Here is a 57,671-nt window from a genome sequence, read left to right as displayed (position 1 = left end):
GTCGATGCCGTTGGCGATCATCTCGGCCACCGGCTTCTCCTCGCCCTCGCGCGCCGCCTCGCAGCGCTGCACGACGAGCTGCACGTGGCGCAGGCTGGCCTTGTTCAGCAGGCCGATGAGGAATTCATTGAGATAGCCGGCCGTCGGATCGATGTAGAGCATGCCAATGCGGATCGGCTCGGACCCGGCCAGGTGGCGCGCGGCCTGGTTGGGCAGGTAATTCAGCTCGGCGACGGCGGCCTGCACCTTCTCGCGCGTGCCCGGGCGCACGTTCTGCTCCCCGTTGATGACCCGCGACACCGTCATCGGCGACACCCCGGCCAGCGCGGCGACATCGGCGATGGTCGCGACCTTGGGGCTGCGCCCGGAGCGAGCGGTTGGCTTCAAAAGGGTCCCTCGGATGGTGGTGGGTTTGTTTGCGCAATCATATTTGGCTTGGGGACTCTCAGCCGCCGCGCCCCGGCGCGAAGTTGAAGCGCTGCGCTTTGTAGTCGTTCAGCGGGCGCTCGGGAGGGCGCACGCCAGCCGGCAGCGGCAACCCCGAGGAGGACTGGAAATAGGCGAGGCAGGCATCCCGCCACCAGCGAGCCTCGGTCTCCTGCACTGCCAGGTAGGCGGTGACGTCGGCATGGCGGACGGGGTCGATGTCGGCTTGCAGCGTGGCCCAGCGCGCGCGCATGTCGACGACGCTCGCGACGCCACGGTCGTAGCGCGCTACCAATTCGGCCCACAGCGTGCGGCCAGACGCCAGCCGGTAATCCCAGGGCAGGTGGTGGAACCAGAGCAGCCACTCCTCGGGCGTCGTCTCCGGCCGTGCCAGGCGGGCGGCCCAGCCGGGCGCGTACTGGGCCGTCGCGTTGCTACCGCGCGGCGAGCGGTCGAAACCGATGCCGTCACGGCCAGCGCGGTGGAAGTAGACCGGGTTCCAGTCGGCCCGCTCCAGGTTGTCAACCCAGGGCGCCGGGCCATGGTGGTGGCCTGTGCCCATCAGATGGTGCAGGCCCAGAGGCGTCATGTAGTCGACCACCGCCTCGCGCGAAGCCGTCATGATTGAAACGATGCTGTCGACGGCCCCGGGCTTGGCCGTGAAGGTCTGCATGACCCATTCGCGGGCGACGTCGGACGCGCGTAGGTCAGCGTCCCAGGCCAGCCGGCCGAAGGCATACCAGTTGGCGCAGTCAAAGTGGGAGCCGCACCAGTTGCGATCGGTGCCGATGTTGGCCACTCCTGCCATCGCCGTCAGCTGCCCGGCAACCGTCACGCCTGACGGCCGCAAGGTGTCGGTGCGCAGCACCTCCTCGAACAGCGGGCCGAGATAGACCAGGTGCGTCGAGAAGCCGAGGTATTCCTTGGTGATCTGCAGCTCCAGCGCCAGCGGCGTCTTCGGCATGGCGCCGAACAGCGGATGGAAGGGCTCGCGCGGCTGGAAGTCGATGGCGCCGTTCTTGACCTGCACGATGACGTTGGGCGCAAAGCGGCCGTCCAGCGGCTGAAACTCCGCATAGCCCTGCTTCGCGCGGTCACCCGCGTCCGGCGCGTAAACGAAAGCCCGCCACATGACGATGCCGCCGTGCGGCGCCAATGCCTCGGCCAGCATGTTGGCGCCGTCGGCATGGTGGCGGCCATAGTCCTGCGGACCCGGCTGGCCCTCGGAATTGGCCTTGACGAGAAAACCACCGAAGTCGGGGATGCGCCGGTAGATCTCGTCGGTCTTGGCCTGCCACCAGGCGCGCACGGCCGGGTCCAGCGGGTCTGCAGTCTTCAGCCCGCCCAGTTCGACGGGCGCCGAGAAGCGTGCCGACAGGTAGACGCGGATGCCATACGGCCTGAACACGTCGGCCAGCGCCGCCGCCTTGGCCAGGAAAGGCGCGGTCAAGGAATCGGCCTTGGCATTGACGTTGTTCAGCATCGTACCGTTGATGCCCAGCGACGCATTCGCGCGGGCGTAGTCGACGTAGCGCGCATCGAGGATGTCGGGCAGCTTCCACCAGTCCCAGATCGACGCGCCCGCATAGCCGCGCTCGACCGTGCGGTCCAGGTTGTCCCAGTGGTTGAGCAGGCGCAAGCCGAGCTTGGGCGCGGACCGCAGGTCCAGCTTGCCCAGGTCGGTGCCCGTCTGCGCCGCGCGCAGCCAGGCAAAGCTGCCGTAGAGCAGGCCGATGTCGGCGTTGGCCGCGATCAAGGTCACGGCCCGGCCTTGGAGCTTCAGGCTGCGCAGCAGATAGCCCTCGCGGCCCAGCTCGGCCCAGGGCAAGTTCAGCCCGGCCGGCGCGCTGGCCGGCGTGACCAGCAGCAGAGCACCGTCCGCCAGCTGGGCCGACACGGCCGGCTCCCGCCCCGTCAGGCCCGCCACGCCGCGCTTCAATTCCGCAACGGCGGCCTGCAGCGTTGGTGACATCGGCTCGGCAGGGAGGATGCTGCGGGCCCGCGTCAGCACCTCGCTTTGAGTCACGGCTGGCAATCCGCGGTAGCGCTGCCACAGTTCGAAGCCATCCTCCACCGCACTCCATGCGGGTTGCAGCGCGGCCGCCAGCAGCAAGCCGGCCAGGCCTCGGGCCCATGTCTTCATCAGGTCTCCTGTATGGGCCGACCGGGGTCGCAACCCCGGAATCGCGGGAATGTTAGAGATTTCTCGCTTGCGCAATGCAAAATGGTAGCGCTACATTTGAGTCCATAGCAAGCGGCGTCGGAAGGACGCCGCTCAAGACGGAGACCGCATTGAATTCTCATCCCGCCCTACCGGCTCCCGCCACCTGCCCCGGCGCCCTCGCGCTTCGGGGAGATGCGCCGAAAGCCGCGTGATGGTCGGGGCTGTCGCCACGCCGCCGGGCCGGCAGCGCTGGGCTATGCGCGCGCGGCCTTTTGTAGCGCCCACCGTCAACTACGTCCCCACCCTGCAGCGGCCCTTCGCGGCCGACGGGCTGTAAACCATCTAGGGCCTGCATGCAGTTCACCGCCGATCAGCACCTGCTCAAAGACCTCAACCGCATGGCCGTCGTGCGGCAGCTGAGCGCGTGGCCCGGGCAGTCGCGTGCGGCGCTTGCCGAGTCGCTGCAGCTGACCAAATCCACCGTCAGCGGGCTGGTGAAGGAGCTGATCCACGAGGGCTGGCTGCTGGAGCGCGAGGTCGTCGCGACCGGCGAGCTGGGCCGCCGGCCGACGCCCCTCTTCGTCGACCCCGGACGGCTGGTGCTGCTGGGCGCCGAGCTGGGCGTGGAGGGCGTGCAGGTCGTCGCCACCTCGCTGACCGGCGACGTGCTGGCCCGTGCGCGCGCGCCGCTGGACGCCGGACGGGACGCCCCTCTCGCGCTGATGCGCGCCGCGCGGCTGCTGACACAGGTGTACGCGCGCCTGGACACGCCGGCTCAGCGGGTCATCGGCATCGGCATCGGGCTGCCCGGCGGCGTGGACGAGCAACGCGGCCATCTGCATTTCGCCCACAACCTCGGCTGGCGCGACCTGCCCGTCGGCCGGCTGCTGGTCGAGCATCTGCGCAACACGCCGCTGCAAGGCGTGCCGCTGTTCGTGCAGAACGACGCCGATGCTGCGGCCCTGGGCGAGCTGGAGTTCGGCGCAGACGGCCGCGACCCGCTGATCTACCTGAGCCTGGGCCTGGGCGTGGGCGCCGGCATCGTCGTCGAGGACCGGCTGCTGACCGGCGCTCACGGCCTGGCTGGGGAGGTCGGCCACACGACGCTGGAGATCGACGGCCCGCGCTGCAGCTGCGGCCGCCGCGGCTGCGCCGAAGCCATGATCGGCTTTCGGACCATGCTGCCCGCCGGCGAAGAAGGCGGTGGCCTGGCCGGGATCCAGCGCCGGCTGAGCGCCAGGCAGCCCGACAGCATCGAAGCCGTCGCCCGCGCCGGCAGCTATCTGGGCATGCTGCTGGGTAATCTCTGCGCCGCCTACGACCCCGGCCGCATCGTGCTCGGCGGCCCCGCCGTCGAGATCGGCGCCCCCTTTCTCGAGCACGCCTTCCGCACGCTGGAAGCCTATGCCAGCGCCGCCGGCGTGGCGCCGCCCCTGGTCACCCTGTCGCGCTTCGGCGTCGATGCCGTCGCCGTCGGTGCCGCGGCCCTGGCCCGCTACCGTCTCACCCGCCCCCTGATCGCCGCCAGCCGCCTGGCTGCGGCCGCCTGACTCTCTCTGCACCGACACATGATCACCAACCCCATCCTGCCGGGCTTTCACGCCGACCCCTCGATCTGCCGCGTTCCAAGTGATGGCGGTGACGACTACTACATCGCCACCTCCACCTTCGAGTGGTGGCCCGGGGTGCGCATCCACCATTCGCGCGACCTGCAAAACTGGCGCCACCACAGCTACGCCGTCACGCGCAAGAGCCAGCTCGACCTGCTCGGCCACCCCGACTCGGCCGGCGTCTGGGCGCCCTGCCTGAGTTACTCGGGTGGCCAGTTCTGGCTCATCTACACCGACGTGCGCTCCACCTTCGGCGCATTCAAGGACACCCACAACTACCTGATCACCGCGCCCAGCATCGACGGCCCGTGGAGCGAGCCCATCTACCTGAACAGCTCCGGCTTCGACCCCAGCCTCTTCCATGACGACGATGGCCGCCAGTGGCTGCTGAACCAGCAATGGATCCACCAGCCCGGCAAGCACCACTTCAACGGCATCCTGCTGCAGGAGTACGACCACGAAGCCAGGCGCCTGATCGGCCCGGTGAAGAACATCTATGCCGGCACGCCGCTGGGCGTGGTCGAAGGGCCCCACCTCTACCGCCGCAACGGCTGGTACTACCTGCTGACGGCCGAGGGCGGCACCTTCTACGAGCATGCCGTCACGCTGGCCCGCTCACGCAACATCGACGGCCCCTACGAGACGCTGCCTGGCAACCCGCTGCTGACGGCCTGGCAGCAGCGCACCGACGGCCTGCAGCGCAGCGGCCACGCCAGCCTCGTGCAGACGGCCCATGGCGATTGGTACCTCGCCCACCTCTGTGGTCGCCCGCTGGAATGGAGTGGCCCCAACGCGGACAGGCAGAACGGCGAGTACGTCGGCCTGCACTGCCCGCTGGGCCGCGAGACCGGCATCCAGCGCATCCACTGGCGCGATGACGACTGGCCGGAGATCGAAGGCGGCGGCAATGCGCCGCACTTGCAAGTGGCCGGGCCGGGCCTTCCCGAGCATGTCTTCCCGGCCGAGCCGGCGCGCGACGATTTCGACGGCGTCACGCTCAACCACCACCTGAACTCGCTGCGCGTGCCCTTTGACGAAAGCTGGATCTCGCTGACCGAGCGCCCCGGCTGGCTGCGCCTGAAGGGCCGCGAATCGCTGATGAGCCTGTTCGACCAGAGCCTCGTCGCGCGCCGCCAGCAGCATTTCAACTGCCGCATCGAGACGCGCCTGGAATTTGCACCCGAGCTGTTCCAGCAAATGGCCGGCCTGGTGGCCTACTACAACACTGGCAACCACGCCTATCTGCACGTCAGCCGCGATGTCGATTCCGGCCGGCGCGTGCTGCGCCTGACCGTCAACCGCGACTCGGCGCTGAGTGAGCCGGCCACGCCGCTCGTGCTGGCCGACGGCCCGGTCGACCTGGCCGTCGAGTTCCGCCATGACCGCTACCAGTTCCAGTTCGCTCAAGCCAATCAAGCGGGCGGCGCCTGGCAGGACGTCGGCCCGGCGCTGGACACCGCCATGCTCAGCGACGAAGCCGTGACGCGCTTCGTCGATGGCTACGCGCGCAGCTTCGGCTTCACCGGCAACTTCATCGGCATTGCCTGCCAGGACCTGTCGGGCCAGCGCCTTGCCGCGGACTTCGACTACCTTTCTTACGAAGCACGGCCCTGAGACCGCGCCTCTCTTAAAACGACACGAGACACCCCATGGCCACCACCCACCAGCCCTTGTCCTTCATGGAGAAGGCCGGTTACAGCTGCGGCGACGCGGCTGCGAACCTGGTCTTCATGTCCATGATCCTGTTTCAGCTCAACTTCTACACCGACGTGTTCGGGTTGAGTGCGAGCACGGCGGCCGCCATCCTGCTGTGGCCGCGGCTGTGGGATGCCATCTTCGACCCCGTCATGGGCGTGCTGGCCGACCGCACCGAGACGCGCTGGGGCAAGTTCCGCCCCTGGGTGCTGTGGACCTCGGTGCCCTGGGCCGTCGTCATGGTGCTGGCCTACACGTCGCCGGACCCGGCCTGGGGCTGGAGCACCGGCATGGTGGTGGCCTATGCGGGCATCACCAACACGCTGCTGATGACGCTGTACTCGATGAACAACATGCCCTACTCGGCCCTGGGCGGCGTCATGACGGCGGACCTGAACGAGCGCACCAAGCTCAACTCCTACCGCTTCGTGTCGGTCAACGTCGCGCAGTTCGTCGTCGGCGGCTTCACGCTGCCGCTGGTGGCCAAGTTCGCACAAGGCGCCGACCGCGCCCACGGCTGGCAGGTCACGATGACGATCTGGGCCGCGGCCTGCCTGCTGCTCTTCATGGTCACCTTCTTCACGACCAAGGAGCGCATCAAGCCCATCGCGCAGGCCAAGTCCTCGCCCAGGCAGGATTTCAGCGACCTGCTGAAGAACGGCCCGTGGATCGCGCTGGTGGCCTACACGCTCTTCCACTTTGCGCTGCTGGCGCTGCGCGGCGGCGCCCACTACAACTACTACCACCACTACGCCGACAAGGCCGCCATGTTCGACTTCGTTGCAGCCCTGGGCCTGACGACGCCCGACGCGGCAGGCACCGGCAGCCTGGCCGACAGCCTGGGCTACATCGTGCACGGCACGCGCGACCAACTGGCCAGCTCCAACGCGGCCGACGTGTTCAACAGCATCGTCAACATGGTGGGCACAGGCACCACCATCGTCGTCATCATGCTGTCGGTGGGCCTGTCCGCGCGCTTCGGCAAACGCACGGTCGCCATCACCTGCTTCGCGCTGTCGACGCTGACTGCCTCCGCCCTCTACCTGCTGCCGCCCACCGCTACCTGGGGCATGGTGGGCCTGGCCTTCCTGGGCTCCGTCGTCTATGCGCCGACCTGCGCCGTCATGTGGGCCATGTATGCCGACGCGGCGGACTACTCAGAGTGGCAGACCGGCCGGCGCTTCACCGGCATGGTCTTCGCCACCATCGGCTTCTCGCTGAAGGCAGGCCTGGCCATCGGTTCGGCGGCCCTGCTGTGGATCCTGGCCGGCTTCTTCGGCTACGACACCCAGCAAGCTGCGGCGCCCAATGCCATTGAGGGCTACCGCTTCATGTCCAGCATCTTTGTCGGCCTGCTGTTTGCGGCCTGCACAGTCTGCATGCTCGCCAACAAGCTGACCAAGCAGACCACGCTGACGATGGCCGACGAGCTGGCCCAGCGCCGCCAGAAGGCCGGCGCCGGCCCTGATGACGACGGCCCGGCCAATGCCGTACCGGCCACCGCCTGACCTCTTTCACCACCCTTCCCTGATCCCGCAGTAAGGACCCGCCATGAGCACCGCCTATTCCGACCTCCCCACCGTCCCCTACGAAGGCCCCCAGTCCACCAACCCGCTGGCCTACCACTGGTATGACGCCAAGCGCGTCGTGATGGGCAAGACGCTGGCCGAGCACCTGCGACCGGCCGTCTGCTACTGGCACAACTTCTGCTGGAAGGGCGAGGACATCTTCGGCCTGGGAGCCACCGCCCACCAGCGCAACTGGTTCGCCGAGGCTGACGCCGTCACAGCCGCCAAGATCAAGCTGGATGCCGCCTTTGACCTCTTCGGCAAGCTCGGCCTGCCCTACTGGTGCTTCCATGACCGCGACGTGGCCCCCGAAGGCGCGACGCTGGCTGAGTCCAACCGCATCCTCGACGGCCTGCTCGAAGCCGCGGCCAAGAAGATGCAGGATCAGAAGATCGGCCTGCTCTGGGGCACGGCCAACCTGTTTTCCAACCCGCGCTTCATGAGCGGCGCGGCCACCAACCCCGACCCCGAGGTCTTCGCCTACGCCGCAGCGCAGGTCAAGCACGTGCTCGAGTGGACGAACCGCCTGGGCGGCCAGAACTATGTGCTGTGGGGCGGCCGCGAAGGCTACGAGACCCTGCTGAACACCGACCTCAAGCGCGAGCTGGCCCAGTACGGCCGCTTCCTCAGCGCCGTGGTCGAGCACAAGCACAAGATCGGTTTCAAGGGCGCCATCCTCATAGAGCCCAAGCCGCAGGAACCCACCAAGCACCAGTACGACTACGACAGCGCCACGGTCTATGGGTTCCTGAAGACCTATGGCCTGGAGAACGAGGTCAAGGTCAACCTCGAAGTGAACCACGCCACGCTGGCCGGCCACAGCTTCGAGCATGAAGTGGCGACCGCTTGCGCGCTGGGCATCTTCGGCTCCATCGACGCCAACCGCGGCGACGAGCAGCTGGGCTGGGACACCGACCAGTTCCCCAACAACCACGCGGCCCTGGTGCCGGCCATGCTGGAGATCATCCGCGCCGGCGGCTTCACGACCGGCGGCACCAACTTCGACGCCAAGGTGCGCCGCCAGTCCATCGACCCGACTGACCAGCTCGAAGGCCATATCGGCGGCATGGACACCATGGCCCGCGCCTTCCTGAGCGCGGCGGCGCTGTACGAAAGCGGCCAGCTGGAGAAGGCCGTGGGCGATCGCTATGCGGGCTGGAACGGCGAGCTGGGCCAGAAGATCCAGGCGGGCGCCAGCCTTGACGAGCTCGCTGCCGTAGTTCACGCGCAAGGCATCTCGCCGGTCGCTCGTTCCGGCCGCCAGGAACGACTGGAAAACGTCGTCAACAACTTCGTCTGACGGATTTTTGGCTGATGACAGCGGCCCAATAACAAAGCCACAGAGGCACTGAGACACAGAGCAATTCAGAGGCTTTTCTCTGTGCCTCTGTGTCTCTGTGGCCGTGTTCATTGAATCGGACCCCTGACCCATGTTTCTCGGCATCGACCTCGGCACCTCCGAGCTGAAACTGCTGCTGCTGGACGAGCAGCACCACATCGTCGCGACCACCGGCGTCGCGCTGACCGTGCAGCGTCCGCAGCCGCTGTGGAGCGAGCAGGACCCCGCCGCCTGGTGGGCCGCGCTCGAGCAAGGCATGGCGCAACTCGGCCAGAGCCACGCATCCGCCCTCGCAAGGGTGCGCGGCATCGGCCTGTCGGGGCAAATGCACGGTGCCGTCACGCTGGATGCCACCGACCACGTGCTCCGCCCCGCCATCCTTTGGAACGACGGCCGCAGCGCCGCGCAATGCGCCGAGATGATGGCCGCCTGCCCCGAGCTGCCGGCCATCACCGGCAACCTGGCGATGCCGGGCTTCACGGCGCCCAAGCTCGCCTGGATGCGCCAGCACGAACCCGAGCTGTTCGCCCGCGTGGCCAAGGTGCTGCTGCCCAAGGACTGGTTGCGCCTTTGCTTGAGCGGCTCCTTTGTGAGCGAGATGAGTGACGCCGCCGGCACGCTGTGGCTGGACGTCGCTCGCCGCCGCTGGTCGCCCGAGGCGCTGGCGCTGACGGGGCTGAACGAGAGCCACATGCCGCGGCTGGTGGAAGGCAGCGACCCGAGCGCTGGCTTGAAGCACGAGTTGGCCGAACGCTGGGGCCTGCGCGCCGGCATCCCGATTGCGGGCGGTGGTGGCGACAACGCGGCCAGCGCCGTCGGCATGGGTGTCGTCAAGCCGGGCCAGGGTTTCCTTTCGCTGGGCACTTCGGGCGTCATCTTCCTGTGCAACGAGTCCTTCAGCCCCAACCCGGCGCGTGCCGTACACGCCTTCTGCCACGCGCTGCCGAACACCTGGCACCAGATGAGCGTCATGCTCAGCGCGGCGAGTGCGCTGCGCTGGGTGACGCTGCTGCTCAAGGAATCGAGCGAGGCCGAGCTGATCGCCAAGGTCGCCCAGCTCACACCGGCCCAGCGTGAACGCGCGCCCCTCTTCCTGCCGTACCTGAGCGGCGAACGCACGCCGCACAACAACGCGAATGCGCAGGGTGTGTTCTTCGGCCTCACGCATGAGCACGATGCCGCGGCCCTCGGCTACGCGGTGCTCGAAGGCGTGGGCTTTGGCCTGCTGGACGGCTGGCAGGCCTTGCAGGCCGGCGGCGGCAAGGCCGAGTCGCTGTGGCTGGTGGGCGGCGGCGCGCGCAGCGAGTGGTGGGCGAAGTTGCTCGCCTCGCTGCTGAACATCCGCCTCGTCAATGGCGTGGGTGCCGAAGCCGGCGGCGCGCTCGGCGCGGCGCGCCTGGCTTGGCTGGCCTGTGGCGGCAGCGTCGACGAGGTCTGCCGCACGCCCGAGATCGCCCGCGTGGCGGAGCCCGATGCCGCGCTGGCCGCCGAACTGCGCCCGCGTTTTGAGCGCTTCCAGCGCCTGTATGGCGCGCTGCGGGCCGAGTTCAGCTGAGCGTCACTGCCAGGCGGGCGGCTTCGCGCCATGCATCGCCGACACTGAAGCGCTCAGACAACTGATCTGCTCTCACCAGCACCAAGTCCTGCGCATGCGCCCCACCACCGCCTTCGCCGCCCTGCTCCTCGCTTTGCTCGCCGGATGCGGCGGCGGTGGGGGCGGTGCCACCGAACAGCCCCCGGCCAGCACGCCGGCCCTGCTGACGCCCGAGCTGACCTGGCCCGAACCAGCCGCCATCACCTGGGGCACCACGCTCAGCGCCGCCCAGCTCAACGCCAAGGCCAGCGTGGCGGGCAGCTATGCCTACACGCCGGCCACCGGCAGCCGGCCCGAGGTGGGCAGCCAGACGCTGAGCCTGGTCTTCACGCCCCAGGACGCGACCCGCTACCGCAGCGTCACGATCAGCCGCCCGTTGCGGGTCGACAAGGCCCGGCCGGCGCTGCGCTGGGATGCACCCGGGGCCGTCGTGCAGGGCGCCGCCGTGACGGCCGCTGCCCTGGGCACTGCACCCCGCGCCCTCTACGGCGTGCAAGGCACGGCCGACCCGGCCTCATTCAGCCTGCTGGACGGCCGGCCGCTGAGCCAGGCCAGCGCCACACCCGGCAGCGCTGTGCTGCGCGCCCACTTTCTGCCGCAGGACACGGCCCACTACGAGCCCGGCTGGGTGCAGACCCTGCTGAGCGTCAAGCCCGCGGCGGCCACGGCCAGCGTGGATTTCGGCGCGGCGCGCCAGACCATCCAGGGCTTCGGCGGCTCGGCGGCCTGGTACTACACGCCCATGGCCGCCGCCCGCGCGGACGTGCTGTTCGGCACCCAGGGCGATGACGCCCTCGGCCTGAGCATCCTGCGCCTGCGCATCGCCCCCGCGGCCTGGGACGCCACCGCCCGGACCGCCGACACCGGCGCCTGGAGCGCCGAGATGGGCAATGCCGTCGCCGCACAGGCACGCGGGGCTTTGGTGTTCGCCTCGGCCTGGACGCCGCCCGCCTCGATGAAGCTCGCCAATCCCGAGCGGCGCGACCCACTGTGGAGCGGGCGGCTGGACCCGGCCGCCTACGCCGCCTATGCCGAGTACCTGAACGCCTACCTGCGCTACGCCACGAGCCGCGGCGTGAACCTCTACGCGGTGTCGCCGCAGAACGAACCCGACTGGGACCCGGCCGACTACGAGTCCTGCCTGTGGAATGCCGACGAGCTCAAGGCCTGGATCGCCAACCACGGCGCGGCGGCCGTGGCCGGCACGAAGACGCTGCTGATGGCGCCCGAGTCGCTGAACTTTTCCCCCGCCACCACCGAGGCTCTGCTGGCCGACCCCGCCGTGGCCGCGCGCATCGGCGTCCTCGGCGGCCATCTCTACGGCGGCGTGCCGCAGGCGGCCGAGGGCGCACAGGGCCGTCCCGTGTGGATGACCGAGCACTTCCTGGATTCGGTCAACAAGTCCGGCACGGCCACGGCCTGGGCCACCGGCATCGACGACGCCCTGGCCATCGCGCGCGAGGTGCACGAGGGCTTCACCCTCGGCCAGTACAACGCCTACGTGCACTGGTGGCTGGTGAACGCCAACGACGCCCAGCCCACCGGCCTCATCGACGCCGCCAACCGGCCCAACCACTTTGGCCTGGGGCTCAAGCACTACGCCTACTTCATCCGCCCCGGGCTGCAGCGCGTCGAGGCCACCGCCCAGCCCCTGCCGGGCGTGAGGCTGTCGGCCTACGCCTCGCCGGCCGGCGCCGCCAGCCCGCGCGCCGTACTGGTGCTGATCAACGACGGCAGCCAGCCGCAAACCCTGGACCTGGCCCTGGCCGGCCGCGCGGACAGCAGCTGGACGCCCTATGTCACGACCGCCACCGCCCGTTTCGAGCGGCAGGCGGCCTTGTCCGCCACGGCCGGGCGCCTGAGCCTGACGCTGCCGGCCAAAAGCCTCACCACCCTGGTCACCCCATAAGAACGAGACACCCCGATGAAGAAGACTGTCCTGCTGCCTGCCCTGCTGGCCGTACTGGCCGCCACCGCTCAGGCCGAGGTGCGCCTGGCCCCCGTGTTCGGCGAGCACATGGTGCTGCAGCGCGAGCGCCCGCTGCGCCTGTGGGGCCAGGCCACGCCCGGCCAGACGCTGACCGTCGAGTTGGCCGGGCACCAGGCCCGCACGCAAGTCGCCGCCGACGGCCGTTGGCGTGTGCAGCTGCCTCCCCTGCCCGCCGGCGGCCCGCACCGCCTGCGCGTGCAGGGCGACCAGACGGTGGAGCTGCGCGACGTGCTGATCGGCGATGTCTGGCTGCTGTCCGGCCAGTCCAACATGGAGTGGCCGCTGGCGACCACCGACACCGGGCCGCAGGAGGTCGCGTCGCCGCAGAACCCGCAGCTGCGCCAGTTGCGCGTGCCGTTGCGCGCCAGCCTGCAGCCGCAAGCCGACATCGCGCCCGCCGCCTGGCAGGTGGCCCAGCCCGGCGCCGTGGGCGAGTTCAGCGCCGTCGGCTACCACTTTGCGCGCCAGATGCAGGCCGTGCAGGGCGTGCCCATCGGCCTCATCAACACCGCCTGGGGCGGCTCCCATCTCGAGACCTGGGTGCGCCGCGAAGCGGCCCTGCGCGACCCGGACCTGGCGCCGGCAGTCAAGGCCCTGCCGGCCGACGAGAAAGCCTTCGCCCGCGCGCGCCGTGAGCGCATCGAGGCCGCGATCGCGGCCAGGCAGCCGGGCCTGCCCTGGCAGGGCGTGGACGCCAGCGGCTGGTCGGCCGCCGCCGACATCGACACCGCCTGGCCGACGCTGCAGGCGCCGCAGGTCTGGGAATCGCAAGGCCTGCCCGACCTGGACGGCATCGTCTGGATGCGCCGGCGCATCGAGCTCAGCGCCGCGCAGGCGGCCGGCGCCGCGCAGCTGCACCTCACCAAGGTCGACGACTGCGACGAGGTCTGGGTCAACGGCCAGCGCGTTGGCGGCCAGTGCGGCTACGACCAGCCGCGCCGCTACGAGCTGGCGCCGGGCCTGTTGCGGGCCGGCGCCAACTGGATCGCCGTGCGCATCACCGACACCGGCGGCGGCGGCGGCTTCCACGGCGACGCGGCGGCCTTGCGGCTGGACACGGCGGCCGGCAGCCTGCCGCTGGCCGGCGCCTGGCGGGCGCGTGTCGAGCAAGTCAGCGCCAGCACCGGGCCCACGGCCAACGACGCGCCCACGCTGGCCCACAACGGCCTGATCGCACCGCTGCAGGGCCTGAGCGTGCGCGGCGTGCTCTGGTACCAGGGCGAGAGCAACACCGGCCGCGCGGCCGCCTACGCCGACGGCTTCAAGCGGTTGATCCAGGACTGGCGCGCCCAATTCCAGGCCCCCGAGCTGCCCTTCCTCTTCGTGCAGCTGGCCGCCTTCCTACCGCTGGCAGACAACCGGCCCGGCCATGGCGGGTGGGCGGAACTGCGCGAGGCCCAGGCCGCCGCTTTGGCCCTGCCGCACACCGGCATGGCGGTCGCCATCGACATCGGCGACGCGGCCGACATCCACCCCCGCAACAAGCGCGGCGTCGGCCAACGCCTGGCCGCCCTGGCGATGCATGAGCTGGGCCTGCGCCCGTCACCTGCCACGGGGCCGCGCCTGACCGGCACCGAGGTGCGCGGCAATGAGCTGCGGCTGCGTTTTGCGCAGACCGCCGGCGGCCTGCGCACGGCCCGGGCCGGCGAAGCCTTGCGCGGCTTCCTGCTGGCGGGTGCTGACCAGCGCTGGCATCCGGCCCAGGCGCGGCTGGAGGGCACCGACGTCATCGTGTTGAGCAGCCCGGCCGTGGCCGCGCCGGTGGCGGCGCGCTATGCCTGGGTCGACAACCCCAGCGAGGCCAACCTGATCGGCGGCGACGGGTTGCCGATGGCGCCTTGGCGCAGCGACAGCTGGGCCTTGGAGACGCAGGGCCGGCGCTACCCCGACTGAGCGGTTGAGAGCCGTCGGCGCCTGATCGAGATCGCAAGCGCGATGCACACGAGCAGGAAGGCCCCGTCCATCAGCAGCATCGTGCTCAGCTGCTCGCCCGCCGTCCATGGCCGTGGCGAGAGCGGTGCCAGCAGCGTCTTCACGGTCGGCGGATCAGTCAGCAGCAGGTCCCGCGTCCAGTTCACCGCGGCATGCACGCCCGCCGCCGCGGGAACGCTGCGCCAGCGCACGAACACCAGCCCGAACAACAGCGAGCCCACCGTGGTGCCCAGCAGCGCCACCTGCCAGGGCCAGCCGTTGACGACGTGGAACACCGCGAACAGCTGCGCGGTGACGAGCTGAGCCTGCCAGTGGCCCCATCCCGCGATGAGCCGCTCGAAGCTGTAGCCGCGGAACACGAGCTCCTCGACCGCATTGCCGCACAGCAGCCAGAGCAGCGACCACGCCGCCATTCCTACGCTGAAGCGCGGATTCCACGCCCAGGGAAAGGGCAGCGCGAGCCGCGTCACGAGCGCGATCATCACGATGAGCAGCGCCCCGGCCGCGAACCCCGCGACGAGCTGCCCCAGCCGGCGCCATGACGCATCGAGGCCCAGCGTCGCGAGGGAGCGCCCCTCGTATCGCAGGAAGAGATGGCTCAGCGCGACGACGGCCGCGACCAGCACGATCGGATGCCCGACACCGACGAGGCTCGGCACTGCCCAGATCGGCGCACAGATCAACAGGAACAGCAGCGCCCGACGAATCGACGCTGAACGCGCCATCGGCGCGGGACTTCTGGTCGGGAATGGGAGGGTGGTCATTGAAGCCTGTCGAGGAGCGCGCGATACCCAGCGGTCCATTTGACCGCCTGCTCGGCACCGCCGTCGATGACAGCCTCAATGATGCGTGCGTGCCGCGGCGTTGCGCTTGCGGGTCTCGGCGCCCTTGCGAGCCGAAGCCGAGCGCTCAGCCGCCGTGCGGCTGGCCGCGGCCTTGCCACCCAGGCGGCCACCCTTGCGCGAGGGCTCGTGGTTCTCGGGCTGGCCGCGGCCTGAGCCCGACTTCTTGCCGCCGCCGGTCTCCTTGTTCACCGTCGCCCAGGCGCGGGCCTCGGCTTCTTCCTTGGGCACGCCGCGGTGTTCATAGCCGCTTTCGATGTGCTCGGCCTGGCGTTTCTGCTTGTCGGTGTACGACGATTTGTCACCTCGGGGCATGGCGGTCTCCGGGAGTGGAAAGCTCCCACCATGCGACGCTGAGGTTCGCAGTGTTGTAGGACGCTGTGCCAATTACATCCGCCGGCCATGCAGGCGCCATGGCTTCAGACAAAGCGCGTTGACAACCTCACCACCAACTCGGGCTCGGGCGCGACGGCCCTGGGCCGGCGATGCGCCAGCAGGTCCAGCATGGCCGCGACCGCGCGGCGCCCCAGCTCGGCCGGCGACAGGTTGACTGTCGTGCGCGGCGGGCAGGCGTGGGCCGCGGCCAGCACATCGTCGAAGCCGACGACGGACACGTCCTCGGGAATGCGCAGGCCGTGCCGGTACAGCGCCTGGGCGGCGCCGGTGGCCATCTGGTCGTTGGCGGCGAAGAGGGCCGAGAACTCGATGCCGCGGCGCAGCAGGTCTTCCGCGGCGCGCTCGCCGCTGGCTTCCTGGTAGTTGCCCCGCTGCACCAGCGCCCGGTCCAGCGCAATGCCGGCCTCCTCCAGCGCGGCCCGGTAGCCCTGCTCGCGCTCCAGCGCGTCCGGGTGGGTCGGGTCGCCGGTGATGTGGGCGATGCGCCGATGGCCACGCTGCAGCAGATGCCGTGTGGCGGCCCGGGCGCCCTCGAAGTCGTTGGAGTGCAGGCTGTGCAGGCCCGGCGCCCGCAGTTCCCGGCCCGTGGCCACGACCGGCAGCTCCAGGGCCAGCTCGGTCAGGAAGCGGTCGTCCAGCGTGCCGGTCAGCACGATGATGCCGTCCACGCGGCGCGCCTTCAGCGACTGCACGCAACGCTCCTCCTCGCGCCGGTCCCAATGCCCGCTGGCGACGACGAGGCCATAGCCAGCCTTGGACAACGCCTCCTCGACGCCGCGCAGCGTCCAGGCATAGCAGGGGCTCTCGAAGTGCTGCACGACGATGCCGATGGTGCGGGAGCGCCCATCGGCCAGCGCCCGCGCGATCGTGTTGGGCACGAAGCCCAGCCGCGCGATGGCCGCGAGCACGGCGTCGCGCTTTTCGGGGCGCACATGCGGCGCGTTGTTGATCACGCGCGAGGCCGTCGTCGTCGACACGCCGGAGGCGTCGGCCACCATGCGCAGGGTGGCGGCATGGGAAGAGGGGGAGTGACTTTTCATCGAACCATCAAACAGAAATGACAGCGTTGTCAATCGGTGTGCAATCGTGCATCAACATCTGCAATTGAGCAAGCGCAGAGGTCGGGCCAGATCGCTTGTCGATTTCACGGGCCGTCGTTCGTCGTGGGGTGAGACGGCGGAATTCTTCTGCCGCACCCTGCCTCTGGAGACCCGACCATGCGATTCCTTTCGATGATCCGCGCCGACGAAACTACCGGCCAAGGCCCCACCGAGCAGTTGATGGCCGACATGGGCCAGCTGATCGACGAGCTGACCCGCTCGGGGCAGCTGGTCAGCACCGCCGGGCTGCGGCCCTCCTCGGAAGGCATGCGCGTGCGCCTGCACCGCGACGGCCAGCTCTCGGTGGTGGACGGCCCCTTCACCGAGACCAAGGAGGTCATCGCCGGCTACGCCATCTTCGAGGCGCCCTCCCGTGCCGAGGCATTCGAGCTGACCCAGCGCTTCCTGCGTCTGCATGGCACCGGCTGGGACCTCGCGTGCGAACTGCGCCAGATCGACGGCCCCGGAGAGGGCTGCACCCATTCAATTTCCTGAAGAAAGGACCGGCCATGCCCTCCTGGTCAACGTCCCTGCGCGAGCACTACCGCTGGATCGTCGTCGCCGCGGGCGGCCTGCTCGGCTGCGTGGCGATCGGCGCGCTGTTTTCCCTGCCGGTGCTGCTGCGGCCCATCGCCCTGGACACGGGCTGGTCCACCACGGGCATCTCCACCGCCATGACGGTCGCCTTCGTGGCGCTGGCCGTCGGCAGCATGTTCTGGGGTGCCCTGTCCGATCGCGTCGGCCCGCGCCTCGTGGTGGTGACGGGTGCCCTGCTCCTCACCGCGGGCCTCGTGCTGGCCAGCCTCGCCACCTCGCTCGTGGCTTTCCAGCTCTGCTTCGGTGCCATCGTCGGCGTCAGCGCGGCGGCGATCTTTGCGCCGCTGATGGCCTGCGTCACCGGCTGGTTCGATACGCGGCGCAGCCTGGCCGTGTCCCTGGTCTCGGCAGGCATGGGCATGGCACCGCTGACCATGTCGCCGCTGGTGGCCTGGCTGGTGCAGGGCCACGACTGGCGCAGCACGCTGCAGATCGTCGCGGCGCTGGTGGCCGTCATCATGCTGCCGGCAGCGATGCTCGTGCGCCGGCCACCGGCGCTGACGGCGGCCGCCACTACACCGGGCCAGGCGCAGGAACCCGGCATGTCCGTCGGCCAGGCGGTGCGCTCGGCACCCTTCCTGATCCTGGTGCTGACCAGCTTCCTGACCTGCGCCACCCACTCCGGGCCGATCTTCCACACCGTGAGCTATGCCGTCACCTGCGGCATCCCGCTGATGGCCGCCGTGTCGATCTACAGCCTGGAGGGGCTGGCGGGCATGGGCGGCCGCCTCGTGTTCGGGCTGCTGGGCGACCGCTTCGGTGCCGCCCGCACCCTGGTGCTGGCCCTGCTGGCTCAGGCGGTGGTGGTGCTGGGCTATCTGTATGCGCGCGAGCTGAAAAGCTTCTACACCGTGGCCGCCCTGTTCGGCTTCACCTACGCCGGCGTGATGCCGCTGTTCGCCGTCATCGCACGCGAGAACTTCCCGCTGCGCATGATGGGCACGGTGATCGGCGGCACCACCATGGCCAGCAGCATCGGCATGGCGCTGGGGCCGGTGCTGGGCGGGCTGATCTACGACTCGTTCTCGAGCTACGCCTGGCTCTTCATCGGCGCGTTTGCGCTAGGCATGGGCGCCTTCCTGTCGGCGCTGATGTTCATGCGCCTGCCACGGCGGCCGGTGGCTGCTGCGGCGGCCTGAGCGCTGCGCTCAGCGCTCGAAGAAGAAACGCATCATTTCCGCGCTGGCATCGGGCCCACGAGCGTCCGCGTAGGAGCCCGACGGATCACCGCCCGACCAGGCGTGGCCGGCACCCCGCACCAGCCATTGCTCGGTCACGACCTGGCCTTGCGCGTCCTTGTGCAGCCGCCGCCTGCAAAAACGCCCGCCGCGCTGGAGACCTTGCTGTTCATCCACGCTGACGGCGGTGCAGCCGTGGGTGGCCGCCACCTGGTCGGCATTGCTCGGATGGACCGTGGCATCGGCATCGCCGTGGAAGACGATCATGCGCACGCCGGATTTGGCCTTGTCCGACGGCGTGGGGCTGCTCCGGCCCTGCATCGCGGCCAGTGCGCCCGGCAGGTCGCGCGCCGCACCGGCAGCGAGCCCGGAGTGCACGCCTGCCGCGGCGAAGACGTCTGGGTGCGTGTCGGCCAGGATCGCCGCCATCGCGCCGCCGGCGGACAGGCCGGCCACAAAGATGTGTTTGGCGTCGACGCCGTGGCTGGCAGCGATGTGCTGAACCATCGCGGTCAACAAGGCGGGTTCGCCGCGGTTGCGGCCCTGGTGGTTGTGCTTGAACCAGTTCCAGCAGCCCTGCACATTGGCCTGGCGCGCCTGTGCCGGGTAAAGCACCAGCGCGTTGTATTCGGCACCGAGCGCGTTCATGCGCGTGCCCTTGGCGAAGTCGTCGGGATTCTGCGTACAGCCATGCAGCATGAGGACCAGCGCGCGCGGCTTGTCAGCCTGGGCCGGCGGGATGAACAGGCGGTAGTCGCGTACACCAGCGCGATGGGTGTAGTGGCCGCTGACGAACTGCGAGTTCGCGCTGACTTCAGGAGCGGCCGCCGGCATCCCTTCTTCAATGACACGCGCTTCGACGTCAATGACGGCGCCATCCAGCGGTGGGGAGGGGCGAACCGGCGCTGCGCTGCGTTCCAGCGCCTCGGTGATGGCCGCCATCGCGGCCTGCAGGTCGCCGGCACGCGTGAGCGCGGTGGCGTTCTTCATCAATTGACCGAATTGCGGATGCATGGGGACTTTCAAGAGTCGAGCGGCCCGGCTTAAAGCAGCCGCCCGACCAGGGCCGTTTTGACGGCGGGACTGGCGTGGAGGGCGCCAAGCACGGTCAGCGACTCGATGGTGGCGAGCGCCAGTTCCGGCGTGACATCGGGCGCGATGACGGCGAGGCCCAGCACGCGGATCTGCAGCTTCTGCCCCGCCGCCTGGACCTCCGCCAGGTCTGCGGCACTGAACTGCTGGATGCCCAGCACGATGCTCTTGCGCGAAACGACCTGGCGCACCACGTCCGCGTGGGTGGCGATCTGGTTGCGAATGGCCGTGCGGATCAGGTCGCTGCGGTTGGCATAGAAACCCTCCTGCACCAGCAGGTCGATCTGGCCCAGGTCGACGCAGCCGATGTTGAGGGTGAGCTTTTCGTCGACAGGCTTGGCCGCCTTGGGCGAGAGCAAAGGTGTGGCAGGCATGGCGCCATCATGCAACCATCCACTTGGATTCCACTAGCCTTATTTTGTAAGCGTTTCAAAGCGCCCGGCCGAGCCAAGGGCGGCAGGCCGCATCAGTCGCTGTCCTGCCCGGGCAGCAGCGCAGGCCAGGGCCAGCACTGCGATTGATCCGCGGGCTCCCAGGCATCCGCGGCCTGGTAGCCGATGACGCGCAGCAGCGAAGCCAGCGGGTTGGCGGCAGGGGCGAACCTGGGGTCCAGGGCCTTGTCGATGGTGTCCACCAGGCCTTGCAGATGGGCACGCTGGATGCGGTCCCCGCTGGTGGCCTTGGCACTGATCACACCCTTGAGATCGCGCAGCTCGGCCCTCACCACGGCTTGGCCGTCGTCCAGGCCCATCAGGCCGGCAATGCTGAGGCCGGTGAAATTGAGGCGCGCAGCGAGGGTGTCGACATAGTGGCGCTGCAGGCCGCGGCGCGGCGCGGCGATGGCAGCGCCGCTGGCGAGTTCGGTGAACACGCCGCGGCGCAGCTCGGACAACAGCTCGTCCAGGCGGTAGGCCTGGGCGCCGAACTGCGCCTCCTGGGCTGCCAGGCGCTGTGTGCGGGCAGGGTCCAGCATCATGCGCAGCAGGCTGCGCTGGGAGGTGCTGACCATGCCGGGTGGCTCGGACGCGCGCAGGCGCTGGGTCACGGCCGGGTCCAGCAGCCATGGCGGGGTGGCCAGCAGTTGGCCGGTCAGGAACTTCACCGCGCGAACCTGCTGGGCGCGAGGCACGGGCGTGGCAATGGCGCCGGGCTGGTCGTTGTGCTTGTTCTGCACGCCGTAGCCGCCCACGATGGCCGCCACGTGGCTGAGTTCGCGCAGCCACTGCGTCCAGGTGGCGCGGTAGAGATCCTCCAGGGTCTTGTCGTCCTTGCCGTCCTGCGGCACGAGGCCCGGCAGCATCTTGACCACGCGCTCCAGGTTGCGCATGCCCAGCGTGGTGGCGGCCACGGCGTCCGCATCGCCGACGGCCTCGGCGTTCTCGCCGAAGTCGCCGCCCTCGGCCTTGGGCGCGCTGAAGCGCAGCCAGGGCTTGCCGTCCTGCTCGCGCGCCCACAGGTTGAGCTGCTGGCGCTCCTCTTCGGGCGTCTTGGCGCTGGGGATGGGGGTGTAGCCCCAGCGGGTGGCGAACACGTCGTAGGGGCCGATCTTGGGAATCAGCAGCGCGGGATCGACGTTGTCCTCCGGCTGGACGAGGTAGTTGAAGCGGCTGTAATCCATCAGCGTGGGCACATGGCCCATGGTCTTGAGCCACTGGGGGTCGCGCAGCTTGTCCACCGGGTACAGGGAGCTGGCCTTCATGTTGTGCGGGAAGCCCAGCGAATGCCCCACCTCGTGCGTGACGACGAAAGCCACCAGGTCGCCCATGAGGTCATCCGGCAGCGGCAGCTTGCGGGCGCGCGGGTCCAGCGGGCCCACCTGCGTGACGTACCAGTCGCGCTGCAGCTGGACGATGTTGTGGAACATCACGATGTTGGCGTTCAGGATCTCGCCGCTGCGCGGGTCTGCCAGGTGCGGGCCGTAGGCATTGGCGGTGGGCGACGGCACCCAGCGGATGACGCTGTAGCGCACGTCCTCGGGGTCGAACTCCGGGTCTTCCTCGGGCGTGGGGAATGGCCGCGCCTGCACGGCGTTCTTGAAGCCCGCGGCCTCGAAGGCCTCGTTCCAGGCCTCGACGCCCTTCTTCACATAGGGCACCAGCGAGGTGGGCGTGGCCCTGTCGATGTACCAGACGATGGGCTTGACCGGCTCGCTCACCGCGGCGCCGGGGTCCTTCTTCTCCAGCCTCCAACGGGTGATCAGGCGCTCGCGCCGGACCTCGTGCGCGCCGGCGCCGAAGTCGGTGCGGCTGACGCTGAAGAAGCCCACGCGGTCGTCCAGCAGGCGCGGCATCATGGGCTGCTGGGGCAGTTGCACGATGCTGTAGGCCAGGTTGAGCGACACGCTGCGCGCCGCCTGCATCTGCGGCAGCACGGGCAGGCCCGGTATCGTGGGCATGGGCGTCGGCATGACGGTGTAGGTATGCACCGCGTCCACCCGCACGCTGCCGGGGAAGGCCTTGGTCTGCTCCACGTAGCTGCGGCTGCTGTCCACGCCGCCGCGCACCATGGCACGGGCGCTGAAATCGCCCACTTCGGAGTTGAACAGCCGCGTGACCTCAATCACCGGCGCGCCGTCCTTGCCGAAAGCCTCCACCGGAAACACCGCCAGGATGGCATCCCGCTGGGACAGGCGCACGGCGTCCGCGATCGGGCTGCCCGGCGCGCTCACCGCATCGTGCGACACGAGCTGCAGCATCACGCGGTTTTGCTTGAGCACGAAGCGCAGCACGTCCTGGTTGAGTGTGCGCCCCACATGATCCTGGCCCGCGGGCACGGCGGTGGCGTTGGCCACCATCAGCAGCGGCTGCTCCAGCAAGGCCTTGGGGATCTCGAAATAGAGCTTGTTCTTGAGGTTGTGGACGCGGAACAGGCCCTCCTGCGTCTTGGCCTCGGCCGTGATGACCTTGTCGAAGGGCTTGGGCTCGGTCACGTCGGGCGCCGCCGGGCGCGTTGCGCCAGCGGGCGCCGAGGCGCCGGAGGCCGGCGGAGCGGGGGGCGTTTGGGCGAAAGCCTGGCTAACGGCCAGAGCCAGCAGCAGGGCGGCTGACAGCGCCCGGCTTTGCGTCTTGTTTTTCATGGCATCCCTTGGGTCCGGCGCACCACAGCGCGCACGGTGGGCATCATAGGCAAGGGGTCGACGCGCTCACCAAGCCTTGAAGCGCCCCGTGACATGCAGCAGCGCCATGAACTGCAGCAGGCCGTCGTAGTAACGCCATTGGCCGGCGGGCGGCTCCAGCGCCCAGAGATCGTTGACGAAGCGCGCACCCAGCGGCTTGTCGACGAGTAAGGCCGCGACGGCATTGCTGGCCATCAGGCCCCTGGAGGGTTCGTCGTTCAAGGGCTTGCCGTCCAGCGCGTAGAGATGGGGATAGGGCTTGCCGCCATTGCCTTGCGAAGCGAAGAAGCCCAGCAGCTTGCGGCTCAAGCCCGCGGCGTCCGGGTTCTTGTCCCACCAGGCCTGGTCGACACTCCAGTTCACCGCCGTGCGGAAGGCGTCGTAGCGGAAGTCCTCATGGCCCTCGTGCACCCGGGGGCGGCCGTCGAATTCGGCGTAGTCGGGCGTCAGGCCGGTCCTGGGATGAGCCGCCACGGAGAAGTAGGCGCGGCTGATCCCGGCGATCTCGGCCCAGCGCTCGCGGTCCTCGGGTTTGGCGGCGCGGCGGGCCCAAATCTCGTAGAAGGCGGGCAGGTGGTAGGACGGGTCGCTGAAGTCGGCCGCCTTGCCGATAGGCACGAAGACGACCTGGCCGCGCTCGGGCGAGAACATCGAGCGCACGCCATCGACGATGCCGCCGTTCATCTGCTCCTTGTGCAGCATGGTGCTGAGCAAGGCCTGGGCCTGGGCGTTGTAGTCGTACAGGCCCTGGCCATTGCCCCAGCGGGCGGCCGCCATCAGCAGCGCCGTGGCGAAGTACTCCTCGCCGTCGGACGCGGGCACGGTGTCCTTGTCGCAGCCCTTGGGCTGGCATTGCCAGCGAAAGTAGCCGGCGCGCGGGCCCGTGCGGTAGCGCATATGCGTGGCGGCCCAGTTCCACAGCGCGTCGAACTCCGCCTTGCGGCCCATCTGCACGGCAATCATCATCCCGTAGGACATGCCCTCGCTGCGCACATCGGCGTTGTTGACGTCCAGCACATAGGCGGCCGGGCCGTCAGGTGTGGCGGGCGCGGGGTAGACGACACGGTGCTCGGCGTCGCCCTCGAACAGCGACTGCCAGTAGCCGGCCAGCCTGGCGTCGATGTCGGCCTCGGTCACGCTGGGGCGGATCTCGCGCAGCAGGTTGCGGTAGTTGCCGGTATGTGCCGCGCCACGCGGCGGGAGGGTGACCGAGGCCAGCGGTGCCAGCACCAGCTTTTGCAGCACCGCGTTGTCATCGAGGCGCCAGACCTTGATGACATGGCGGCCGGGCTGCAGGCTGGCAAAGCGTGCGCTGAGCACAAAGCCGTTGTCCTTGACGGCCTGCGCCCAGTCCTTCTCGCCGCGGCTCAGCTCGGGGCCTGCAGTCGGCACCAGGTTCAGCTTGAGCTCCTGCGCCGGCAACTCGTCGACGGCCACGGCCAGGCGGATGCCGCCCGCATTGCGCGTGTCCAGCGTCGGCACCATGTGCAGGCTGAGCAGCGTGTCGCCGGCATGCGACGTGTCGACGTCGTACTCCAGCCGCACGCCATCGGCCAGCGTTGTCGGCGCGTGGCCTTGCGGCAAGGCCGTCACAGCGCCCAGGCCGTGGCCGAGGTTGGGGATGACCGTCCAGGTCAGGCCCTGGCCGTTGATGGCGCGGCTGAACCGAATCGCCTCCAGCGTGATCGCGTTCGACGGTTCTGCCGTGGCGCGCTCCAGCTGGCGTTGAACTTCGGCCGGATCGGCGCTGCCCGCCACGCGCTTCACCGCCGGCATGATGTTCTTGTCCGGCTGCTGCCAGCTCGTGTAGCCGATATGGGTCTGCAGCATCATGCCGGCCCATTTGCCGTTCGCGAGGGCGTGGTACTGGTCGGCGATGGCCTGGTCGCGCTGGAAAGCAGCCTCGGCGCGGTCGGCAAAGACATCGGCGCGTGCGTCACCCGCCGCAGCCAGCTTGCGGTTCCATGCCGCCGCGTAGTGCAGCCGGTAGAGGTTGGCCATCGCCAGCACGGGGTGCTCGACCAACTGGAAGTAGGCGTCGAGCTGGTCGGCCTTCAGCCCCGCCTTGACCTTCGCCACGCGCGCTTCCAGCACCTCCCATTCGGCGACGCGGCGGCCGAAGTCGCCGCCATCCAGCGCATCGGGCGAGGCGTTGCCGAGACGGAAGCTGCCCGCGTCGACGAGCTCAGGCTTGCGCCGTGCCGCATACTGGCTGTAGCGAGTGACCAGCTCACCGATCTCCGCGGCTTGAGCGCCGCCGAAGGTCCGCGCCGCCCAGTCGCGCGGGTAGGCCGCCAACGCCGCCGGCGTCATGCGCGTGGGCGACCAGGCCATGTCGAGGAAGAAGCTGATCGGGAACTCCATCGGCTTGATGTCGCCGACGTTGACGATCCACAGCGCGTCCGCTCCGCGCTCGTGGGCCAGGTTCATCTGCTGCCAGGTCTTCTCGATCTGGTTGGTATTGAGCCACTTGTAGTTGCGCGGCCCGCCCACGTAGTCGAAGTGGTAGTACACGCCGTAGCCGCCCTTGCGGTCGAGGTCTTTCACCGGCAGGCGGCGGATCTGGCCCCAGTTGTCGTCGGCAAACAGCAGCAGCACGTCGTCGGGCACCTGCATACCCTTGTCGTAGTAGTCCTGCACCTCCTTGTAGAGGGCCCACATCTGCGGCGTCTTCTCGGCCGGCTGGCTGGTCACGTCGGCAATGATCTTGCGCTGGTCGCGCACGACGCTTTCGAGCAGTGCGGTGGCCGTGCCCTCGCTCATCGGCTCGTCGCCGTCGCCGCGCATGCCCACGGTGACGAGGGTGTCGAAGGCCTTGCCGCCGGGCCGGCCCATCGTGCGCTGGATGCCGCCGCGCCAGAACTCGCGCAGCTGCTCGGGGTTCTTCGCGTAGTCCCAGGCGCCGCCCTTGGAGCGCGCCCATTCGTCATGAGCCCGCGACATCGGCTCGTGGTGGGAGGTGCCCATGACGACGCCCATCTCGTCGGCCAGCACCATGTTCCTCGGGTCGTCGGCATTGAAGGCGCGCGGCGCCCACATGGCCGGCCACAGGTAGTTGCCGCGCAGGCGCAGGATCAGCTCGAAGACATGGGCATAGAAGGCCGAGTTGGCGCCGCCGAACCTGGCCTGCGCCCAGGTGCTCAGCGCCGGCGCCTCGTCGTTGATGAAGATGCCGCGGTACTTGACCTGGGGCTGGTCGTCACGGGCGCCCGCGGTGACGAAGACATCGGTCTTCTTTTCCACCGGCACGTCCGCCCACCAGGCCCAGGGACTGACGCCCATGCGGGCCGACAGGTCGTAGGTGCCGAAGACCGCGCCGCGGCGGTCCGAACCGACGATGACGAGGGCACGGGCGATGCCCGGCCAGGGCTGCTCGACGACCACCTGGCGGAAGGCCTCCCAGCGGCCCTTGAGCCCGTCGAGCTTGAGCTTGCGGCGGGCGACGAGATCGTCCAGCATGGGGCTGCGCCCCAGCTCGCCGATGACCACGATTTCGCCGCGCGCGTCGGCGATACGGTTCAGCAGCGCTGCCGGCTTGCCCGACACGCGCTCCAGGTCCGCCGCGAAGTTGCGGCTCGCATGCTGGAGCGCCGGATCAGCCGCAGCATCGACAACAACGCCAGCCGCCTGGCCCGCCTTCACCAGCGCCAGCGCGCGACCGGGGTCGCGCGCGCAGACCGACACGGGTGCGTCGCAAGCCAGGGCGGGCACGCAAACACCAGCCGCGACCAGCAGCCCCGCGAGGATTTTCAAAACACGACGAATCACCGCTAGTCTCCACGCCCGGCGTCCTGGCACGGGACGCTCTTTGGCCATTGATGTTTACGCAATCAGTTTTAAAGCACAAAGATGATCGCGGGGGCTGATCGGGATTTTCCCTGGTATCTCAGCCCACTTCTGCCTGATGCACGTCGCCATGATGAATTCCATAAAGGCGCGCTTCAGTCTATTTATGGTAGCGTAACCTTTTCGAAGCCGCCCGCACTGCCCACGTCCAGCAGGCCACGATTCATGATCCACAACCCCGTGCTGCCCGGCTTCAATCCGGACCCCTCCTTCTGCCGCGTCGGCGATGACTTCTACATCGCAACCTCCACGTTCGAGTGGTACCCCGGCGTGCAGATTCACCACTCGCGCGACCTCGTCAATTGGACGCTGGTGACGCGCCCGCTGAACCGCAAGAGCCAGCTCGACATGCGCGGCAACCCGGACTCCTGCGGCATCTGGGCGCCCTGCCTGTCCTACGCGGACGGCCTGTTCTGGCTGGTCTACACCGATGTGAAGCGCTTCGAGGGTAACTTCAAGGATGCGCACAACTACATCGTCACGGCGCCCAGCATCGAGGGCCCCTGGAGCGACCCGGTCTACGTGAACTCGTCGGGCTTCGATCCCTCCCTCTTCCACGATGAAGATGGCCGCAAGTGGTTCCTGAACATGCTGTGGGACCACCGCACCGGCTCCATCGGCGGCCAGCCCAAGGCCTCCGCATTCGCCGGCATCCTGCTGCAGGAATGGGACGCCGAACGCCGCCAGCTCGTCGGGTCGGTCACCAACATCTACCGCGGCACGCCGCTGGGCCTGGTCGAAGGGCCGCACCTCTTCAAGCGCCAGGGCTGGTACTACCTGATGACGGCCGAGGGCGGCACCGGCTACGGCCACGCGGTGACGCTGGCGCGTTCGCGCGCGCTGCATGGCCCCTACGAGACCCACCCCCAGCGGCACGTCGTCAGCAGCAAGGACGCACCCGACGCGCCGCTGCAGCGCGCCGGCCACGGCCAGGTCGTGCAGTTGGCCGACGGCAGCGTCTACCTCGCCCACCTCTGCGGCCGGCCGCTGCCGGGCACGCGGCGCTCGCCGCGCGGCCGCGAGACGGCCATCCAACGTTGCGTCTGGGGTGAGGACGACTGGCTCTACCTCGCCGACGGCGGCATGGTGCCGGCCGTCGAGGTGGCTGCGCCCACTGATGCGCAGCCGCTGCCGCGCGAAGCCGTGCGGCGCAGCTTCGTCAACTGCCCGCGCCTGCCGCAGGAATTCCAGTGGCTGCGCACGCCCGAGCCTGACCGGCTGTTCACGCTCACCGGCGGCGCACTGCGGCTGACCGGGCGCGAGTCGGTGGGCAGCTGGTTTGAGCAAAGCCTGGTGGCGCGGCGCCAGGAGGATGCCGGCTTGCGCGCCGAGACGACGGTGGCGGCTTTTTCTCCCGACACCTACCAACAGGCCGCGGGCCTGACCCATTACTACAACCGCCACAAGTTCCACGCCCTCCTCATCACCTGGGCGGACGGGCTGGGCCGCGTGCTGAGCATCCTGTCCTGCCCCGGCGATTGGCCGGACAACCGGTTGCAGTTCCCCCTCGGCGAACCCGTGCCTTTGCCCGCTGAGGGCCCGGTGCAACTCGCTGCCGACATCGACGGCCCGCATCTGCAGTTCCTCGCCGACTGGGGCCAGGGCTGGCAGCCCGTGGGGCCGGTGCTGGACGCCAGCGTCATCTCCGACGAAGGCGGCCGCGCCGAGCATGCCTCCTTCACCGGCGCCTTCATCGGCATGCTGGCCTTCGACACCAGCGGCCGCGCCCGAACGGCTGACTTCACCCGCTTCGACTACTTGCCTCGATGAGCACCAAGGGTTCAGCAGCCGATCCCGCGGTCTTCACGCTCGGCACGGCTGGCGGCCTGCAGATCCAGGTCAGCGATTTCGGTGCGCGCTGGCTGTCCTGCCTCGCGCCCATGCCGGATGGCAGTCGGCGTGAGGTCGTGCTCGGGCACGCGATGCCGGCCGATCACCTGCGCGAGCCCGGCTTCTTTGGCGCCATCGTCGGCCGCTATGCCAACCGCATCGGCGGCGCCGCCATCACGCTGGACGGGCGCGCGCATCGGCTCGTCGCCAACGAGGGCGAGAACCAGCTGCACGGCGGTCCGGATGGCTTCGACCGCCGCAGCTGGACGGTCGTCGACCATGGTACGCACCACCTGCGCCTGGCCCTGCATTCGCCCGATGGCGACCAGGGCTACCCCGGTGCACTGAGCGCCGAAGTCGAGTACCGCCTGGACCCGCAGCGCCCAGTCCTCACGCTGCACTTCGGCGCCCGCGTGAGCGCGCCCTGCCCGGTCAATCTGACCAGCCATCCCTACTTCAATCTCGACGGCTCGGCAGCGCCCGTGCTCGGCCATCGGCTGCAGGTGGCCGCGAGCGCGATGCTGCCGGTGCGGCCCGACATGGTCCCGACCGGCGAAGTCGCCCCGGTCAACGGCACGCCCTTCGATTTGCGTCAGCCACGCCTCATCGGCGATGGCCTGGGCCAGGGCGAGCAGCAGGCGCGCGGCAGCGGCTACGACCACTGCTTCGTGCTGGACGAGAACGCCGCACGCGGCGAGGCGCCCGCCGCCGCGCTGGTCTCGGCCGACGGGCGCCTGGCCATGCGACTCTTCACCAACTACCCTGGCCTGCAGGTCTGCAGCGGCAATTTCGTGCACCATGCCAAGGGCCGCGACGGCCTGCCCTTTTCACGCCATGCCGGCATCGCGCTGGAGCCGCAGTTCTTCCCGGACGCGCCCAACCACCCGGCCTGGCGCGAGCAGGGCTGCATCCTGCGCCCCGGCCAGACGCTGGCGCGCTGGATGCGCCTGGAGTTCGACGCCATCGCCCGATGAATTCGCTGCCCATGACCAAGACACCCGAAGAGCTGCGCAGTGCGCGCTGGTTCGCCAAGGACGATTTCCGCAGCTTCGGCCATCGCAGCCGTGTGCTGCAGATGGGCTATGCCGCCGAGGACTTCATCGGCAAACCCGTCATCGCCATCGTCAACACCTGGAGCGATGCCAACCAGTGCCACAGCCACTTCAAGCAGCGGGTGGAGGACGTCAAGCGCGGCGTCCTGCAAGCGGGCGGCTGGCCACTGGAACTGCCGGCCATTTCGCTCAGCGAAAGCATGGTCAAGCCGACGTCCATGCTCTATCGCAACTTCCTCGCGATGGAGACCGAGGAGCTGCTGCGCAGCCACCCGGTGGACGGCGCCGTGCTGATGGGCGGCTGCGACAAGACCACGCCCGGCCTCTTGATGGGCGCCCTCAGCATGGGCCTGCCCTGCATCTACCTGCCGGCCGGCCCGATGCTGCGCGGCAACTGGCGCGGCCAGGTGCTGGGCTCGGGGTCGGACGCCTTCAAGTACTGGGACGAACGCCGCGCCGGCCGCCTGAGTGACCAGGCCTGGGCCGAGATGGAGGCCGGCATCGCGCGCAGCCACGGCACCTGCATGACGATGGGCACGGCGGCCACGATGATGGGCATTGCCGAGGCGTTGGGCTTCACGCTGCCGGGCGCCAGCAGCATCCCCGCGCCAGACGCCAACCACATCCGCATGTCGGCGGAATGCGGCCGGCGCATCGTGCAGATGGTATGGGGGGACCTGACGCCAGCGAAGTTGCTCAGCAAGGGCAGCTTCGCCAACGCGATTGCCGTGGCCATGGCCATGGGCTGCAGCACCAACGCCATCATTCATCTGGTCGCCATCAGCCGCCGCGCCGGGCTGCCGGTCACGCTGGACGACTTCGACGCGGCCAGCCGCCATGTCGGCGTCATCGCCAACATCCGGCCCAGCGGGGATGCCTACCTGATGGAGGACTTCTTCTACGCCGGCGGGCTGCCCGCGCTGATGAACGTCATGCGGGACAAGCTCGACCTCGGCGCGCTGACCGTCAACGGCCGCACGGTGGGCGAGAACGTCGCTGGCGCCGAGGTGTTCAATGCCGATGTGATCCGGCCACTCGACAACGCCATCTACGCCGAAGGGGCGCTGGCCGTGCTGCGCGGCAACCTCGCGCCGGACGGCGTCGTCATCAAGCCCAGCGCCGTGGCGCCGCATCTGCTGCAGCACACCGGCCGGGCGCTCGTGTTCGACGACTACCCGAGCCTGAAGGCCGCCGTCGATGACCCGGACCTGGACGTGACCGGCGACGACATCCTCGTGCTGCGCAACGCCGGCCCGAAGGGTGCCGGCATGCCGGAGTGGGGCATGCTGCCTATCCCGACCAAGCTGCTGAAAGCCGGCGTGACGGACATGCTGCGCCTGTCCGACGCACGCATGAGCGGCACCAGCTACGGCGGCTGCCTGCTGCATTGCAGCCCCGAGGCCTTCATCGGCGGCCCGCTGGCGCTGGTGAAGACCGGCGACCGCATCACCGTCGACGTGCCGGCCCGCCGCATCCACCTCGAAGTCAGCGACGAGGAACTTGCCGCGCGCCGCGCCGCCTGGACACCGCCGCCCGCGCGCTACGAGCGCGGCTACGGCTGGATGTTCGCCCGCCACATCCTGCAGGCCCATGAGGGCTGCGACTTCGATTTCCTGGAAACCAGCTTCGGTGCACCGGTCCCCGAACCTGTCATCTACTGAGAGCCATCATGAATCCCGACACCCGCAAGAAGCTCATGGGCGTCAGCACCGCCACGCTCTGCACCGCCCTGTTCAAGCGTGGCCTGCGCGGTCAGTTCATCCAGGACGTCAGGCCACTGAACCCGGGCCTGCCCAACATGGTGGGCCCGGCCTACACGCTGCGCTACATGCCGGCGCGCGAGGACCTGAACGACATCAGCGTGTTCAAGGACCGCGCCCATCCACAGCGCAAGGCCGTCGAGGAATGCCCGGAAGGCGCGGTGCTCGTCATCGACAGCCGCAAGGACGCGCGCGCGGCGTCGGCCGGCGGCATCCTGGTGGCGAGGCTGATGGTGCGCGGCGTGGCCGGCGTCGTCACCGATGGCGGCTTTCGCGACAGCCCCGACATCGCCCGCTACAGCATGCCGGCCTACCACTCGCGCCCGAGCGCACCGACCAACCTGACGCTGCACCAGGCCATCGCCATCAACGAGCCGATTGGCTGCGGCGATGCGCCGGTGTTCCCGGGTGATGTGATCGTCGGCGATGCCGAGGGCGTCATCGTCATCCCGGCCCACCTGGCCGACGAGATCGCGAACGAAGCCGTCGAGATGACCGTCTTTGAGGACTATGTGCAGGACAAGGTGATGGGCGGCCGCAGCGTGCTGGGCCTTTACCCACCGACCGATGCCGACGTGGCCGCGGACTTCGCGGCCTGGCGTCAGCTCAAGGGGCGCTGACCTTCGGGCATCGCCCGTCGAGCACTTCGACAGGAAAGGCTTCGGCCATCACGCGATAGCCGGCCAGCGACGGATGCAGGCCGTCGTTGTCGACCTCGGCACGCAGGAATGCCGGACGCGCGGGGTCGCGCATCAACGCATCAAAGTCCACCAGTGCATCGAAGCGTCCCGGCTCACGCAGCCAGGCGTTCAGCGCCTGGCGATCGGCCTCGTTCTCGGCTTGCGGTGAGTAGTAGCCGCTGCCCGAATAGGGCATGACGGTCGAGGCGATCAAGCAGACGCCGCGTGAGCGGGCACGCTGGGCGAGGTCAGTGAAACCCGCCTTCATCTCGGCCAGCAGCGTGGCGCGAGACTCGGGCGTCGTCGGCCGGCCGCGGTGGCTAACGCCGAGATCGTTGACGCCGATCAGCACGACGGCATGCGTGGTGCCGGTTCTTTCCAGCACGTCGCGGTCAAAACGCGACACGAGGTTGGGACCGAGCCCGTCGCGCAGCAGGCGCCCGCCGCCAATGCCCGTGTTGATGACCGAGACCTCCCGCTTCTCCGCCATCAGGCGACGCGACAGCACATCGGTCCAGCGTTGGTAGCTGCCCGAGGGCACGCCATAGCCGTCGGTGATGGAGTCACCCGTCGCGACGAGGACGGGCAGCACTCTGGCAGCCCGCACGTCCAAGGCTGCCAGATGTCTCCAGCCTTCCTGGGCCACGGCCTCGGGCCAGTCCGCCGTGCCAACGCGATCGCCTGGCACCGCCCAACTGCGGATGCGCGAACCTGGATGCATACTGGCCTGCGCCGGCCCGGCCTGCACATGCATCTGCACGGCGACATCGGCCTGGCGTGGGACGGCGAATTCGATCACGTCGCTCAAGATCTCGGCATGCGCCGGCACGACGACTTCACGCCGACCCCCAAAGCTAAGCGAACGCAGGCTGGCCGCGTTGACCACCACGCCGTCCACCAAGGCCACGCTGGCCGCGCCCAGGGTCAGCGGCTCGGCGCCGAAGAGGTTGCTGATGCGCACCCGCAGGGCCCGACCTGCGGCGTCCACGCGCACGATCTGGCGCAAGCTGACGTCGCGCAGGGGCTGGCGCCACGGGAGCGGGGCGTCAGCTGGCGGCGCCTGCTCCAGCTGCGCGCTGGCCCAGGCCGCCAGCCAGGTGCCGCCGGCATCGTCTCGCGGCGCGCCGGCGCACGCAGCCAGCAGCAGGACGGCAGTCAGCAGGCCGAATCGACGGCTCGCTTTTGGAGATGGGTTCATGCCAAAATGATAGCGCAACCATTTGCCCATCATTCGGCGCGATCCGGAGACGTATTACCGGGGTCAAGCCAGCCGTGTCAGTGCGCGCGGGCCAAGTGCTGCATGCCCCGGCCAGACCTCCCGGCTTGCCTTTTCAGTGATCTCCGCCGAGAGCTCTGTCGTCTGTCATCCACGTACCGGAATCTGGGCCAACTGGGCCGACCACAGCGGTTGCGTCGCGAGTTCCGCGGCGGTGACGTCGTCTGCCGTCACCGCATATTCATTGCTGCTGCGCTCAACAAAATAGGCAGAGCGGTAGCGCTGCAGCAGTCCCCCGAGTGCCCTGCGGGCCTGATTCGAAGGGCCATTGAAGACGAGGGTCAGCGTGGTCATGGTCGGTGCTTTCATCAAGGGCCGAGGTCATCCCATCGGCCCTCCTTGAACGCCAGGCAACCGGAGCGGTTGACGTTCAAGGTTGATACAGCTTGTGAGCGCGCCGCCCAGGCCAAGCGATCCGGCCTACAGGCGTCCCATCAGCAGCAGCACCAACACGATCAGAGGAACCGTGAGCCAACGCCGCCTCGGGACGAAGCGCAGGCCCTGCCAGGACCCGCAGACATCCTCACATCCTCAAAACAGTTGACATGCCGTTCCCGCAGGCTTGATGGGCCTGCCGTGAAGGCGCACAGTGCCAGCCTCGCCAGGAGATCACGATGCGATTCAGCCGCCTCGCCGCACTGTCCCTGGCCATGCTGCCGCTCGGCGCCATGGCAGGGGCGCTGTACGGCACCGTCCGCTCGGACCATGGGCCGCTGGGCGCCGTACAGGTTCAGCTGGCCTGCCCCCGCTTCGGGCAGGGCGCACGCACCACGGAGGCGACGAGCGATGCCAACGGCAGCTTCGCGCTGCGCCTGCCCGTGAATGGCAAGTGCGAGATGCGCGTGCAGCGCGGCACCAGCATCGGCCCGCCGTTCGAGGTCTATCTGTTCGAGAACCCCGTGCGCTTTGATTTCGTCGTCGGGCAGCGGCTGGAGAAGCTGCGGTGACGGTCAAGGAGGCGGACAAGGTCAACAACAAGGCGCAAGACAAGGGCAAGCCCGGCGAGAAGGACACCGGCGCCACTCGCCTGGAGTGGATCAAGGCGATCGGCATGCCGGCAGTGACGCTGATCGTGACGGTGGTGGGCGGCTACTACCTGACTGGCCTGCAGAAGGAACGCGAGACGCGCGAGGGCAACGAGAAGCTGTACGCGCAGTTGCTGACGCAGCGCGAGCAGTCTGACGCGCAGATCCGCAAGGACATGTTCAACGTCGTCATCAGCAACTTTCTGAAGGAGCCCAAGAAGGGCGACCTCGAAACGCAGGTGCTGCAACTCGAACTGCTCGCGAGCAACTTCAACCAGTCGCTGGACCTGGCGCCTCTGTTCAAGGACGTGGCCCGTAAGCTGACAGGCAAGGACGCCTCGTCCACGCCGCGCAATGCCGAGTTCAAGAAGCGACTGGACCTCAGCGCAGCCAACCTGATCTCCAAGCAGGTCGACAGCCTGTCGCACCGGGGCTTCGCCAAGGGCTATCCACAGCCACTGGGCGGTTGGGCGGAGAACTTCGGCAAGCCCTTCATCGACGAGAAGGTCCCGTTGCAGCGCCTCATGCCGCGATCACGAGCGGCACCGGGCGGCAAAGGCGAATCCATTCACTTCCAGGTCGAGATCGTGGATGTGAGTCTGGAGCGCCGCGAGGTGGAGGTCAGGCTGCGCGTCGACTTCCCGGGGGACTCGGAACAAGACGTGGACCGGCATTTCTGGGTCAGCCAATACGACTTCCCCATGCTGGACAACACGCAGTTGCCGCAGGGGCTTCGCTGCTCCATCGTCATCACCGAATTCCTGGTGCCGGACGGCCCCGCGGACAGCCGCGAAGCCAACAGCGCCGTCAAGTTCCACCTGGTCGTCTTTCCTGCTGCGAGCGCCAGCTTCAAGGAACGCCAGGACTATGACGACGTGCTGACCGACATGTTGAGGTTCAGCGCCAACCGCGGCGAGAAGGAGGCAGCACGCCCATGAACACAATTCCACTGCCCTGCCGCCGCTCCTTGCTTTGCGGCGTCGTCCTGGTCCTGGCCGCGGCGCTGCGTCCGCAGCACGCCCTGGCATACGCCGCAGCATCGGCGCCCACCGGCAATGACGACGAGGCCCCAAAAGGCAAACCGCCAAAAGACAAGGATCGAGATCGGGACAAATCGACCACCCGGCTGGTCGTCAAGGTCAGTGGCAACGGCAAGCCCGTCAGCCACGCCGACGTGAAGGTCAAGGTCGGCGGCGGCGACGGCATCTCCCTCGTGACCAATGACCGCGGCGAAGCCTCGCTGACTCTCAACGCCCCGGGCGCGGCCGAAGTCCACGTGATTGCGCTGGGCTGGGCGTCCGGTCGCGGCGTCGTGGAACTCAAGGCCGGCGAGCCGACCTCGCTGCAGATCGAACTCAAGAAGTCGCAGTGAAGGCGGCTGCGGATAGCGCCCGGTGAGAAGGGCCCGCCGCGGAGCTCGGGCTCAGGGCGCGGCGATGCCGTCGATGCGGTCCAGGCGCACGATCATGCGGCCAAACTGCTGATTGCGCAGTTCAACCCACAGCCCCAGTTCGATGCGCGTCACCGCGCCCGAGATCGTCTGCCCGGCCACGTAGAGCGTGATGCCGCGCTTGTCCTGCAGCGCCGTGGTGAGCGCCTGCTCGATGCCTCGCGTGGCATCGGTTGCATGAGCAACGCCCGACACGAAGGCGCAGGCGACGACGAGCGCGGCCAGCGCACGGCGTGAGGAAAAGGGGCGGGACGGTTGCACAGACATGGCAGGGCTCCTGAATGCTGGTTGGACGGGCCTTGACTGTGCTCGACGCGGGTCACCAGGAGACGTCAGGCGAGGCAGGGGTTTGTTTCGTTTGTTGTTCGTGCCGATCTTGAGAATCAGACACGGCTGACGCTGCGCCACCCTCGCCTGGCGCAGCATGGGCCCCAAGGAGACCACAGCCGTGATCGCAAGCTTGCTCGGCCCGTTGCTGGGTCGCTGGGCGTTTGAACCGTTCGCCAAGGCCTTGCCCCAGATGGGCGACACCGAGCGCGCGGCGCTGGAGGCCGGCACGGTGGGTTTCGAAGGCGCATTGTTCGCCGGCGCGCCGGACTTCGACCGCCTGCTCGCCATGGCGCCCAACCGCCTGACGGCCGACGAGCAGGCCTTCCTGGACGGCGACGTGCGCGAGCTGATTGCCATGCTCGACGACTTTGCGATCGACGAGGCGCACGACCTGCCGCCCGAGGTGTGGCGCTTTCTGCGCGAGCGGCGCTTCTTCGGCATGATCATCCCGCGCGAGCAGGGTGGCCTGGGCTTCGGCCATTTCGCCCACGCCGCCGTGGTGACCCGTATCGCCACCGTCAACGTGGCCACCGCCGTGACGGTCATGGTGCCCAACTCGCTGGGCCCGGCCGAACTGCTGCTGCGCTACGGCACGGACGCGCAGAAGGCCCACTACCTGCCCCGCCTGGCGGACGGCCGCGACCTGCCCTGCTTCGGCCTCACCTCGCCGTACGCCGGTTCCGACGCTGCGGCCATCCCAGACACCGGCATGCTGACCGAGCGCGAGATCGACGGCCACACCGTGCGCGGCTTCAGCGTGCGCTTTGACAAGCGCTACATCACGCTCGCACCGGTGGCCACCGTGGTGGGGCTGGCCTTCCAAGCCGTGGACCCGTCGCGCCCGCCGGCGGAGCAGCATCTCGGCATCACTTGCGCACTGATCCCCGTGCCCACGCCGGGGCTGGAGATCGGGCGCCGCCACCGGCCGATGAACTCCGCCTTCATGAACGGGCCCATCCACGGCGACGATGTGTTCGTGCCCATGGACTGGGTCATCGGCGGCGAGGCACAGGTGGGCCAGGGCTGGCGCATGCTGATGGAATGCCTCGCTGCGGGGCGCGCCATCTCGTTGCCGGCGTTGGGCGCGGCCATGCAGCAGACAGCGCTCTACGTGATGACGGGCTATGGCCGCATCCGCGAGCAGTTCGGCCTGCCCATCGCGCGCTTCGAGGCCATTGCGGGTCTCATAGCCCGCACGGCGGCGGATCTGTACGCGTCCGACGCCGCGCGCCGCTACACGGCAGCGGCACTCGACGCCGGCGAGCGGCCCAGCGTGGCCAGCGCCATCCTCAAGGTGCAGCTCACCGAGGCCGGCCGCCGCGCCGTCAGCACGGGCATGGACGTGCTGGGCGGCAAGGGCATCATCAGCGGCCCGAGCAACCTGCTGGGCGTGGCCTATCGGCATGCGCCCATCGCCATCACGGTGGAAGGCGCCAACCTGCTGTCGCGGGCCCTCATCATCTTCGGCCAGGGCGCCGTGCGCTGCCACCCACACGTGATGGACGAAATGGCTGCCGTGCAGGCCAAGGACGAAGCCGCGCTGGGCCGGGCCCTGCTCGGCCACGCAGGCCACGTCGCGCGCAACCTCGGCGCCAGCCTCTTCGGCGCCGGCCTGAAGGGCCGTGTGCCGCCAGGGCTTGAAAAGGAAGCCCGGCTCATCGCCCGCTTGTCGGCCAAATACGCGCTGACGGCCGACCTCGCGATGGGGCTGCTCGGCGGGCGGCTCAAGCGCATGGAGCTGCTGTCCGCGCGGCTGGGCGATGTGCTCTCCCACCTCTACCTGGCGGCGGCCAGCGTGTGGCGCTTCAAGGTGGAGGAGCAGGGCGAGGGCGACCCGAAGATGCTGCCATTCGCCCGGGCCGCCATCCGCTTCCAGCTCGAAGCCGCCGCGGCCACGCTGCGAGATCTGCACGCCAACATGCCTTCGGGCGCGTTGAAGGCGCTGTCGCCGCTGCTGCTGCACGGCACCCGCCACCTGGCACCGCTGCGCGATCGCGATCTCGTTGCGCTGGCCGAATCACTGCGCACCGATCCCTCGCTCGTGGCCCGCCTGTGCCCCGACTTCACCCCGCCGGCCACCGGCGGGCTGCGCGACCTGGCCGACGCGCTGCGCCTGGCCGATGCACTGGGCGGCGCCCCGGCCGAGGAGGTCACCGAGCTGAACCGCGCACTGCGCCGCACACACTCACTGGAAGCCGCCGCCGCCAGCTCGCGCGACCCCGAGGCCGCGCTGGCATATCTGCGCGCGGCGGACAAGGTCATTCAGGTGGACTGACGCGACGAAGCAAGGTCTTCCTGTGGGCAGCGTCATTGGGCCTGAAAAATCACTCCTCCCAGCGAAACCGCCAGATCGCCAGCAGCCCGAAGGCTGCGCTGAAGCCCAGCATCACCGCGCTGGGCAGCAGCGCAGCGGCGAAGGGCTGACCGCGCCACGTCATCGCATCCAGCGCATCCACGGCCCAACGCGTCGGCACCGCCAGCGAAGCCGTCTGCAACCACTCCGGGAAGATGAAGGCCGGTACCCAGGCGCCGCCCAGCATGACCATCAGCAGCGTGGCCAGGATGGCCAGGCCGCGTGTGGCCTCGGGCGTGCGGCCCAGTGCCGCGATGAGCAGGCCGAAGCTGGCCGTCAGCAGCGCAAAGCAGGCCAGCACCAGCACGAAGCCGGCCGGGCTGCCGAGCACGCGCACGCCGAAGGCGGCGATGGCCACGACGTAGATGATGGTGAAGACGATCAGCGAGATCAGCGCGCTGGCGGCGATGCGACTGCCCAGCAGCTGGGCGCGCGACAGCGGTGCCGCGCGCAGCCGCTTCCACAGGCCCAGGCGGCGCATCAGCAGCAGGCCCATGCCCATCTCTACGCCGCTCATCAGGATGAACTGCACGCCCATGCCGGCGAAGGAGTGGGCATAGCTGTTGTAGGCCACGGGGGCGGCATTGGCGCTGGATTGCAGGGCCTCGACCTCGCGCGTCGTGTAGGGCATGGACAGGCCGCCCGCCGCCGCCGCGGAAGCACCGCCCGGAGGCTGAGCGGCCTCGCGCTTTTGCACGGCGCCGATGCTGTCAAACATGCGCACAAGCTCGGCCCGGCGTTCGGTGTCCAGGCCTTGCGAGGTCTCGACCTGTTGCTTCATGTCCGCCAGCACGGGGCTGCCGGCGCTGAAGGTGCTGCGGCTGACCTCCTGCATCAGCGTCTGCGCCAGCAGCCCGCGCACGACGGCCAGGGCGCTGGCCTGCGAGGGGTCGTAGTGCAGCACGATCACGGGCTTCGGGCTGGTGCCGAACATGGCGCCCGCCGCCTGCTGGCCCAGGCCCTGCGGCAGGATGGCCGCGGCGCGCAGCTTGCCGGCGCGCACCTGCGCCACGACGTCGGCCTCATCGGTGACCGTGGTCTTCAACGCGGACTCGGCCTGCAGTGCTGCGACGACGCGCTGCGACAGCGGGCTGCGGTCCAGGTCGACGACACCGACGGCGATGCCGGCCATCTTGCTGCTGGAGCCGAACAGGCTGCCGAAGAAGGCGGCGATGAGGATGGGCGCGACGATGCTCATGAGCAGCGCGCGGCGGTTGGAGAAGTGCAGCTTCAGTTCTGCACGGACGAGCGCGAGGATGGCTTGCATGGGTGTCCTCTTCAGTCGCGCAGGGCGCGGCCGGTGAGTTGGAGGAAGACGTCTTCAAGCGTCGCGCGCGCCGAGGCCAGACCGCGCACCCTGACACCTCGCTGCGCCAGCGCGGCCAGTACGGCGCCGGCGTCGCGGCCGATGTCGGCGACGCTGACGTCCAGCCGCTGGCCCACCCGCCTGACATCGGGAAAGCCGGCCAGGCCTTGCAGCGCCGCATCGTTGGGCTCGCCGTCGATCTCGACGTGCAGCGTCTGCGCGGCCGGCAGCAACGCGAAAAGCTGGGCCTGGGTGCCGCTGGCGACGACGCGGCCATGGTCGATGATGACGAGTCGGTCGGCCAGGCGCTCGGCCTCCTCCATGTAGTGGGTCGTGTAGATCAGCGCCTTGCCGGCGCGCTTGAGCATCTCCAGGTTGTCGAAGATGGCGTTGCGGCTTTGCGGGTCGACGCCGGCCGTGGGTTCGTCGAGCAGGATGATCTCGGGGTCGTGGATCAGCGCGCAGGCGATGTTGAGCCGCCGCTTCATGCCGCCGGAGAAGGTCGAGGGCTTGTCCTTGGCGCGGTCCGACAGGCCCACCATGGCCAGCACCTCGTCGGCGCGGCGCTTCAGCACTTCAGGCGCCATGCCATAGAGGTTGCCGAAGAGCTCCACGTTCATGCGCGCCGGCAGTTCCTCGTACAGCGCGATGTCCTGGGGCACCAGGCCGATGCGGCGCTTGTAGCCGGCCTCGTCGCTGGCGAGGCTGACGCCGCCGGACAGCGTCACCGTGCCGGCATCGGGCACCGTCAGGCCGCAGATCATGCCGACCGTCGTCGACTTGCCAGCGCCGTTAGGGCCGAGCAGGCCCAGCACCTCACCAGCCCGCAGCTCAAGGCTCACTTCATGCACGGCCACGCGGTCGCCATAGGCCTTGCGCAGGCCGCGGGCCACCAGCACGTCTTCCTTCATTGCCGCCTCCTTGGGTTTCGAATGGGCGCGATGCTAGACAGGGGCCGGGCGGCGCGCGCCTGCCACGCGACGAACGGCAAGCATCGGGCGCGGATGAACGGCACGGCGCGCCAACTGTGAAAGCCGGGTCGGGCGGTCGATACTGGCTGGCATGAAGGCACGCATCGGCATCATCGGCACGGGCTGGGTCGGCACCAGCGTCGCGTTTTCAACGCTGCTCGCCGGGCATGCGCGCGAACTGTGGCTGTGCGACCAGCGCGCCGCCGTGGCCGAGGGCGAGGCCATGGACCTGGCCGACGGTGCGGCCTTCTACCCGCGCTGCGCCGTGAGTGCCGCGCCCCTGGCGCAGATGCGCGAGGCCGACATCGTCGTGCTGGCCGCCGGACGCAACGGCCGGCCGGATGAGAGCCGGCTGGACCTGCTGCGCGACAACGCCCGCATCGCCGCCGGCATGGGCCGGGCGCTGGCCGGCTTCGGCGGCATCGTCATCGTCGTGACCAACCCGGTCGACGTGCTGACCCGCGTGGTCGCCGCGGCCGCCGGCCTGCCACCGGAGCGTGTCATCGGCACCGGCACGCTGCTGGACACGGCGCGGCTGCGCGAGCGGCTGGCCATGCACCTGAAGGTGTCGCCGACGTCGGTGCATGCGCAGGTCGTGGGCGAGCATGGCGACTCATCGGTCGTGCTGTGGTCCGGCGCGCGCGTCGGTGGCGTGGCGCTGCGCGACTGGGCCGGCTGGCCGGCGGACGAGGAAGCCACGCTGGCGGGCCACGTGCGCCGCGCGGCCTACGACGTCATCCAGCGCAAGGGCGCCACCAACCACGCCATCGGGCTCGTCACGAGCGAGCTGATCGGCGCCCTCGTCAACGATGAGCGCCGGCTGCTGCCCGTCAGCCGCGTGCAGGAGGGCGCCTGTGGCATCCGCGGCGTGGCGTTGTCCCTGCCGGCGCTGGTGGGCGCGGGCGGCGCGGTGCAGGTGGTGGAGCCGGCGATGGATGCGGTCGAGCGGGCGGCGTTGGCGGCGTCGAGCGCGGTGCTGGCGCGAGCATTCGCGTCGCTCGCCGCCGGCGCCTAGGCCAGCTTGGCGTGCCCCCATGCGGGCCGGCTCGTGGCCTTTGCGCGCTGCGGGCTGCGGCGCTCGACGCCGACGCGCGCCGGGGCGGCGCGTGGTGCCACAGGCACCGCGGACTCGTGCGCCGGGCTGCCCTGAGCCAGCTTGAACACTTCGACCGTCTGCACCAGCCGCAGCGCCTGCACCCGCAGGCACTCCGCCGCCGCCGCGCTTTCCTCCACCAGTGCGGCATTCTGCTGCGTGACCTGGTCCATCTGGCCGACGGCTTCACCCACCTGGCACACGCCAGCACTCTGCTCCGTGCTGGCCGCGCTGATCTCGACCATGATGTCGGTCACACGCTTGATCGAGTTGACCACTTCCGTCATCGTGGCACCGGCCTGATCGACCAGCGCCGTGCCCTGCTCGACACGCTGCACGCTCGCACCGATCAGGCTCTTGATCTCCTTGGCGGCGTTCGCCGATCGACCGGCCAGGCTGCGCACCTCGCTGGCGACGACCGCGAAGCCGCGGCCCTGCTCGCCGGCGCGCGCCGCTTCCACCGCCGCGTTCAAGGCGAGGATGTTGGTCTGGAAAGCGATGCCGTCGATGACGCCGATGATGTCGGCAATCTTCTTCGAGCCGGCGTTGATCTCCTTCATCGTGTCGACGACCTGGCCGACCACTTCGCCGCCCTTGATGGCGATGACGCTGGCGCCCTGCGCGAGTGCGTTGGCCTCGCTGGCGTTGTCGGCGTTTTGCTTGACGGTGGCGCTGAGCTGCTCCATCGAAGCTGCGGTCTCCTCGAGCGCCGAGGCCTGCTCCTCGGTGCGCTGGCTCAGGTCGTTGTTGCCCTGGGCGATCTGTGCCGATGCGGTGGCGACCGCTTCGGAGTTCTCGCGCACGCCGGCCACCACGCGGGACAGGCTCTCCTGCATCTCCCGCAGCTGCGCCAGCAGGCTGGTCGTGTCGCCTGGCCTGAGATCGATGCGCACGCTGAGGTCGCCCGCGGCAACGCTGCGTGCCAGGTCTGCGGCGACACGCGGCTCGCCGCCGATCTGGCGAGTGACGGAGCGGATGATCCAGGCCGCCATCGCAACGGCCAGGGCCAGAGCGATCGCGCACGACACCCACACCGCGCGGTTGATGGCCACCAGCGCGCTGGCGGCTTCGACGCCCGACTCCTTCAGCAACTCGCCCTGGAAGCTGATCAGGTCGTCCACGGTGGCGAAATAGGCCAGCTGGGCCGGGCGCGCGACGCCAAGCAGTTGGCTCTTGGCCTCATCAACCTTGCCGGCAACCACCAGGTTGATGTACTGGACCTCCGCCGGAACGTAAACAGCTCGGGCCTCGATGATCTTTGCCAGCAGCGCCTTGCCCTTCTCGACCTTGATCTGGGCCTGCAGCTTGGCCAACCCGTCGCCGATGTTCTTGCCAGCGGACTCAATCTGCGCCTCTTGCTTCTTCAAGTCCGCCGGAGCACTCATGATGAGCATGTTGCGCATGGACAGGCCGATCTGGTTGAGGTTGCCCTTGACCTCGTTGAGCAGCGCCACTCGCGGAATACGTTCGTCGGTCACCTTGTGGAATGCGTCGTCGACCGTGGGGATCCTCGCGAGCGTCATGCCACCCATGAAGACGATCAGAAGCACCAGGGTGCCGAACCCCAGGCCAAGCCGGGTGGAGAGTTTCATGTCATCGAACATCATGATGCGGGTTCCTTTGACGGACGGGGAGGGCTCGCTGCACGGGATTGATGGCCCCGCCACCTCGGCAGCGAACTTGGTTGTTCATGGCGGCGCCCCACGCGGGCGAAGGTCTCCTCAGGGCTCCTTGCCATCACCGGTGCGCGCGCCCCGGGGCGCTTCGCCCAGGATCCGCCCGACGGCCTGCCGCAGTTCCTCGTTCTCGAAGGGTTTGGCCAGCGCGCCATGCGCGCCCAGCTCGAGCGCCTGCTGCAGACGTTGCTCGCTCTCGCCGGAAACGACGAGCACCTTCAGCGGAAACGGCGGCGGCTGCTCGCGCAGGAAGCGCAGGACGCCGAAGCCGTCGATGCCGGGCATCTGGAGGTCCAGGGTCATCAGGTGCGGCTTGAAGACGTGCAGCATCGACCCCGCCAGGAAGCCGTCGCTCGCGGTGGCCACCTCGAAGCCTTCGCGCTTGAGCGCCCGCTTGATCGCGCTGGCCATCGCGGCTTCGTCGTCGACCACCAGGATGCGTTTGGGTTGCCCGGGCATGTCATCGGGATCAGGAATGCCATGCACGCTCATGAACCGGCGCAGTTCGGTCGCGAGGACGCGATAGTCGCCACGACCTGGCAACCGATAGGCCTGCAGCTCGTTGCGCTCGATCCATCGGATCACCGTCCGAAAGCTCACGCCGCATATGCGCGCAGCCTCACTACTCGTCAAAGTCTCATTCACGGCGGCTGCTCCTGATTTGTTGCTGTCAGATTAGAGCCGTGTGTCACGTTAGTCAACAACGTGACATGCGCCTGATTTCACGAAAGAGCTGGCGGTAACGGGGTGGCGGCTGGCCGTGCGGCTTGTCGCTGCGCGCCGCTTGGCGTTGATCGGCGGCCGGCGGTGTTCACGAGTTCGAGCCAGCCAACCGCATCCCCCATACGGTTGGCCCTCGCCGAGCACCGCGGCAAGCGTGAAGGAACGGGCGGGTCGAACGAGCAGCAGCCGCTCTGACGGCGTGATGAGCGCCGCTCAGAGCGGTGAGCGGGAATCCGGCATGCCCGAGAGGGCGTTCCGCGCGTTGGCTTGCCTCTCGCCCTCTCAGCCCGCCGCCAGCGCCCGCCCGATCAGGATCTTCTGCACCTCGCTCGTGCCCTCGTAGATCTGCGTCACCCGCACATCGCGGTAGATGCGCTCGACCGGGAAGTCACTGAGGTAGCCATAGCCGCCGTGGATCTGGATGGCCTCGGAGCAGACCTTCTCGGCCATCTCGCTGGCGAACAGCTTGGCCATGGCCGCCTCCTTCAGGCAGGGTCGGCCGGCATCCTTCAGGCTGGCGGCATGCCAGATCAACTGGCGGGCCGCCTCGATCTGCGTGGCCATGTCGGCCAGCTTGAACTGCACCGCCTGATGGTTGAAGATGGGCTGGCCAAAGGTGACCCGGTCCTTGCTGTAGCGCAGTGCCGCCTCGAAGGCCGCGCGCGCCATGCCGACCGATTGCGAGGCGATGCCGATGCGCCCGCCCTCCAGGCCCGACAGGGCGATCTTCAGGCCCTGGCCTTCATCGCCCAGGCGGTTGGCAGCCGGCACGCGGCAGTTCTCGAACAGGATCTGGGCCGTGTCGCTGCTGTGCTGGCCCATCTTCTCCTCGATGCGCGCGACCTGGTAGCCGGGTGTATTGGTCGGGACGACGAAAGCGCTGATGCCCTTCTTGCCAGCGGCCTTGTCGGTCACCGCCATGACGATGGCGACATCGCCGTGCTTGCCGCTGGTGATGAACTGCTTGACGCCGTTGAGCACATAGTCCTCGCCATCGCGGACGGCCGTCGTGCGCAGGCCGCCAGCTTCCGAGCCGACATGAGGCTCGGTCAGGCAGAAGGCGCCCAGCATGTCGCCGCGCGCCAGGGGTTTGAGGAAGCGCTCCTTCTGCTCGTCGTTGGCAAAGCCCATCAGGATGGAGCAGACCGGGCAGTTGTTGACGCTGACCACGGTACTGGTGCCGCCGTCACCCGCGCCGATCTCTTCGAGGATGACGGCCAGCGCCAGATAGTCCAGGCCCGCGCCGTCCCATTCGGTCGGCACGGCAACGCCATAGCAGCCCAGGGCCGCCAGGCCCTTCAACTGCTCGGCGGGGAAATGGTGGTTCTTGTCCCAGGCCGCGGCATGGGGGGCGATCTCGGCCTGCACGAAGGCGCGGATGGCGTCTTGCACGGCGAGGTGGTCTTCGGTAAGAAGCATGGTGCTCAACCTGTTGGATTGGATGAGCCATTGTCGAGGCTGCGTCAGCCGGGGCGCAGCGGGAAGCGCAAGGGCGCCGCATGCGCCGCCTCGACTTCGCCGCGCCAGGTGCGGACGGTCAGCGCGTCGCCTTCAAGGCTCAGGCGCTCGCGAACGCCGGTGTCCAGCGTCTGGCGCTGCCACCAGCCCGGGCGCTCCGCGACGGGCAGCGCGTTCAGCTGCTGGCTGAGGTCGAGCGCAGCCTGCGAGAGCACCAGGTCGGCCTGGCGCAAGGCATAGCTTTCGAAGGCAGGTCGGCCGACCTCCACCAACACGTGGCCGACCGTGTTGCGCCAGCGCAGGAAGCGCCACCAGGAGGCGTCGGGCTCCGGCTTGCCGCGCACCTGCCGCGCCAGCGCCGGGCCCTGCAGATGGCCGAAGGACCGCATGTCGGCCAACCAGTAGGCGCTCATGGCCTGTATCGTCAGCTGCGGCAGATAGCCCAGGCTGTGCCGGCTGGCCCAGGCCTGCGGCGGATTGGGTTCCATGTCGAACATCTGGTCGCCATGCGCGCTCAGGTCGGCAACCGTCTCGCGCTGGAAATGCGACTCCGCTGCCATCCACAGGCGCGGCTGCAGCAGGCGTGCCGGCAGCGGGGCTCGCCAAGCAGCCGGCAGCACCGCGCCTGCCGGCTGGCGCGCCGCCCACTGCACCAACAACTGCTGGTGCCGCATGGCCGTGACCCAACCGACAGCTTGGCCGAGCAAGGTCTGGGAGCCGGAGACGAAGAGGCGCAGCAGCGCATCCGCCCTTGCCCAGGACAGCTCCGCGCGCTGTGCATCCGGCGCGAGCACGGCTTCGATCTGCAACCAGCGCATGCAATGGGTCACGCCTCCGAACTGCGGCTGCGCCAGGGCTTCGAAGGACGAGCTGCCGGGTGGGCGGGGCCGACGCACCGGTGCCGGCTCCTGGAAGCCGGGCCTGGCTGCCAGCGCCTTGCAACGTTCGCCGAACAGGGTGGCATTGGCCATCTGCGCCTTCAGCCCCGCCGCGGCGGTACGCCAGCGGGCCACGCAATCCTCCTTGGCGGCGTTGCAGTTCCAGTCCTCTCCCGATGGCAGCGCCAGCAGCCCGGCTTCGCCGCTGACCTCACCGCGCCAGCTGCGCTGCCCCCAGGCATTCGGCGCCTCGCCCTGCGGCGCGCGCAGCCCCTGGGCGTCGAAGAAGGCGTTGTCCTGCGGCGCCAGCGTCACGGCCTGCGGCAGCAGCTCCGGGGGTACCGGCTGAGGGTCGGCATCCGCCCAGCGACCATTGCAGGCCAGCCAGGCAAGGCCAAGCAGCAGCAGCAGCGCCATCGGACCGAGCACGACCCACAGCAACACCTTGAACCCACGTCGCATCGACAAGCTCCCATGAAGACCGCGCAGCTTAGGCAGCAGCGGTCGCGGCAGCAGTAACGGACCCAAGGGAATATTCCCTCAGTCGCTCTCCGGGGTTTTTCGGAGCGGCGTTCACCCTGTTTGCCCGCTGCCGCCGTAGAAGCAGAGGCCCTGTGTTCGCCAGCTTCACGCTGACGAACACGGTGCACTCGCCGACGATGCCGGTTTGGGCAAGGTGTTGTCGGTGCCCGCCTGGCCCGCCCGTCCCGGACACCTTTATGCCTTCCGCCACGACGCTTCGCTCGCTGTTCGCCCTGCTGACCCTGACGGCCTCGGCAGCCTTCGCGCTCAGCCCTCCGCCACCGCCGCCCAAGCCCCTGCCCCCGGTAGCGCCGCCCATGCCACGCTTCATCGTGCCCGACGCCAGCCAGCCGCTGACGCTGCAGCGCGTGCAGGTGCAGGCCACACTGGCCGGCAGCCAGGCGCAGACGCGCATCGAGTTGGTCGTGCACAACCCCAACCCACGCCAGCTGGAAGCCACGCTGGAATTCCCGCTCGATGCCGGCCAGAGCGTCGTCGGCTTTGCGCTGGACATCCGCGGCGAGATGGTCAGCGCCGTGCCGGTGCCCAAGGACAAGGGCCGCCAGGTGTTCGACGACATCTCGCGCCGCCGCGTCGACCCGGCCCTGCTCGAGCGCACCGCCGGCAACAACTTCAAGCTGCGCATCTATCCGGTGCCACCCAACGGCGAGCGGCGCGTCATGCTGCAACTGGCCGAGACGCTGCAGCCCGACCCGCAGGGGCGCATGCAGTACCGCCTGCCCTTGAACTTCGGCCAGCCGATGGGCCAGTTCGAGGGTCGCTTCGACCTGCGTGGCGGCAAGCCGCAGGTGAGCGGCGCATTGGCCGGCGTCGAGACTTTCTCCCGTGGCGACGAGACGTCGCTGCGGCTGCAGCGACGCAACTGGCAGCCGCGCGAGGCGCTGGCTCTGAGCTGGGCCGCCAGCGGCGGCGACAGCGTCATCGTGCAGGAGCATCTCGGCCAGGTCTACGCCTATGCCGAGCTCGCCGCCGTCGAGGGCGCGCGTGGCGCCACCCGCCTGCCTCGCGAACTCAACCTCGTCTGGGATGCCTCCGGCTCCGGCGCCGAGCGCGACCATGCGCGCGAGTTCGCCCTGCTCGATGCCCTCTTCTCCGCCGCCCGCGACGTGCGCGTGCACCTGACCGTGGCACGCGATGCCGCCGAGCCGGTGCGTGTTTTCGACGTGCGCGGTGGCGACTGGCAGCCCCTGCGCCGCACCCTGCAGCAGTTGCCGTACGACGGCGCCAGCAGCCCGGCCGCCTGGTATGCCGGCCTGGCCGCCGCGCCCCCCGGCAGCGGCACGATGAGCCTGCTGTTCAGCGACGGCCTGGCCACCTGGCCCGACCTCGGCGGCCTGCCACCCGCCGGCCCCGTGTTCACGGTGAATGCCGCCAGCCGGGCCGACCTGCCACGGCTGCGCCGCCTCGCCGAGGCCGGCGGTGCACGCCTGCTGGACCTGACCCGGATGGGCACCGCGTCCGCCTTCACCGCGCTGACAAGGCCCGGCCTGCAGGTACTGGACGTGAAAGGCGACGGCGTCGAGGGCATCGAGGACGTCGTCATCGAATCCCTGCACCCCGAGAACGGCCGCCTCGCCATCGCGACTCGCCTGACAGTGGTCACCGGCCGCCTCCTCGTCACCCTCATCGATGGCCAGGGGCGGCGCAGCCAGCGCCGCATCGAGCTGAAGGCGCCGACCGAGAGCCCTCCGTCCGACGAGGCCACGCTGCCGCTGGCAGCGCGGCGCTGGGCCGAGCTGCGCATCGCCGAGCTGTCGGCCGAGCAGCAACGCAACCGCGCCCAGATCCGGCGTCTGGGCGAGCAGTTCCGCCTGCTCAGCGCCGAGACCTCGCTGATCGTGCTCGACGAGCTGGCCGACTATGTGCGTTACGAGATCGTGCCCCCCACGGCCACCATGCGCGCCGCCTACCGGCAGAGCCTGGCCCAGCGTGGCGCCACGCGCCAGGCCGATCGCGAAAGGCATATCGACAGCCTCGTGCAGCGCTTCAAGCAGCGCCAGGCCTGGTGGGCCCAGGAGTTCCCGCGGGGGCCCGTCGAGACGCCGCCCGTCGCCGTGGCCGAGACCCGGCCGGCAGCGCCTGCGCCGGTCCGCCCATCGATCGCGCAGCCAGCGGCCCCCATCGCCCTGCGAGAGCCGCCGCCAGCACCCGTCGCAGCGCCGGCACCGCCGCCTCTCGCGCAGATGTTGACTCCCTCAGCTGCGCCCGCGCTCGAATCCGTGGCCGTGACGGGATTGCGCCGCGCCCGCGAAGAGGACGCCGGCCCGACGGCCGCTCCGGCCAGCATCGCGCTGAGAGCCTGGGAGCCCAATGCCGCCTACGCACGCCGCCTGCGCGAGGCCAGCGACGCCGAGCGCTATGCCATCTACCTCGACGAGCGGCCCGGCTATCTGTCCAGCACCGCCTTCTTCATCGACGCGGCCGAGATTTTCTTCGCCAAGGGTCAGCAGGCACTGGCCGTGCGCGTGCTGTCCAACCTCGCCGAGATGGAGCTGGAGAACCGCCACATCCTGCGCATCCTGGCCTACCGGCTGCAGCAGGCCGGCCAGACCCCCCTGGCCGTGCCGCTGCTGGAGCGCGTGCGCGAACTGGCACCGGACGAGCCGCAGTCCTCGCGCGACCTCGCCCTGGCCCTCGCCGCCACCCAGCCCCAGCGCGCGCTGGACCTGTTGTGGGACGTGGCCAGCCGGCCCTGGGACGGGCGTTTTGCCGACATCGACCTGATTGCGCTGACCGAGCTCAATGCCCTGGCCGCCCGGACGCCCAAGCTGGACCTGTCGCGTGTCGACGCGCGCCTGCGCCAAAACCTGCCGCTGGACCTGCGCGCTGTGCTGACCTGGGACGCCGACAACACCGACATCGACCTCTGGGTGACCGACCCCGACGGCGAGAAGGCCTACTACGCCCACCGCCTGACCCGCCAGGGCGGCGCGATGTCGCGCGATTTCACGGGCGGCTACGGCCCCGAGGAGTTCTCGCTGCGCCGCGCCAAGCCGGGCCGCTACGAGGTGCGCGTCCAGTTCTATGGCCACAGCCAGCAGCTGGTGTCGCCCTACACGACGCTGATGCTGTGGCTGGCCACCGGCTTCGGCACCGGCGCGCAGAAGGACGAACGCGTCGTGCTTCGCCTGTCGGGCCGGGGTGACCAGGTGCTGGTGGGCAGCTTCGAGGTGGAGGGGCGGGCCGGTGGCGCAGCGAAGTAACGACCGGTTTGCTCTGACCACTCGGCGCATGACACCCCTGCCGAGGCAGAACAGAAGGCAACGTCCTACGTCCTGAGGTTCCCGCGCCGGCAGCGTCTGGGCATACTCGGACACGGTGAGTCACGCTTCCGCCTCCACCCCAGCCGCCGTGCTGCCGCACGGTGCGCGCCGCGTGGCCTGGCTGCTGATCGGCATGGCGGCGTTGCTCGCGGTGCTGGGGCTGTATGCCATCACGGCGCTGTCGGCCGCACGGGCCTACGTCGCTGGCGAAAGCCAATGGTCACGTGCGCAGAAGAGCGCGACGCTGGCCCTGGTGCTCTATCTGCAATCCGGCGACGAGGCGCAATACCAGGCGTTCGAGCGCGAGATCGCCGTGCCCCTGAACGCCAGGCGTGCACGCGAGGCCATGGACGGAGGTGGCGCCCATGACGACGAGGCCCGCCAGGGCTTCATCGAATCGCGCAACCATGCCGACGACACGTCCGGCCTGATCCGGCTCTACCGCTGCTGCCGCGGCCTGCCCTATATGGCCGAGTCGGTCGCCATCTGGCGCGAGGCCGACGAGCTGATCACCGAGATGACCGCGCTGGCCCACCAGGCCCGCGAACTGCCTCCCGAGGCCCGTGCCGCGCTGCAGCCCCGCGTGCTGGCGCTGGATGCGCGGCTGACGCCGATGGAGCAGCGCTTCTCGGCCAGCCTCGGGCTGGCGTCGCGCATCACGGCGGCGGCACTGATCGGCATGCTGATGGTCTGCGCCCTGCTGTTCGGCCTGACCGCCGCTGGCCTCGTGATGCGGCGCGCCCGCGAGGACCAGGGCACCCACCAGGCCGTGCAGCGCAGCGAGGCGCTGTTCCGCTCGCTGTGGGAGACCAGCATCGACGGCGCCGTCATCATCGATGCCGGCAGCAGCATCCGTTTCGCCAATCCCGCCATCCACGCGCTGCTCGGCCATGAACCGGGCAGCCTCAACGGCCAGCCGCTGGCGACCTTGCAGCCCGAGGCCCTGCGGGCGCAGCACGTCGCTGGCCTGGCCCGCCACATGGCGACCGGAGAAAAACGCCTGGACTGGCGCGGCGTTGAGACCCTGGCCCGACATGCCGATGGCCGGGATCTGCCGGTGGAGATCCGTTTCGCACGCTTCGAGCTCGACGGCGAGACGCTGTTCGTCGGCTTCGTGCACGACATCTCGGAACGCAAGGCCGCCGAGCGCGTGGCCGCCGAGCACCTGAGGCTGCAGGAGGCTGACCGGCTCAAGTCCGAGTTTCTGGCGCGCATGAGTCATGAGCTGCGCACGCCGCTGAATGCCATCCTCGGCTTCACCGACCTGATCCACGGTGGCCGCAGCGGCCCGGTCAACGCCGAGCAGAAACGCCAGCTCGGTTTCGTCGCCAGCTCCGGCCGCCACCTGTTGGCCCTCATCAACGACCTGCTGGAGTTGTCGCGCATCGAGGCCGGGCGCATGGACCTCCACATCGAACCGATCGACATCGCCGAGATCGCCGCCGATGTGGCGGGCCAGTTGCGCCCGCTGGCCGAACCCCGGGGCCTGGTGTTGAAGCTGGTCATGGCCCCGTCGCTGCCCTGGCGTGGGGACCGCCGCAAGCTGACCCAGGTGCTGATCAACCTGGTGGGCAATGCCATCAAGTTCTCCGAGCAGGGCGACATCGAGATCCAGGCCTGGCAAGACGGCAAGCGCCTGGTCCTGAGCGTCAGGGATCACGGCCCCGGCATCCCCGAGGCGCATCGAGCCCTGCTCTTCCAGCCCTTCCGCCAGCTCGAAGGCGGCGTCGCCCATGCCCAGGAGGGCACGGGGCTGGGCCTTTACCTGAGCGCCCAGCTGCTGGCCGGCATGCAGGGTCGCATCCGCCACGAGCCTGCCGAAGGTGGGGGCTCGCGCTTCGTCATCGAGATGGACGCGCTATGAGGCCCCTCGCCCGGTCTCGCCCTGCTGAACGCAGGCGCGCCCGATCGGTCCCCCAAGGGGACGGCGATGCTAGCCGGTTCGACCGGCAAGCACATCGCCAGCGCGGGCCGGCTTGGGAGCGGCCCGGCACTCGGCCCGCAAGGCTCCGGCGGCACATGGGGAGCGCCTGACATGGCCAACACGCCGCGAGTGCTGCTGGTCGAGGACAACGCGGCCAACGCCTATCTCGCGCGTTATGTGCTGGAGGCCGCCGGCTTCGAGGTCGACTGGGCGGCCAATGGCCAACTTGGCCTGGAAGCTGCCGCCGCGCGCCGGCCCGACATCATCCTGATGGACCTGCGCATGCCGGTTCTCGACGGCTACGAGGCCACACGCCGACTGAAGGCCGATCCGGCGCTGCGCGACGTGCCTGTGCTGGCGATGAGCGCCCAGGCCATGCCCGAGGAACGCGCCCGAGCGCTGGCGGCCGGCTGTGCCGCCCATATCGGCAAACCCATCGATGTGACCACGCTCGCGGACGAAATCAGGCCTTGGCTGCCTTGACGAGCAGCGTGCCACGCCCGACTACGCAAGGGTGGGCGTTGCGCACGGTCGCCCGCCCATCGACGAGGGCCAGCCAGCCACCGAGCGTCGCATTCCATTCCACGCTGGCCACGCGCCAGTGCAGCAGCAGCTCTTGCTCGGCGAACACCGGCGCCTTGAAGGCGAAATTGAAGTTCAGGCACAGCAGCTCGCGATCCGCGCCGTCATCGCCGCGCGAGAAGTGGCTGGCGACGAGGCCGATCATCTGCGCCGTCGTCTGCTGGCCGCTGGCGATGATCTCGCCGTGCCGTGCCCGCTGGGCCGCCTGCACATCGTGGTGCAGGGGGTTGGAGTCGCCGGTCAGGCGGGCAAAAGCGGCGATGTCCTCACGCGTGAAGCGGATGTGACGTTCGCAGGTTTCCCCGGCACGGATCAGGCTGGTCGTTTCGGCTTCTGCGAGGGTTGTGTCCATGGGTCGAGACCTTAGCGCAATCCGCCGGGCCGCCGCGCCGCCAATAAAGGGGACTCACCAGTCCAATCGTTGCCCGTCGTAATTGAAGAAACTGCCCGTATCCGCCGGTTTCACGCTGGCCAGCACGGTGCGCATGCCGGCGATGCTGGTCGACGCGTCGATGTCGGCGCCCGAGCCGCCCATGTCGGTGCGCACCCAGCCGGGGTGGAAGCTGATGACGGTGGCCTTGCCTGCCAGGGTCAGCGCGGCATCTTTCATGACGGAGTTCACCGCCGCCTTGGAAGCCCGGTAGAGCCAGCCGCTGGTGCTGGCGCGCGAGCCGATGGAGCCCATCTTGGAGGAGAGGATGGCCACGCGGGCACCCGGCGCCAGCGCCTCGGCAATCTGCGGCAGCAGGCGCATCGGGCCGAGCACATTGGTGTGCATGACGGCGTCGAAGTCCTCCACCGTCGGCGTCTCCAGGCCCGAAGTGCTGGGGCCGTAGACGCCGGCGTTGATGACGACGACGTCGAAGGCCTCGCCGTCGATCAGCCAGGCCAGGCCGGACACGCTGGCCGTGTCGGCCACGTCCAGCTTCAAGGCGCGGGCGCCGTGGGCGTGCAGCCGGTCCAGCGCCGCCTCGTCGCGGGCCGTGGCCGTGATGCGCGCGCCGGCCGCACGGTACTGGCGGACGAATTCCAGGCCCAAGCCTCGAGATGCACCGACGATGAGAACATTCATGGTTTGGTCAACGCAAGCTTGGCCGCGAGCAAGGTGAAAAGACCGGCGCCACCGAGGTTGAGGCTGCGCCCCACCCAAGGCCGCGGTTTGGAACGGCGCAACGGTGCTATCAGCACGATGAGGGCGAGCAGGAAGAGCAGGCCCTGCACGATGAACCAGCCGCCCAGGAACAGGAAAGAAAGCGTCTTGCTCGGTGCGTCGGCCGCGATGAACTGCGGCAGCAGCGCAAGGAAGAACAGCGCGACCTTGGGATTCAGCGCATTCGTAAAGAAGCCCTGTCGCGCGGTGCGCCACAGCGACTGCGGCGCGCTCACTTCGGCCGCGGCCGACGCCGGACGCAGCCCGGCCCGGGCCATGCCCCATGCCACATAGAGCAGATACGCCGCACCCACGAGCTTGACGACCGTGAAGGCCTCGGCCGACGTGGCCAACAGCGCCGCCAGGCCAAAGGCCGCGGCCAGCGAATGCAGCACGCAGCCCGCCATGATGCCGACCGCCGCCGCCACGCCCTGGCGCCAGCCGCCACGCAGCGTGCTGGCGACCGTGTAGGCCATGTCGACGCCGGGCGTCGCATTCAGCACGAAGACGGTGGCGGCAAACAGCGCCAGATCGTGGGTACCCAGCATCAGAGCATCTCCACCGCCAGCGCCGTCGCTTCACCGCCACCAATGCACAACGCCGCCATGCCCTTCTTGAGCCCACGGGCCTTCAGCGCGCCCAGCAGTGTGACGACGATGCGCGCACCGCTGGCGCCGATGGGGTGGCCCAGTGCCACGGCACCGCCGTTGACGTTGACGATGTCGTGGGGCAGCTTGAAGTCGGCCATCGCGGCCATGGTGACGGCGGCGAAGGCTTCATTGACTTCCCACAGATCCACCTGGCCCGCCTGCCAGCCGGCCTTGGCCAGCGCCTTCTGGATGGCGCCGGCCGGCGCAGTGCTGAACCATTCCGGCGCCTGGGCGTGCACGGCATGGCTGACGATGCGGGCGATCGGTGCCAGGCCGCGGGCCTTGGCCGTGCTCTCGCGCATCAGTACCAGGGCGGCGGCGCCGTCGGAGATGCTGGACGAGGTGGCGGCGGTGATGGCGCCGTCCTTCTTGAAGGCGGGCTTGAGCGACGGGATCTTGTCGAGCTTGGCCTTGAAGGGCTGCTCGTCGAACTTGATGACGGTGTCGCCCTTAGGCGAGCTGATCGTCACCGGCGCCATTTCCCAATCGAAGGCGCCGCTCTCGTTGGCGGCCTTGGCACGCTGGGTGGAGGTGATGGCGTATTGGTCCATGGCCTCGCGGCTGAAGCTGTATTTGCTCACGCACTGTTCGGCGAACACGCCCATGGCCTTGCCGCGCTCATAGGCGTCTTCCAGGCCGTCCAGGGCCATGTGGTCGTACATCTGCGCAACACCGTACTTGACGCCCTTGCGCGCGAACATCAGGTGGGGGGCGTTGGTCATGCTCTCCATGCCGCCGGCCACCATGACCTCGGCCGAGCCGGCTGCCAGCATGTCGTGGGCAAACATCATGGTGCGCATGCCGGAGCCGCACATCTTGCTCAGCGTGACGGCGCCGGCCGAATCGGGCAGGCCGGCCTTGCGCACGGCCTGGCGGGCGGGCGCCTGGCCCTGGCCGGCCATCAGGCAGTTGCCCATCAGCACTTCATCGACCGAGTCGCCCGGCACGCCGGCGCGCTCGACGGCCGCCTTGATGGCAATGGCGCCCAGCTCCCAGCCGGCCAGGCCGGCGAAATCACCCAGCAGGCCGCCGATGGGGGTGCGGGCGGCGGAAACAATGACGATCGGGTCGGACATGGCTGTACTCCGTTGGTAACTCAGATGCGCCATTCTGACGCGATCAATTGACGTGCGCGTCAATTGCCGCGCAATGCCAGGGTCAATCGGTTGGGCTTGGGGCCTAGCGCCAGGCCGTGGCCGGCGCGCTGCCGCATTCAACCGGGCGGATGTCGGGCTCCAGCCGCCGCACGGCCTGGCACAGCTGGCGCCAGAAGGCGCGCGTCCAGTCCGGGTGGCGCTGGGCGAACTGCGGCGAGGCCGGCGCGAAATAGGGCAGCTTGGCCACGCCGGGCGCCCATTCGACGAGCTCGGCGCGCTGCTCGGGTGTGAGCACCTCGCGGGTGCTCAGCAGCAGGTCGAAGCGGCGCGCCTGCAGCATGGTCGGCCCCGCGTCGAGTGCGCTGATGGGCTCGACCGCCCAGCCGTGACCGCGCGCGATGGCGTCCTGCACCGAGCCGGCCAGCACGCCCACGCGCAGGCCCTTGGGCAGAAGCTTGCCGTCCCAGGCGGGATCGGGAGCCTCGCCACCGCGACCAAACAGCGCCAGGTGGCCGAATACGGGAGCCCAGGCCACGTCGGGCCGGCCGTGAGCGTCGAGGGGGAAGCGCAAGCTGCGCAGTCGCTCGGGCGTGGTGCCGAACAGCAGCGCGATGTCGACGCCGCCCTGGGCCAATGAGGCCGACAGGCGGCGGTTGGGCAGGCGCAGCAGTTCGCCCTGGCAGCCCAGGCGTTTGAGCGCCTCGCGCACGGCGACGACCTCCCAACCTGGCGGCTCGGGAAAGTCGGGGCCCTGACCCAGCAGGCCCGGCGGCGAGGCAGCATCGCTGAAGCCGATGCGCAGCGGCTGCGGGCAGGGCGCCGCGCAAGCCGACGTAGCCACCCAGCACAGCAACAGGGCCAGGAGCAGCAGGCGGGTCATCGCGCCAGTTTAGGCCTCGGGTTCAGCGCCATAACCGGTAAGCCCAGAAGGCTTCCTCCGCCTGGATGCGGCGGCGCAGGTCCTCGGGGCTGAAGCCGGTCAAGCGGCGCGTCTCGCGGCAGAGATGGCTCTGGTCGGCGTAGTCGTTGTCGGCGGCGATGTCGGCCCAGTTCACACCCGCGCCGGCCTCAGCAGCGGCCACCGCAAGGAAGGCGTTCTCGGCGCGCGACACGGCGCGCAGCTCGCGCATCGGCAAGCCGGCCCAGGCCTTGATGCGGCGCTCGAGCTGGCGCAGGCTGCGGCCGGCCGCGCTGGTGGCGGCGCGCACCGCCAGGGCCTGGGTCCAGTCGGCATAGCGGTGGCCGGGGCGCTGCGTGCCCAGGGCCTGCCAGCGTGGCAGCAGGAAGCCTTCGAGCAATTGCAAGCGCGTGGCGTCATCGGGCGCGGCGGACATCTGCTCGGCCCAGGCCAGCCAGTCCGCGGGCAGCATCTCGCGCGCATCGACGACCCGGTTGACGTGGCGGTCCAGCGCGACACCAGTCAGCGCGATGAAGGCGTCGGGCAACAGCAGCAGCTTGAAGGCCCACACCTCGCCGAGGTTGCGCGTGTGCGTGGGCAGCGTGAACGGCCCGCCGAACAGCACGGGCGCGTGGCGGCGCTCCGGCGGCGGTGTTGAGAAACCCGGTGTTGCCAGCCATTCGCTGCTGCCCTCGGCCCACCAGAACAGCTGGACCAGCGGTGTTGCGGGAAAGTAGTTCTCGCGCTGCACGGCATCGAGGTTTCGGCCGCGCGTGTCGCGCAGCATCACGCCACGCACGCAGCCGGCGAGGGCCAGCGGCGGCAGCCAGAGGCGTGTGTGGGCTTGCATCGCGATCAGTGTCGCATTCGTTCAAGACCCGTCCGCCCCGGGAGCGCAGCATCACCGTCCATGACAACACTGACCTGGAACGACCTGCCTGGCCACCCCACGCGCTGGTGGGGCATCCCCGTGCTTGCGGCCATGCGGCGCGACTATCTCGCGGTGATCTCCGCGCAGCGATCGCTGGGCGATCTGCCGCGCCAGACCATCCTCGGCGAACGCGGCGTCGATGTCTTCGACCCGGAACTGGTGCGCGAGGTCATGGTGGACCATGCCGACGCGCTGATCCGCTGGGCGCGCGGGCCCGAGGTGTTTTCCCAGCTGATGGGCCAGTCCGTGCTCGTCACCGAAGGCGCCACCTGGCAGCGCCAGCGCCGC

At 69.3% G+C, this 57,671-nt stretch carries 46 protein-coding genes (2 of these 46 running past the window's edge); 22 read left to right on the top strand and 24 right to left on the bottom strand.

Annotated features, from left to right (window positions below):
• Together ACXJLH_RS04545 and ACXJLH_RS04540 are read right to left on the bottom strand one after the other, a co-directional pair.
• Nucleotides 1–387, bottom strand: partial view of a LacI family DNA-binding transcriptional regulator gene (locus tag ACXJLH_RS04545; protein WP_056204784.1) — the 5' portion only. 696 nt of this gene lie to the left of the window's left edge; 387 of the gene's 1,083 nt are visible here — the first part of the coding sequence; the start codon lies at nt 385–387; the stop codon falls past the left edge of the window.
• 58 nt (nt 388–445) lie between these two features.
• Nucleotides 446–2,569: an alpha-glucuronidase family glycosyl hydrolase gene (locus ACXJLH_RS04540; RefSeq protein ID WP_457442647.1), complete on the bottom strand. Its 2,124-nt coding sequence runs from the start codon at nt 2,567–2,569 to the stop codon at nt 446–448.
• Nucleotides 2,570–2,943: 374 nt separating this feature from the next.
• On the opposite strand from ACXJLH_RS04540, the gene ACXJLH_RS04535 reads away from it, so the two are divergent.
• The 7 genes from ACXJLH_RS04535 to ACXJLH_RS04505 all read left to right on the top strand — a co-directional run bounded on the left by ACXJLH_RS04535 (nt 2,944) and on the right by ACXJLH_RS04505 (nt 14,279).
• A complete protein-coding gene (locus ACXJLH_RS04535; protein ID WP_056204789.1) occupies nt 2,944–4,140 on the top strand; it encodes an ROK family transcriptional regulator in 1,197 nt (398 codons plus the stop codon).
• An 18-nt stretch (nt 4,141–4,158) separates the two neighbouring features.
• Entirely contained in the window at nt 4,159–5,814 is a 1,656-nt protein-coding gene (locus tag ACXJLH_RS04530; RefSeq protein WP_457442646.1) for a glycoside hydrolase family 43 protein, read from the top strand.
• 35 nt (nt 5,815–5,849) lie between these two features.
• Nucleotides 5,850–7,403: an MFS transporter gene (locus tag ACXJLH_RS04525; protein WP_457442645.1), complete on the top strand. Its 1,554-nt coding sequence runs from the start codon at nt 5,850–5,852 to the stop codon at nt 7,401–7,403.
• Between the two features lie 43 nt (nt 7,404–7,446).
• Complete coding sequence (gene xylA, locus ACXJLH_RS04520; protein ID WP_457442644.1) at nt 7,447–8,763, top strand: xylose isomerase; 1,317 nt, start codon at nt 7,447–7,449, stop codon at nt 8,761–8,763.
• 130 nt (nt 8,764–8,893) lie between these two features.
• The gene (gene xylB, locus ACXJLH_RS04515; protein ID WP_457442643.1) at nt 8,894–10,357 is read left to right on the top strand and encodes a xylulokinase; all 1,464 of its coding nucleotides are present in this window, start codon (nt 8,894–8,896) and stop codon (nt 10,355–10,357) included.
• 94 nt (nt 10,358–10,451) lie between these two features.
• A complete protein-coding gene (locus ACXJLH_RS04510; protein WP_457442642.1) occupies nt 10,452–12,305 on the top strand; it encodes a hypothetical protein in 1,854 nt (617 codons plus the stop codon).
• Between the two features lie 15 nt (nt 12,306–12,320).
• Nucleotides 12,321–14,279, top strand: coding sequence for a sialate O-acetylesterase (locus ACXJLH_RS04505; protein WP_457442641.1), 1,959 nt, complete (start codon nt 12,321–12,323; stop codon nt 14,277–14,279).
• Here the strand turns inward: ACXJLH_RS04505 and ACXJLH_RS04500 are convergent.
• The 3 genes from ACXJLH_RS04500 to ACXJLH_RS04490 all read right to left on the bottom strand — a co-directional run bounded on the left by ACXJLH_RS04500 (nt 14,267) and on the right by ACXJLH_RS04490 (nt 16,596).
• A complete protein-coding gene (locus ACXJLH_RS04500; RefSeq protein WP_457442640.1) occupies nt 14,267–15,082 on the bottom strand; it encodes a CPBP family intramembrane glutamic endopeptidase in 816 nt (271 codons plus the stop codon). The genes ACXJLH_RS04505 and ACXJLH_RS04500 overlap by 13 nt on opposite strands.
• Before the next feature lie 75 nt (nt 15,083–15,157).
• Complete coding sequence (locus tag ACXJLH_RS04495; RefSeq protein WP_457442639.1) at nt 15,158–15,475, bottom strand: plasmid stabilization protein; 318 nt, start codon at nt 15,473–15,475, stop codon at nt 15,158–15,160.
• Between the two features lie 104 nt (nt 15,476–15,579).
• Nucleotides 15,580–16,596, bottom strand: coding sequence for a LacI family DNA-binding transcriptional regulator (locus ACXJLH_RS04490; protein WP_457442638.1), 1,017 nt, complete (start codon nt 16,594–16,596; stop codon nt 15,580–15,582).
• Nucleotides 16,597–16,773: 177 nt separating this feature from the next.
• Between ACXJLH_RS04490 and ACXJLH_RS04485 the strand changes: the two genes are divergently transcribed.
• Nucleotides 16,774–17,151, top strand: coding sequence for a YciI family protein (locus ACXJLH_RS04485; protein ID WP_457442637.1), 378 nt, complete (start codon nt 16,774–16,776; stop codon nt 17,149–17,151).
• A 14-nt stretch (nt 17,152–17,165) separates the two neighbouring features.
• A complete protein-coding gene (locus ACXJLH_RS04480) occupies nt 17,166–18,392 on the top strand; it encodes an MFS transporter (RefSeq protein WP_457442636.1) in 1,227 nt (408 codons plus the stop codon).
• Between the two features lie 9 nt (nt 18,393–18,401).
• Here ACXJLH_RS04480 and ACXJLH_RS04475 read toward each other — a convergent pair whose 3' ends face one another.
• From ACXJLH_RS04475 to ACXJLH_RS04460, 4 genes are all read right to left on the bottom strand, one after another.
• On the bottom strand, nt 18,402–19,445 hold the full coding sequence (locus ACXJLH_RS04475) for an extracellular catalytic domain type 1 short-chain-length polyhydroxyalkanoate depolymerase (protein WP_457442635.1): 1,044 nt from the start codon (nt 19,443–19,445) through the stop codon (nt 18,402–18,404).
• Nucleotides 19,446–19,474: 29 nt separating this feature from the next.
• Nucleotides 19,475–19,897, bottom strand: coding sequence for a CopG family transcriptional regulator (locus tag ACXJLH_RS04470; RefSeq protein WP_457352397.1), 423 nt, complete (start codon nt 19,895–19,897; stop codon nt 19,475–19,477).
• Nucleotides 19,898–19,989: 92 nt separating this feature from the next.
• Entirely contained in the window at nt 19,990–22,599 is a 2,610-nt protein-coding gene (locus ACXJLH_RS04465) for a zinc-dependent metalloprotease (protein WP_457352399.1), read from the bottom strand.
• A 66-nt stretch (nt 22,600–22,665) separates the two neighbouring features.
• Entirely contained in the window at nt 22,666–26,406 is a 3,741-nt protein-coding gene (locus ACXJLH_RS04460) for a glycosyl hydrolase family 8 (protein ID WP_457442634.1), read from the bottom strand.
• Between the two features lie 243 nt (nt 26,407–26,649).
• Here ACXJLH_RS04460 and ACXJLH_RS04455 point away from each other — a divergent pair, with 243 nt between their 5' ends.
• Genes ACXJLH_RS04455 through ACXJLH_RS04440 form a run of 4 tightly spaced genes read left to right on the top strand, consistent with a single transcriptional unit; the run spans nt 26,650 to nt 31,746 of the window.
• Nucleotides 26,650–28,254 (top strand): glycoside hydrolase family 43 protein, encoded by a 1,605-nt coding sequence (locus ACXJLH_RS04455; protein WP_457442633.1) that lies wholly within the window; start codon nt 26,650–26,652, stop codon nt 28,252–28,254.
• A complete protein-coding gene (locus tag ACXJLH_RS04450) occupies nt 28,251–29,288 on the top strand; it encodes an aldose epimerase family protein (protein WP_457442632.1) in 1,038 nt (345 codons plus the stop codon). The genes ACXJLH_RS04455 and ACXJLH_RS04450 overlap by 4 nt, the downstream gene beginning before the upstream one ends.
• An 11-nt stretch (nt 29,289–29,299) precedes the next feature.
• Nucleotides 29,300–31,027, top strand: a complete 1,728-nt coding sequence (gene araD / locus ACXJLH_RS04445; protein WP_457442631.1) for an L-arabinonate dehydratase — start codon at nt 29,300–29,302, stop codon at nt 31,025–31,027.
• Nucleotides 31,028–31,035: 8 nt separating this feature from the next.
• Nucleotides 31,036–31,746: a ribonuclease activity regulator RraA gene (locus tag ACXJLH_RS04440; protein ID WP_457322662.1), complete on the top strand. Its 711-nt coding sequence runs from the start codon at nt 31,036–31,038 to the stop codon at nt 31,744–31,746.
• Here the strand turns inward: ACXJLH_RS04440 and ACXJLH_RS04435 are convergent.
• Both ACXJLH_RS04435 and ACXJLH_RS04430 read right to left on the bottom strand, forming a co-directional pair.
• Entirely contained in the window at nt 31,733–33,004 is a 1,272-nt protein-coding gene (locus ACXJLH_RS04435) for an SGNH/GDSL hydrolase family protein (RefSeq protein ID WP_457442630.1), read from the bottom strand. The genes ACXJLH_RS04440 and ACXJLH_RS04435 overlap by 14 nt on opposite strands.
• A gap of 165 nt (nt 33,005–33,169) precedes the next feature.
• On the bottom strand, nt 33,170–33,376 hold the full coding sequence (locus ACXJLH_RS04430; protein WP_457442629.1) for a hypothetical protein: 207 nt from the start codon (nt 33,374–33,376) through the stop codon (nt 33,170–33,172).
• A gap of 320 nt (nt 33,377–33,696) precedes the next feature.
• Here ACXJLH_RS04430 and ACXJLH_RS04425 point away from each other — a divergent pair, with 320 nt between their 5' ends.
• Genes ACXJLH_RS04425 through ACXJLH_RS04415 form a run of 3 tightly spaced genes read left to right on the top strand, consistent with a single transcriptional unit; the run spans nt 33,697 to nt 35,479 of the window.
• The gene (locus ACXJLH_RS04425; RefSeq protein WP_457322660.1) at nt 33,697–34,029 is read left to right on the top strand and encodes a hypothetical protein; all 333 of its coding nucleotides are present in this window, start codon (nt 33,697–33,699) and stop codon (nt 34,027–34,029) included.
• The gene (locus ACXJLH_RS04420; RefSeq protein WP_457322659.1) at nt 34,026–35,045 is read left to right on the top strand and encodes a hypothetical protein; all 1,020 of its coding nucleotides are present in this window, start codon (nt 34,026–34,028) and stop codon (nt 35,043–35,045) included. Before ACXJLH_RS04425 ends, ACXJLH_RS04420 begins: the two co-directional genes overlap by 4 nt.
• Nucleotides 35,046–35,074: 29 nt before the next feature.
• A complete protein-coding gene (locus tag ACXJLH_RS04415) occupies nt 35,075–35,479 on the top strand; it encodes a carboxypeptidase-like regulatory domain-containing protein (protein WP_056204841.1) in 405 nt (134 codons plus the stop codon).
• 51 nt (nt 35,480–35,530) lie between these two features.
• Here the strand turns inward: ACXJLH_RS04415 and ACXJLH_RS04410 are convergent, their stop codons facing one another.
• A complete protein-coding gene (locus tag ACXJLH_RS04410) occupies nt 35,531–35,824 on the bottom strand; it encodes a hypothetical protein (RefSeq protein WP_457442628.1) in 294 nt (97 codons plus the stop codon).
• 181 nt (nt 35,825–36,005) lie between these two features.
• Here ACXJLH_RS04410 and ACXJLH_RS04405 point away from each other — a divergent pair, with 181 nt between their 5' ends.
• Nucleotides 36,006–38,162: an acyl-CoA dehydrogenase gene (locus ACXJLH_RS04405; RefSeq protein ID WP_457442627.1), complete on the top strand. Its 2,157-nt coding sequence runs from the start codon at nt 36,006–36,008 to the stop codon at nt 38,160–38,162.
• 49 nt (nt 38,163–38,211) lie between these two features.
• Here ACXJLH_RS04405 and ACXJLH_RS04400 read toward each other — a convergent pair whose 3' ends face one another.
• Both ACXJLH_RS04400 and ACXJLH_RS04395 read right to left on the bottom strand, forming a co-directional pair.
• On the bottom strand, nt 38,212–39,507 hold the full coding sequence (locus ACXJLH_RS04400; RefSeq protein WP_457442626.1) for an ABC transporter permease: 1,296 nt from the start codon (nt 39,505–39,507) through the stop codon (nt 38,212–38,214).
• An 11-nt stretch (nt 39,508–39,518) separates the two neighbouring features.
• Nucleotides 39,519–40,457 (bottom strand): ATP-binding cassette domain-containing protein, encoded by a 939-nt coding sequence (locus ACXJLH_RS04395; RefSeq protein ID WP_457442625.1) that lies wholly within the window; start codon nt 40,455–40,457, stop codon nt 39,519–39,521.
• A gap of 151 nt (nt 40,458–40,608) precedes the next feature.
• On the opposite strand from ACXJLH_RS04395, the gene ACXJLH_RS04390 reads away from it, so the two are divergent.
• On the top strand, nt 40,609–41,532 hold the full coding sequence (locus tag ACXJLH_RS04390; protein WP_457442624.1) for a lactate/malate family dehydrogenase: 924 nt from the start codon (nt 40,609–40,611) through the stop codon (nt 41,530–41,532).
• On the opposite strand, the gene ACXJLH_RS04385 is transcribed toward ACXJLH_RS04390, so the two are convergent.
• The 4 genes from ACXJLH_RS04385 to ACXJLH_RS04370 form a co-directional block, all read right to left on the bottom strand.
• Nucleotides 41,529–43,202, bottom strand: a complete 1,674-nt coding sequence (locus ACXJLH_RS04385) for a methyl-accepting chemotaxis protein (protein WP_457442623.1) — start codon at nt 43,200–43,202, stop codon at nt 41,529–41,531. The genes ACXJLH_RS04390 and ACXJLH_RS04385 overlap by 4 nt on opposite strands.
• Nucleotides 43,203–43,331: 129 nt before the next feature.
• The gene (locus ACXJLH_RS04380; protein WP_457442622.1) at nt 43,332–43,931 is read right to left on the bottom strand and encodes a response regulator; all 600 of its coding nucleotides are present in this window, start codon (nt 43,929–43,931) and stop codon (nt 43,332–43,334) included.
• A 360-nt stretch (nt 43,932–44,291) separates the two neighbouring features.
• Nucleotides 44,292–45,428 (bottom strand): acyl-CoA dehydrogenase family protein, encoded by a 1,137-nt coding sequence (locus ACXJLH_RS04375; RefSeq protein ID WP_457442621.1) that lies wholly within the window; start codon nt 45,426–45,428, stop codon nt 44,292–44,294.
• Between the two features lie 44 nt (nt 45,429–45,472).
• Nucleotides 45,473–46,807, bottom strand: coding sequence for a hypothetical protein (locus ACXJLH_RS04370; protein WP_457442620.1), 1,335 nt, complete (start codon nt 46,805–46,807; stop codon nt 45,473–45,475).
• A gap of 257 nt (nt 46,808–47,064) precedes the next feature.
• Here ACXJLH_RS04370 and ACXJLH_RS04365 point away from each other — a divergent pair, with 257 nt between their 5' ends.
• The 3 genes from ACXJLH_RS04365 to ACXJLH_RS04355 all read left to right on the top strand — a co-directional run bounded on the left by ACXJLH_RS04365 (nt 47,065) and on the right by ACXJLH_RS04355 (nt 52,558).
• Nucleotides 47,065–50,091: a VIT domain-containing protein gene (locus ACXJLH_RS04365; RefSeq protein WP_457442619.1), complete on the top strand. Its 3,027-nt coding sequence runs from the start codon at nt 47,065–47,067 to the stop codon at nt 50,089–50,091.
• 115 nt (nt 50,092–50,206) lie between these two features.
• The gene (locus ACXJLH_RS04360) at nt 50,207–52,015 is read left to right on the top strand and encodes a PAS domain-containing sensor histidine kinase (protein ID WP_457442618.1); all 1,809 of its coding nucleotides are present in this window, start codon (nt 50,207–50,209) and stop codon (nt 52,013–52,015) included.
• 171 nt (nt 52,016–52,186) lie between these two features.
• Nucleotides 52,187–52,558, top strand: a complete 372-nt coding sequence (locus ACXJLH_RS04355; protein WP_457442617.1) for a response regulator — start codon at nt 52,187–52,189, stop codon at nt 52,556–52,558.
• Here the strand turns inward: ACXJLH_RS04355 and ACXJLH_RS04350 are convergent.
• The 6 genes from ACXJLH_RS04350 to ACXJLH_RS04325 all read right to left on the bottom strand — a co-directional run bounded on the left by ACXJLH_RS04350 (nt 52,539) and on the right by ACXJLH_RS04325 (nt 57,302).
• A complete protein-coding gene (locus ACXJLH_RS04350; protein WP_457442616.1) occupies nt 52,539–53,009 on the bottom strand; it encodes a MaoC family dehydratase in 471 nt (156 codons plus the stop codon). The two genes, ACXJLH_RS04355 and ACXJLH_RS04350, sit on opposite strands and share 20 nt — an antisense overlap.
• A gap of 54 nt (nt 53,010–53,063) precedes the next feature.
• Nucleotides 53,064–53,729, bottom strand: coding sequence for an SDR family oxidoreductase (locus ACXJLH_RS04345; protein WP_457352429.1), 666 nt, complete (start codon nt 53,727–53,729; stop codon nt 53,064–53,066).
• Nucleotides 53,726–54,355, bottom strand: coding sequence for a LysE family translocator (locus tag ACXJLH_RS04340; protein WP_457352431.1), 630 nt, complete (start codon nt 54,353–54,355; stop codon nt 53,726–53,728). Before ACXJLH_RS04340 ends, ACXJLH_RS04345 begins: the two co-directional genes overlap by 4 nt.
• Nucleotides 54,355–55,533 (bottom strand): acetyl-CoA C-acyltransferase, encoded by a 1,179-nt coding sequence (locus tag ACXJLH_RS04335; RefSeq protein WP_457352433.1) that lies wholly within the window; start codon nt 55,531–55,533, stop codon nt 54,355–54,357. Before ACXJLH_RS04335 ends, ACXJLH_RS04340 begins: the two co-directional genes overlap by 1 nt.
• 103 nt (nt 55,534–55,636) lie before the next feature.
• Nucleotides 55,637–56,434, bottom strand: a complete 798-nt coding sequence (locus tag ACXJLH_RS04330; RefSeq protein WP_457442615.1) for a hypothetical protein — start codon at nt 56,432–56,434, stop codon at nt 55,637–55,639.
• A 22-nt stretch (nt 56,435–56,456) separates the two neighbouring features.
• Nucleotides 56,457–57,302, bottom strand: a complete 846-nt coding sequence (locus ACXJLH_RS04325) for a helix-turn-helix domain-containing protein (RefSeq protein ID WP_457442614.1) — start codon at nt 57,300–57,302, stop codon at nt 56,457–56,459.
• A gap of 60 nt (nt 57,303–57,362) precedes the next feature.
• On the opposite strand from ACXJLH_RS04325, the gene ACXJLH_RS04320 reads away from it, so the two are divergent.
• Nucleotides 57,363–57,671, top strand: partial view of a cytochrome P450 gene (locus ACXJLH_RS04320; RefSeq protein ID WP_457442613.1) — the 5' portion only. The gene runs 1,050 nt beyond the window's last position; 309 of the gene's 1,359 nt are visible here — the first part of the coding sequence; the start codon lies at nt 57,363–57,365; the stop codon falls past the right edge of the window.

It is taken from the genome of Roseateles sp. P5_E4 (assembly GCF_054049255.1).
Note: the sequence above shows the minus strand (reverse complement) of the source record. Positions and strands in the feature narration are given on the sequence as shown.

Coding starts and splice junctions, on each gene's coding strand:
- ACXJLH_RS04540 (WP_457442647.1), bottom strand. CDS start 2,569: ATGAAGACATGGGCCCGAGGCCTGGCCGGCTTGCTGCTGGCGGCCGCG.
- ACXJLH_RS04535 (WP_056204789.1), top strand. CDS start 2,944: ATGCAGTTCACCGCCGATCAGCACCTGCTCAAAGACCTCAACCGCATG.
- ACXJLH_RS04530 (WP_457442646.1), top strand. CDS start 4,159: ATGATCACCAACCCCATCCTGCCGGGCTTTCACGCCGACCCCTCGATC.
- ACXJLH_RS04525 (WP_457442645.1), top strand. CDS start 5,850: ATGGCCACCACCCACCAGCCCTTGTCCTTCATGGAGAAGGCCGGTTAC.
- xylA (WP_457442644.1), top strand. CDS start 7,447: ATGAGCACCGCCTATTCCGACCTCCCCACCGTCCCCTACGAAGGCCCC.
- xylB (WP_457442643.1), top strand. CDS start 8,894: ATGTTTCTCGGCATCGACCTCGGCACCTCCGAGCTGAAACTGCTGCTG.
- ACXJLH_RS04510 (WP_457442642.1), top strand. CDS start 10,452: ATGCGCCCCACCACCGCCTTCGCCGCCCTGCTCCTCGCTTTGCTCGCC.
- ACXJLH_RS04505 (WP_457442641.1), top strand. CDS start 12,321: ATGAAGAAGACTGTCCTGCTGCCTGCCCTGCTGGCCGTACTGGCCGCC.
- ACXJLH_RS04500 (WP_457442640.1), bottom strand. CDS start 15,082: ATGACCACCCTCCCATTCCCGACCAGAAGTCCCGCGCCGATGGCGCGT.
- ACXJLH_RS04495 (WP_457442639.1), bottom strand. CDS start 15,475: ATGCCCCGAGGTGACAAATCGTCGTACACCGACAAGCAGAAACGCCAG.
- ACXJLH_RS04490 (WP_457442638.1), bottom strand. CDS start 16,596: ATGAAAAGTCACTCCCCCTCTTCCCATGCCGCCACCCTGCGCATGGTG.
- ACXJLH_RS04485 (WP_457442637.1), top strand. CDS start 16,774: ATGCGATTCCTTTCGATGATCCGCGCCGACGAAACTACCGGCCAAGGC.
- ACXJLH_RS04480 (WP_457442636.1), top strand. CDS start 17,166: ATGCCCTCCTGGTCAACGTCCCTGCGCGAGCACTACCGCTGGATCGTC.
- ACXJLH_RS04475 (WP_457442635.1), bottom strand. CDS start 19,445: ATGCATCCGCAATTCGGTCAATTGATGAAGAACGCCACCGCGCTCACG.
- ACXJLH_RS04470 (WP_457352397.1), bottom strand. CDS start 19,897: ATGCCTGCCACACCTTTGCTCTCGCCCAAGGCGGCCAAGCCTGTCGAC.
- ACXJLH_RS04465 (WP_457352399.1), bottom strand. CDS start 22,599: ATGAAAAACAAGACGCAAAGCCGGGCGCTGTCAGCCGCCCTGCTGCTG.
- ACXJLH_RS04455 (WP_457442633.1), top strand. CDS start 26,650: ATGATCCACAACCCCGTGCTGCCCGGCTTCAATCCGGACCCCTCCTTC.
- ACXJLH_RS04450 (WP_457442632.1), top strand. CDS start 28,251: ATGAGCACCAAGGGTTCAGCAGCCGATCCCGCGGTCTTCACGCTCGGC.
- araD (WP_457442631.1), top strand. CDS start 29,300: ATGACCAAGACACCCGAAGAGCTGCGCAGTGCGCGCTGGTTCGCCAAG.
- ACXJLH_RS04440 (WP_457322662.1), top strand. CDS start 31,036: ATGAATCCCGACACCCGCAAGAAGCTCATGGGCGTCAGCACCGCCACG.
- ACXJLH_RS04435 (WP_457442630.1), bottom strand. CDS start 33,004: ATGAACCCATCTCCAAAAGCGAGCCGTCGATTCGGCCTGCTGACTGCC.
- ACXJLH_RS04430 (WP_457442629.1), bottom strand. CDS start 33,376: ATGACCACGCTGACCCTCGTCTTCAATGGCCCTTCGAATCAGGCCCGC.
- ACXJLH_RS04425 (WP_457322660.1), top strand. CDS start 33,697: ATGCGATTCAGCCGCCTCGCCGCACTGTCCCTGGCCATGCTGCCGCTC.
- ACXJLH_RS04410 (WP_457442628.1), bottom strand. CDS start 35,824: ATGTCTGTGCAACCGTCCCGCCCCTTTTCCTCACGCCGTGCGCTGGCC.
- ACXJLH_RS04400 (WP_457442626.1), bottom strand. CDS start 39,507: ATGCAAGCCATCCTCGCGCTCGTCCGTGCAGAACTGAAGCTGCACTTC.
- ACXJLH_RS04395 (WP_457442625.1), bottom strand. CDS start 40,457: ATGAAGGAAGACGTGCTGGTGGCCCGCGGCCTGCGCAAGGCCTATGGC.
- ACXJLH_RS04390 (WP_457442624.1), top strand. CDS start 40,609: ATGAAGGCACGCATCGGCATCATCGGCACGGGCTGGGTCGGCACCAGC.
- ACXJLH_RS04385 (WP_457442623.1), bottom strand. CDS start 43,202: ATGAAACTCTCCACCCGGCTTGGCCTGGGGTTCGGCACCCTGGTGCTT.
- ACXJLH_RS04375 (WP_457442621.1), bottom strand. CDS start 45,428: ATGCTTCTTACCGAAGACCACCTCGCCGTGCAAGACGCCATCCGCGCC.
- ACXJLH_RS04370 (WP_457442620.1), bottom strand. CDS start 46,807: ATGCGACGTGGGTTCAAGGTGTTGCTGTGGGTCGTGCTCGGTCCGATG.
- ACXJLH_RS04365 (WP_457442619.1), top strand. CDS start 47,065: ATGCCTTCCGCCACGACGCTTCGCTCGCTGTTCGCCCTGCTGACCCTG.
- ACXJLH_RS04355 (WP_457442617.1), top strand. CDS start 52,187: ATGGCCAACACGCCGCGAGTGCTGCTGGTCGAGGACAACGCGGCCAAC.
- ACXJLH_RS04350 (WP_457442616.1), bottom strand. CDS start 53,009: ATGGACACAACCCTCGCAGAAGCCGAAACGACCAGCCTGATCCGTGCC.
- ACXJLH_RS04345 (WP_457352429.1), bottom strand. CDS start 53,729: ATGAATGTTCTCATCGTCGGTGCATCTCGAGGCTTGGGCCTGGAATTC.
- ACXJLH_RS04340 (WP_457352431.1), bottom strand. CDS start 54,355: ATGCTGGGTACCCACGATCTGGCGCTGTTTGCCGCCACCGTCTTCGTG.
- ACXJLH_RS04335 (WP_457352433.1), bottom strand. CDS start 55,533: ATGTCCGACCCGATCGTCATTGTTTCCGCCGCCCGCACCCCCATCGGC.
- ACXJLH_RS04330 (WP_457442615.1), bottom strand. CDS start 56,434: ATGACCCGCCTGCTGCTCCTGGCCCTGTTGCTGTGCTGGGTGGCTACG.
- ACXJLH_RS04325 (WP_457442614.1), bottom strand. CDS start 57,302: ATGCAAGCCCACACACGCCTCTGGCTGCCGCCGCTGGCCCTCGCCGGC.